The following is a 52,001-nucleotide window of genomic DNA, read 5'->3' as shown; positions in this document are numbered from 1 at the left end:
GCCAGCTAACCCAAGTTTTCGCGCTCAAACTAGCTGAGGCACGACACTGCAGCCACGCGACCTCTCGCGCTCACGATCTGTGAGGCACGACTTACCCTTCGCGCTCAGTTTGACATGAGGCACTACGGGGCCCACTGGCCTGATCCGGTCCGTTGTGAATCCACCCACAGGGGTGTTCGCCCTGGGCCAGTGTGGCGGATTTAGCGTCGGGGTAGCGTCCGGAAATCGGTAGAGTGAGCTCATGACGTGGGGTGTACCCGCCGAGCTGGGCACGGGGCGTGCGTCGTAATGCTCACCGGTGAGTCAGCCGACCGCATGCTCTCATAGTGAGCTGGCTACACCCCGTGGCAGATGGGTGAGACGACTCAAACTGAAGGATGGCTTGTGACTGCTAGTGATAACCGACCGTTGCGCGTAGCGATTATCGGCGGAGGGCCAGCTGGAATTTACACGGCGGACCTGCTGACGAAGGCAGAACGAGATTTCGAGGTCAGCATCGATATTTTCGACCGCTATCCGGCCCCATTTGGACTAATCCGTTATGGAGTGGCTCCTGATCACCCGCGTATTAAGGGCATTATTAAAGCCCTCTACCGGGTGATGGACCGTGGCGATATTCGTTTCTTTGGGCACGTTGACTATGGCACTGACCTCACATTGGCCGACCTGCACCGCTACTACGACGCGGTAGTCTTCTCGACCGGTGCGGTACACGATGCAACGTTGAACATTGCTGGTGCTGAGTTGGAGGGCTCTTTCGGAGCTGCGGAATTTGTCAACTGGTATGACGCCCACCCGCATACACCTCACGAGTGGGATCTGTCTGCAGAATCTATTGCAGTGATTGGCAACGGCAACGTGGCCCTGGATATCTCTCGTGTATTGGCGAAATCCGCCGATGAAATGCTGACGACAGAGATCCCAGACTACGTCTACCAGGGCCTGAAAAACTCCCGGGCGAAAGACATCCATATCTTCGGCCGTCGTGGTCCGGCCCAGATGAAGTTCACGCCTTTGGAATTGCGTGAATTAGCGCACTCGCCCAATGTGGACATCGTGCTCTACCCGGACGACTTTGAATTCGATGAAGCCTCAGAACAGGTTGCGCAGAGCAATAACCAGATCAAGAACATGGTGGGAACGCTCAGCAACTGGATGTTGGAGCAAGAAGAGCGTGAGGAATCCGGAGAAGACACCGGGGCAACTCGTCGATTGCACCTGCACTTCTTACAAGCACCGCAGAGAATTCTGTCGGATGAGTCCGGCACGCATGTGGCCGGAATTCGAATGCAACGCATGGAACTGATCGGAGACGGCACCGTACAGGGCACCGGGGAGTTCATCGACTATCCGGTGCAGGCCGTCTACCGGGCCATCGGCTACTTCGGTTCCCCGTTGGCTGGGGTGCGGTTCAACGACAAAACCGGCACGATTGTTCACCGCGAGGGTCGGGTGCTGGATGAGAAGGACCAGCCAGTGGTCGGGCTCTATACCTCTGGATGGATTAAACGCGGTCCCGTCGGGCTGATTGGTCATACTAAAGGCGATGCTCTGGAGACCATCGGGCACATCATCGAAGACGAACCGCACCTTTATACCGCCGAGCAACCGGATGAACACGCCATTATTGACCTGTTGGAGTCTCGTGGAATCCGCTACACCGACTGGGAAGGATGGCACCGGCTGGATGCGCACGAGGTGAAACTGGGAGAAGAGTTCTCGCAGACCGCAGGGATTAGTCGGGAACGGGTTAAAGTCTTCTCCAATGAGGAGATGGTCTCGATCTCCCGTCAACACAAATAACTGCTCTCACCAGCACGGAAGATCAGTTACCACTCAGGATGGGCGCCTAAGCTAGGCATAATATTAATGTTAACGTGGTCTACACAGGGGGTCACCGGTGCATAGTCACAACAACCGCTTGAAAACCTTTGTGCTGTTCATGGTCTTGGTCGTGATCCTGCTGGCAATCGGCTGGCTGATTGCACTGGCAACCGGGAGAATGATATGGATCGGAGTCTTTGGTGCCATGTCGTTGATTTCGATCGCGATCTCTTACTGGAATTCCGATAAGATCGCGCTGAAATCGATGCACGCCTACTCGGTGTCGCCACAAGACCAACCCGAGATGTATCGAATCGTGGAAGAATTGTCGCAACGGGCCCAGCAGCCCATGCCCCGGCTTTATGTCTCGCCGACCTCATCTCCCAATGCTTTTGCGACCGGACGGAACCCGCAGAACGCCGCGGTGTGCTGTACTGAAGGGATCTTGCACATGCTCAATGCCCGAGAACTCCGTGGAGTGTTAGGGCACGAGCTGATGCACGTCTACAACCGCGACATCCTCACCAGCTCGATCGCTGCGGCCATGGCCTCACTGATTACCTCGGTGTCTCACATGTTGCTGTTCGTCGGGGCCGGTCGTGGCGGTCGGGATAACGGCGGTAATCCCTTGGCAATCATCGGGCTCATCCTGACGATGATCTTGGCGCCTTTGGCGGCCAGTCTGGTCCAATTGGCCATCTCCCGGTCGCGCGAATACGATGCGGACCAGGATGGAGCCAGCCTGACCGAAGATCCCCTCGCTCTGGCCTCGGCGCTGTACAAGCTCCAGCACGGTGTCCAGGCCGCACCACTGCCCCAAGAAGACAATAAGCTGGTCAGCTCAGCTCACATGATGATCGCTAACCCCTTCGGAGGTCAAAGCGCCAAAGCCTGGTTCTCCACGCACCCGCCGATGGAAGATCGGGTGCAACGTCTCGAAGGAATGGCGCGGTCTTTGGGGCAGCTCGATTAGTTGACTAACTAGCCGAAACACAGCCTCTCTCGTCGTTAGTCATGGTTACTGGGCTCCGGATAGGTTTCCACCGGGCGCTGAGTAACCGCGATCCAGTGCTGTTGTAGCTCGTCTTTGATGGGTTCAGCCACAAATTCTTGTTTGGCTGCCACCGCAGCCTTCAGCGTGGCCTCACGGGTGGAATCAGCGCGCTCATCGATCTCGGCCTGGTGCCGGCGAGCCTGTTCGTAAGCAGGCTGGTTGCCCGTCCGGCGTACCGAGGCCAACTCGTCCTGTAGAGCACGTTGTTGTGCGCGGGCATCCTCGAGCACATCGGCGGAAATGAAGGTCTTGACGAAGCCCTCGTCGACAATCAGCCCGCGACCGGTCTTAATACCGCGACGGAGCGCGGCGGGCAGAACCTCCGAAGGTTGGTAATCGTCCGTGGTTTCCCACTCGAGGGTGTCCAAGCTACGGTTTTCGACATTCCGACGCACCAATGCCCGGCCGACGGTCATATCGACATAACGTACCGGGTGATGGGGTTCCACGAGCAACAGCATGATTCTCCTTGCGTGATCGTCTCTCAGGCTTAGTCACACTAGCGTTGAGCGGTTAACGGAAATTGATGAATTGCAGATCGGCATCTTCGAAGTCTTTGAGCAAGGCAATGGTGGCCTGAAGATCGTCGCGGGATTTCGAGGTCGCCCGCAACTCATCACCCTGGATCTGTGTTTTGACAGACTTGGGTCCCTGATCGCGAATGAGCTTGGAAATCTTCTTCGCCGTCGCCTGGTCGATGCCCTCTTTAATGGTGGCGGTGATCCGGTACTCCTTACCTGAGGCAAAGGGCTCGGAAGACTCAAGAGACTTCAGTGAAATACCGCGACGGACCAACTTGGACTGGAACACATCCAGCACAGCCTTGACGCGATCCTCTGAGGCAGCGTGCATGGTGATCACCTGATCATTGTGTTCAATCGAGGCAGCCGCATCCTTGAAATCGTAGCGTTGTGCGATCTCTTTGGTCGCTTGGTTCAGCGCATTCGCGACCTCCTGCGGATCGACTTTGGACACGATGTCGAAGGTGGCATCCTTAGCCATAACGGTCTCCTCTGAACCATGGTGGGGACATGCTGTCACGGTGATGGTGAACATCACGGTGACTCTAGCTTAGTAAGATTAGGGTTTTTTTCGCATCTGCGGTAGGGTGGGTTGTCGTTCGCGAGAAACGCGGACCCTGCGGCAGGTTACCCAAGCGGCCAACGGGGGCTGACTGTAAATCAGCTGGCATTGCCTTCGGGGGTTCGAATCCCTCACCTGCCACCATCCAGGCACATACGATGTTTTTTCCGCGTGGTATCCGGTGTCATTGCGGTCTGTGGGAGTAGGTTGTCCACAGGTTTCAGGCCTAGAGCTGAGCCTGGCCAATCAGATATCCCGATCCTTTAGGCTGGGACCATGGCAACTATTGATCTGACTGAATCCACGTTTGAGCAGACCGTTACCGACAATGACATTGTGTTGATCGATTTCTGGGCCGAGTGGTGCGGGCCGTGCAAGATGTTTGGCCCGATCTATGACAAGGTTTCGGAAAACCACCCCGATATCGTATTCGGTAAGGTCGACACCGACGCCGAACAGGGGCTGGCTGCCGCGGCCAATATTTCCTCGATCCCAACCCTGATGGCCTTGCGCGACCGGACCCTGGTCTTCGCTCAGCCTGGCGCTATGCCGGCAGAACAGCTTGAGGATCTGATTTCGAAGGTTCGGGATCTGGACATGGACCAGGTGCGGGCCACTCAGAACCAGGACTCCTAAAAACCTCGAAAATCCATGGGCGTAAGCTTCGGCCCGAAACGCGAAAAACGCAGCCCTGAGAGGTGAATTAAACGCACCACACGGTGCCGGTGGCCGGCGAAAGGTGCTAAGAGTTCCAGCATCTGGTGGTCATCCACTCTGCGCCCGATGAGTGCTTCGCCGACGTGGTGAGCCAGATGATAGTCCCCAACCGAGACCAGATCAGCGGCCCCATGAGTCCGTTGCAACGTCTCGGCGACAGTCCAGGGGCCGATACCAGGTAGGGCGGTCAGCCGGGACGCAAGTTCGTCGATACTCACTGTCTGGCCCAGCGTGGCGAGTGTGTCGGCTCGGGAAGCAACCACAGTCATCGTCCGTGCCAGCGGCGGTTGCACACCACCCCGGTGCCATGACCAACTCGGTATCTGCCATACACGCGATGCGCTGGGCGGAACCATTAGCCGTGGTGCGCCTGTCAGGGGCACCTGCGGAGCAGGCGTCCCATAAGAACGCACCAACCATCGCCAGCTCGCCCGGGCCTGATCGTGGGTGACTTTCTGTTCCAGCACCACCCGAAATAGCTCGCCCACCAGATCGGATGTCGCCGGCAGTCGCAGTCCAGGATGCTCATGGTGGGCTCGGATGACCGCAGACGGCAACAGTCCACGCCAAGCATCAGCCTGTAGCGCCTGCGCGAACTCCGCCCACCCCTGTAGCGCCGACTCGTCGACTCCTAACAACTGTGGCACACCAGCGAGGACCTGCTCGAGGACCTCCGGCGCGGAGCCGAACGCATGGGCGGTTACCGTGGTCGGCTGTGTGGTACTGGCCGGAGGCTGGATCCATAACACGGTGGGACTGTTGGGGCACAGAGCCGTCCAGAAACCGTCCTTGCGTAGCTGAGTGGTCGGATCGCCCGTGCCACGTTGCAGGATTTTCAGCGTATGCGCCAAGGAAATTGCTGCCTCGGTCGTGAAGCTACGCACACGATGGGTTACTGTCATGGGGTTCTTGTGGAGTTTCGAGTCAAAGATGTCGTTTCGTTCCGAAGTCGCTGACACCCCGGGGGCGAACGCGGTACCGTGGTGGCTATGACTGAACCGGACCATACCACCGAACAGCACACCAGTCAGCCTGATCATGAGTCATTACAAATGCGCTACGCCCAGAACGTGCTCGACCTCATTGGCTCAACCCCGCTGGTGAAGCTCAACTCGGTGGCGAAAGACGTTCAACCAACCATTCTGGCCAAACTCGAATACCTCAACCCCGGCGGCTCGGTCAAAGACCGCATCGCGCTGAAGATGATCGAGCGAGCCGAAAGCGAGGGAAAGCTGGCCCCAGGCGGAACCGTGGTGGAACCCACGTCAGGTAATACAGGTGTGGGATTGGCCCTGGTGGCTCAACAAAAAGGCTATCGGTCGGTTTTTGTCACTCCCGATAAGGTCGGAGCTGAAAAACGCGACGTCTTGAAGGCTTACGGTGCCGATGTGATGGTCTCCCAGAGCGCGGTCGCGCCCGACTCGGAAGAGTCTTACTACGGGATCGCGAACCGCCTGGAGGAAAGTATTCCCGGGGCTTATCAGCCCAACCAATTTTTCAACCCGGCTGCTCCCGAATCCCACTATGAAACCACTGGGCCGGAAATTTGGAAAGACACTGCCGGGGCAATTAGCCATCTGGTTGTCTCGGCAGGCACCGGTGGGACCATGACCGGTACGGGACGTTATCTGAAGGATGTCTCCGCGCAGCGTCAGGGTGGCCCGGTCAAGATCGTGGTCGCTGACCCGGACGGGTCGGTATACTCCGGTGGCGCCGGCCGGCCCTACTACGTAGAAGGTGTGGGCGAAGATATGTGGCCGGACAACTACGACCCGGACCTTCCCGATGCAGTGTATGCCATCACCGACGCCGAAGCCTTCGCGATGACGCGACGGCTGGCTGCCGAAGAAGGGCTCCTAGTGGGCGGATCATCCGGTATGGCCGTGGTGGCAGCGCTACGGGAAGCCGAGAAGCTCTCCGCCGATGACGTGTTGGTGGTGATCCTGCCCGATTCCGGCCGTGGTTATCTGGGCAAAATCTTCTCCGATACGTGGATGAGCACTCGTGGGTTCTCCACCGGCGAGCGAACTCCCGTTATTCCCGATCGTCTGGGAACAGCCTACCGGGACGGCCTCGCCGCGGGTGCCGACAGCCCCAAGGACCGCGCCTCCGATACTGCCGATAGTACCGCCGCTGAGCAACAGCTGGACGAGACCACGGTGGCCGAGCTCTTGGACGATAAACACTCCTGGTTGCCGGGATCACTGCCCGAGGTCGTCACCGCCCGCACCGAAACCACAGTCGGTGAGGCCATCTCCATCATGAACCGGTACGGCATTGACGCGCTGCCGGTGGTGAGTGCCTCAACCGCCGACATTCGGGTCAATGAAGTGCGCGGGATGATCACGACTGCAACCTTAATGGCGGGGTTGGCTCAGGGACGGTTCACTCCGGCCGACCCGGTCGGCACTGTCAAGCTGGATCAACCGGTATTACTCGGGGCTCGGTCCTCACTGAGCGATGCCCGCCTCGCGCTGGCAACCACCTCGGCAGTGATCGCCACACGAGACGGCCTCGCGGTTGGAATTTTGACCCACCACGACCTGTTAATGTTCTTGAGCCCCCGTTAAGACGGGCGAATACGAGCTATCACAAGCTACGACGAGTAAGGATTTCACGAAGGTCATCATGACTGAGCAACGTGCCCACGGTTTCAACACTCGAGCTATTCACGCTGGCCAAGACATTGACCCGAATAACGGGTCGGTCGTGCCCCCGGTGTACTTGTCAACCACCTATGCGCCCGAAGCGATTGGCCAGTTGCGGCAAGGCTATGACTACAGTCGTGGCACCAACCCGACCCGTGATGCCCTGCAGAACCAGATTGCTGCCCTGGAAACCGGTAATTCTGCGAGCGGACGCGCCATGACCTTCACCTCGGGATTGGCCGCCGAAAACGCGCTGCTGATGGCAGTGGCGGCTCCCGGTGATCACCTGGTGATGGGTAATGACGTCTACGGCGGTACCCACCGCCTGATTAACAAGGTCTTGGGACAGTGGCACCTGGCTCACACGGTGGTGGATACGTCCGACCTGGACCAGGTCGATCAGGTGATGACCGCCCGGGAGACCAAGCTGTTGTGGGTCGAAACGCCGACCAACCCGCTGATGAAGATCGCCGATATCGCCGGGCTAGCGGAGCTAGCACACCGGCACAGAGCGTTGTTGGTGGTCGATAACACTTTCGCCACCCCGTATTTGCAGTTGCCACTGCAACTGGGCGCCGATGTGGTGGTGCACTCCACCACCAAGTACATGGGCGGACACTCCGATACAGTCGGTGGCGCCGTGGTGACCGAAAATCAGGAGGTGGCCGACAAAGTTCAATTTCAACAAGCTGCCGCGGGGGCCACCAACAGTCCGATGGACGCATACCTAGTGACCCGCGGGCTGAAGACCCTGGGTGTCCGGATGGACCGGCACGTGGCCAATGCCACCGCTGTGGCAGAATGGTTGACCGAACAGCCACAGGTCTCCCAGGTGCACTATCCGGGACTGTCGACTCACCCGCAATACGAGCTGGCCTCCCGGCAGATGAAAGCCGGAGGTGGCATGGTCTCGGCCCAGTTCAGCGGTGGTGCCCCGGTCGCGAAGAAGATTGCCGAGTCCACGCGCCTGTTCCAGCTGGCTGAATCCCTGGGGGGAGTGGAGTCACTGATGAATTACCCGGCAGAGATGACCCATGCGTCGGTAGCCGGGACCGAATTGGCCGTTCCCGACGACCTGGTTCGACTGTCGGTGGGTATTGAAGACGCCGATGATCTCGTCGAAGACCTCCGTCAGGCCTTCGCTCAGCTACGAGATTCCTGATGATGCTGGCGTATTTGCAGGTGTCACCGCTGGTTGCTTGTGGCGTACACTAGAGGAATGACCGTCCGGTCTGCCCCCGAAATATCCTGTGATAGCCCGGGATGTCCTGTGGCAAAGAACTAGCTGTCTTCTCGCGCCTGAGGCGAGCGAGGTTCTCGGTGCCAGAATTGTGGCGCGGTGCGCTGTTGGAGCGTACCAGGGGTGTTCCGGAATACGTGTGAAAAACGATCCCAATTCGTTTCCTTGCCCCCTATAGAGGACCCCACGATGACTGAATCATCACAGCACATGTCTGTGCCCGAAAACTCCACGACCCGTGGCCACGTGACCTTCTCGGACCTGATCAGCGACCAACGACTGTTGGCTCCCTTAGAGAAACTGGGATATGAGAAGCCCTCGCCAATTCAGGCCGAAACCATCCCGCTATTGCTCCAGGGCCGCGACGTCGTTGGTTTAGCCCAAACCGGTACCGGCAAAACGGCCGCCTTCGCGCTTCCGGCCCTGGCTCGGTTGCTCGACACTCTAGCGGGGGACCCTGAGGTCCAGGCTCCCCGCATTCTTGTGCTTGCTCCCACTCGTGAGCTGGCGCTGCAGGTCGCTGAAGCTTTCACCAGCTACGCTGCCGAAATCCCGCAAGCCACCGTCGTCCCAGTTTACGGAGGCTCGGCCTACGGCCCTCAGCTGGCAGGACTGCGACGTGGCGCCGCCATTGTCGTGGGAACTCCTGGACGCGTCATTGACCATTTGGAAAAAGGGTCCTTGGACCTCTCTCAGGTGCGTTACATCGTCTTGGACGAGGCTGACGAGATGTTGCGGATGGGATTCGCGGAAGAAGTCGACCGGATCCTGAGCGGAACCCCCGAGAATAAACAAACCGCGCTGTTTTCAGCCACCATGCCACGCGCGATTCAGCGGATCTCTGGGGACTACCTCAACGACCCGGCCCAAGTGGAAATCGCAGCTGAATCAACCACCGCCCAGAACATTCGGCAGCGCTACATCCAGGTGTCTTTCCCGTGGAAGCTCGAGGCCATGACCCGGATCTTGGAAACCGAGGACACCGACGGGATCATCACTTTCGTACGCACCCGGAACATGACCGAGGAACTTACCCAAAAACTCCAAGCCAGAGGCTTTCGCGCGGCCGCGATATCGGGCGATATTCCACAAAACATTCGAGAAAAGACCGTCGAAGATCTCCGTGCCGGTCGTATCGACATTCTGGTCGCCACTGATGTGGCCGCCCGCGGGCTCGACGTGGAACGGATCTCCCACGTGATCAACTACGACATTCCGCACGACACCTCTTCCTATGTGCACCGCATCGGTCGCACCGGTCGTGCCGGACGGGCCGGGGACGCCATCATCCTGATGACCCCACGCGAACGTCACCAACTGCGAGCAATCGAAAAAGCTACCGACCAACGGGTAGAAGAGATGCAACTGCCATCCCTTGAAGAAGTCAACGCCTCCCGGGTACAGCGTTTTGCCGACCAGATTACTGCCACCCTGGGTGAGGAAGAAGATTCCAATATCGCCTCGTTCCGCGAGCTGGTCACCAGCTACGTCGACGAACACAATGTGGCTGCCGTTGACGTCGCTGCAGCGTTGGCGATGATGGCCCAAGACGGCCGACCGCTGTTCGCCGAAGAACCCGATCTACCCCCCATGAAACTCGATCGGGGGAAGAAAAACCGCACGGCACGTGGCCACCGCAAGAACCACGATCGTGGGGTGGCTACCCCAGCCGATGGCAAGGCCACCTACTGGATCGCAGTGGGACATAAAGACCGCGTGCGTCCTGGCAATATCGTCGGCGCTATCGCCAATGAGGCCAACCTTGATGCCCACGAGATCGGCGATATCAGTATTCGTCCCACGCACTCGCTGGTGGAGTTACCCGAAAAGCTCTCCAAAGAACAGCTTGCTACCCTGCGCGATGCCACGGTGGCCGGACGACGTCTTAACCTGCGATTGGACCGGGGGGCGTCCGGAAGACCGTGGTGGGCTGGCTCCAAGTCGTCGAGATCGTGAGACCACCTCGCGTCGTGAGGGCCGGACCGCAAAGAAGAAGGAACGCTGGTCCAAGGCGAAGAAGCGGGCTGCGAAGAAATGAGCGCTGCGATCGTGACCTTCCAGGACTATCTCGAGCTGATAGCGGACACGGAACATCAGGGAAAATTCGCTGCGCTCGTCAGGTCTACTGAGGCCATGCACGCTGGCTTGACAGTGGAAATCAAATGGAACACCCCCATGCTGACTCTGGACGGAACATTTATTATCGCCTTCAGCGTGGCGAAAACTCATATCGCGGTGGGACCCGAACTCGTCATCCTGGAGCAGTTCCGCGCTCGAGTAAGCCAGGCCGGCTATCAGTCGACCAAGAGCCAATTCACGATTCCGTGGGATGCTGAGGTGAACTGGTCTCTTTTGCGCGAGATGGTCGAGCAGACCATCATGCTCAAAAAAGGCTCGAAGACGTTCTGGTACGCCGGTTAGCCCTGGCTGAGACCCGACCTATCTGAAGGAAATCGTGACGTTCACCATGTTCGTCGCGATTCTGCCCTCTCGATTTCACTTCTGCGAAATTCATTGGTAAACTCATTCCTCGTTGCCCCGATAGCTCAGTGGTAGAGCGCCATCTTGGTAAGATGGAGGTCCCGGGATCGATTCCCGGTCGGGGCTCAGAGACTAAAGACCCGCACAGGCCAATGTGCGGGTCTTTGTGTAGGTCCCGGCACTTGTCAATGAGCCAAAAACAGGTGCCTTCAGTCGGTGAGGTCGTTCCACAACGTCTCGATATTTTCCGGCGAAGTTTGCCAGGGGCACATCAGGCGTACCACCGGCCACCCTTGAGCATCCGTGTCCCACTGCCGTAATCGATAGCGGTGGCGCCCACGCTTTAGCTTGTCGGGATGTAGTGCGATGAATACTCCACTGACGCGGGGCTCGCGAACCGGACGAGCCCAGTCGTAGTGTGTGGCGCACTCGGCTAGGTAGCGCGCCATATCGTTAGCGTGCTGAGCGTTGTTTAACCAGGTGTCGTTATCAAGCAGAGCCAACAACTGGGCCGATAAGAACCGCTGTTTGGAAGCTAACTGCGTGGTGTATTTGCGAACCCGCTCGACGACACCGAGAGTGTCGCCCTGGTCCCTCGTGTGAAGCACGACGACCGCCTCGGCTCCTAACGCGCCGAGCTTGGTCGCGCCCAGGGTAAGGACATCGATACCAACATCAACGGTCAGTTCTGCTAACGAACAGTTCAAACTCGCAGCCGCTTGGGCAAGACGTGCGCCGTCCATGTGGACCTTCAACCCGTGCCGATGTGCTAACTCGGCCAGCTGGCGCAGTTGCTGTGGCGAATAGAGACCGGCGCGTTCGGGGGGCTTGCGCCAGTGTGACCGCTTCCGCACGTGGTACATGAATATTGTCTCGAACTACTGACGGGGTGAGCACCGTCTCTAACTGCCCCATATCATAGGTGCCGTCCGGGTGGGCCGGACAGGGGCGGACACGGATCCCCGCCAGCCCTTCGATCGAGGTCGACTCGGTGCTGAGAATATGGGAACTCGCAGGTGCGTATACCATGCCGAAGTGGCCACAAATTGCCTGCAAAGCCACCATATCTCCACCGGTGCCATTGAATACGGCAAACATCACGGCATCAGGACCGAATAAGTTTGTCGCTAAACGACTGAGTTCCCCAGTGACATCGTCATCCCCGGAGGGGCCGGCATAGCCGGAATTCGCCCGCTCGAGCCCGGCCATCACCGTCGGATGTATACCGGCGGTATTGTCTGAATGGAATCGGTGGTCAACACGATCTGGCATGGTAGTCATTCGTGCTGATCCAGATCTGCGTCGCTACCACCGATGATCTACAGAATCCGTCGTCGCGATCACGCCACCCCAAATTGACTCTCTGATATTAACTATGTGAAAATATATAGGTTGCTTGATCAGAGCACACTATGGCTGCGTAGCTCAGTTGGTGAGAGCGCACGACTCATAATCGTGAGGTCGACAGTTCGAGTCTGTCCGCAGCTACCCTTGTCAACACGCGGAACCTCTCCGAGGCACTAACGACGGCCCACACGACATGAGGTCAAGCCTCGATGCAGTAGATGAGATCCTCCACGACTGCTCCTGCGCTCAGGATGTTTCCCATTGACGAAGGCGCCCGTCGACGATCTACTCTGGCACGGATTTCTTTCTCCTCACACTGATGGTCCCTGCGTTGGGTAGGTCCACTGTGTGCCGAAACACTAAGGAGAAACATCCCTGAGTGCGGGATCACTCACACACCAGAGGACCGGCACTTCGTGTTGGCATACCTAAGGTACTCTTTCACGTGTTCTCCAGCATAAAACGGGTCGTCGCTGGTGGCCACGCGAGCAGTGAGCACGGGCATAGCCGGTGGGCAGTGAAAGTTGGAACCGACGGGTGCCAGGCCGGCCTTCGGGGTGGCGTTCGCGAAAATCCGGTAAACCAGTCAGGACTGAACACGGTGAGCGTTGTTGCGTTTTTTATGGGCTTTATGCCCTCGCCGATGGGCGTGATGATTTTTACCTGTGCGCTCGCGACCGTCCTTCTCTGGGGCGTCGCCACGGGACGTTTTTTGGGTTGGTTAACCGATGCAATAGAACCGGGAGCTGAGAGCTGAAGCATCTCACAGGGCAGAGTCAGCGGTGGATGCCGACGTGACTCTCATAATTTGCGAAACCTGCTACGGCATCAGCGAGCAGGGAAGCAGTGCCCTCCACGATCCGAGAAATAGCCAAATGTTCGCGGATGAATACGCTCGTTGAGCTCGCACGAATGGTCGCTCGCACGCGGCTGCAGTCCCTAAGGAATTCAGCGGATTCTTGCGCAATCCGTCGAATGGTGGTCGGGCTGGCGATACCACCGTGATAGGCGACGTTGTTGTTCAAGGCATCGACGATCCTTAGTGCTTGCCAGGTCCAAGGGCGGTACCAAAAGTCGGTGTTCATCCCCACCGTTTTGTGGGGTGTTTTTTCTGTCGAACTTGCTCGCCTGCTCATTCGACGAATGGGACGTGCAGGCCGGCTCGACCAAGCTGGAACCGACCGGACACCTCCAAGAACCTATGTTCTTGCCGGATCGTGATCATCTCTCGGTGATGGTCCCAATGAGGCTCCTTGGCTCAGTCAGGCCAGATGGCAGAGCTGAATCGGTGACGAAGAATGGGCAGACACCATTAACTCATCGGCACAAAGTACATACCTTGAGTTCAGAGAACCGAGAAGCATCTTTTCTTTATGATCTTGTCTTCTCAACGCTTACTTGTGATTTGATGTATTGGTAACAGCCGAGGCGTATTCCGGCTGTGACGATTGAAGGGGCACGATATGTCGCATAATAACCCTGCCTACGGCGACGGTTCCGCGAGAAACGGTGATACGGACCCACCGAGGCCGATACCGCCATATCCAGTACAGGATCCTACGCAGTTTTCTGGTGACCCTAACTCCTATGGCCAGATTCCACCTGACGGTGGATGGGGCGGGACGGCGCCAGGTGGTTACTACGGTGGTGGCGTGCCTCCGTATCCGCAACAGCCGATGAATACTATGAGTATCGTCGGTTTCATTCTCGCTTTTCTGCTCGCGCCGGTGGGTGCGATCCTGAGTCATATTGCCCGGGGCCAAATTAAACGTTCCGGTGAGCGTGGTGAGGGCTTGGCGCTGGCTGGAATCATCATTGGATGGACCCAAACCGCCGTCGCTGTTTTAGGTCTGGTCGTGTTTTTTGTTGTCAGTGGCTTTTTGTTCTCAATGTTCACCCAGACAATATCGGAATTGGAAACCGAAGTTACTGCAAGTGCCGACCCTGACGAGAACACTAGTGAGGGTTCAACGGACACGTCCGCTGAGCCAACGCAGACCCACGAAGCGTCACGGCCGAACCCCCTCGGGGGAAAACCACATGTCGTCCCCCCGCATGAAACTGACGGCGCCGTGGCTAGCAAAGATCCGAATGCGCCACATTGTGATGCGGTCAACGAGGTCTTGGACAACATGGCGGGGTTAGATTCTTCTGAGCAAGGCGAGATGCAAGAGATCGCCGGTTCATATGATCGTTTGGCAGATGGTCATAATGATCCCAGCGCGACAGAACTCTACAGAGACTACGCCAGAGCTTTGCGCGATCTCGTAGGTAACACCGATGTCGATTTCGTGGAACTCGGCGAAGAGGCTGCTGAGCAGTTAGGGCAAGACATTGTCTCGTGTGACATAGTGCAGGTGTACTAACGAGGTCGCCCTGACGTGCATTCATTTGGGAACATATGTGAACCAAGTCCATGCGCGGGAAGCGCTGGAGAGATCTGTACACGCGATCTGCACACAGGCAGAGCCAAAGGCACAGCATCTACTACAGGGCTAACCGGGGGATGGGGAGGCTGGCATAGCGATCCGCCGGGCCTGGCGCTCTATCGGCGCCTTGGCTGGAGAGTCTCTTTTCGCCAAGATCGTCCTACCCTGAACACTGTGTTGGTGGGTTTTGTGCGCGTTCATCGGAAAAATTTTTGCTGATGTGGGAACAAAGGTGTCGAATGGTTCATTTCATAGCCGACGTGCGAAGTTGAACACTGCACACCCCGCAACAAGAGAACACCGTATCAGGGGCAGGCGCTTGACCCCTTGACGAAGAAGCGCTGGCTCATGGTTTGATATCGTCAGGACCTCTTGAGGTGGATTTCAGCGGGAGAGAGCGAAGGAAAAACGGAGATGTCGAATAATTACCCTCCCTACGGCCCCGATTCTGAAGGGCAAGAGCCCTCCGAGGTCACGCGGCCGATGCCACAGTATCCTGCGTCGAATCCCCCGCAGGTTCCACCCCGGTACTCTGCGCGCAGTAACCCTTACGAACAATTCGGGGATCAGCAACAACCACCGTCCGGCCAGTCGCCCTATGGCGACCCGAACGCCGGCTGGAACGCGGGTGAGCAGTTCGGAGGTCAGGTGCCCCCTACCGGCTGGGGTGCAGGCCCCGGCGGGGGTTATTACGGTGGCGGAGATGACGGCAACTTCGGTGGTGGTATGCCACCCCAGCAACAGCCACCCATGAATACGTTGAGCATCGTTGGTTTTATTCTGGCTTTTTTGTTTGCTCCTGTGGGTGCGATTTTGAGTCACGTTGCCCGGGGCCAGATTAAGAAGTCTGGGGAACGAGGAGGAGGCCTTGCCCTGGCCGGTATTATTATCGGCTGGGTTGTCACTGTTCTTGCTATTGTTGCTCTGGTGGTGGCTTTTGCATTCGGGAACCTGCCATGGCAGTCCGATGATGAGCCGAGCGAAGAGGCTACAGCTGAAGAAACAGAAAGTGCTGAGCCAGAGCAAGAAGCCAGCCCGGAGCCACAGGACACGGCCCCAGAGCCACCGGAAGTTGCAGATCCCTTTGGACAAAACTCCATGAGTGAGGACCCCTTGAGCCAGGATCCGCTGGGTGAAGATCCTTTCGGCGGGGACTCGTTTAACTCGACCGCCGATGCCACTGACGGTGCGAGAAGTGACACTAGCGGTCCGGTCGGAGGCGACGTTAACCAAGCCTTCTGCGACGCGCTTGCTGACTATCAGCAGCTCGCATGGGAATTGGATTACACGGATCCGTCGGCTACAGATGAGTATGCAGATGCGATGGAGCGTCTCGCAGATACTCGCGATGATTCAGAGGCCGAGAAAGTGTACCGGGACTTTGTCGGGCACTTGCGCGACCCTCTCGGTGATCACGACACCCAGCTCTTTGTCGCCTCGGAAGCGCTCACCGAACAAGTGTTGGCTGATACCGGCAAGTGCCATTCAGAAGGGTCTGCCCAGTAGTTTGGTCTCGCACTACGCTCATGATACGGACTATTCTCAGGCCAACGCACTAGGGTTCTTTTTCGGTCCGGTTTTACGTTATGAGCATCAGAAACTTAGAAACGATAGACACGGTGCCCGGGCCGGGCATTCGGCAAGAAACGGACGACACATGACCGACAATCACGAGTCGCAGAACGACCCCTACGGCGGATGGGCCACTGGTTCTTCTCAGCCCACAGATGCTCCAGGAGACAGCTACCGGGCGTACAGCACCCCGCCACCTGCGGGATATCCGCAACAAGAGCCCAGCACTGTTGCCAACGGCCAGAGCGTCTATCCACCCATCGGGCAACCGATGTACTATGCGCCGTTTAACACTATGGCTATTGTTGGGTTTGTGTTCTCGCTACTCATTCCCGTTGTCGGTGTGATCTGCTCGCATATTTCGCTCAGCCAGATTAAGAAAACTGGAGAACGGGGCCGTGGCCTTGCGCTAGCCGGCGCCATCATCGGTTGGGTTGTTATCGGTTTGGTCGTTGGCTTCCTGCTGTTTATGTTCATCTGGTTCATGGCCGCGGTGGCGACGCTTCAGTAGGTTGGGATCTGTGAGCGCCCCGGTGCCATGGAGTTCTGGGCATAGTTCATGGTGGCTTAGAGGACCATGGCTGCGATCCAGCCAGCTACCAGCAACGGAATATTGAAGTGCAGAAACGTTGGAATCACCGAGTCTTTGATGTGATCGTGTTGGCCATCAGCGCCCAAGCCCGCGGTGGGACCTAAGGTGGAGTCCGAGGCGGGGGAGCCGGCGTCCCCCAGGGCACCGGAAGTACCGACGATAGCCACGGTCGCAGCCGGTGAGAATCCCAAAGCCAAACACAGCGGAACGTAAATGCTGGAAATGATCGGTAGCGTGGAGAACGAGGAACCGATGCCCATGGTCACGACCAGGCCAACCACCAGCATGGCCAATGCGGCCAGGGCCTTCTGATCACCCACCAGTTCCTGAGTACCGGCCACCAGTGGCTCGATGGCTCCGGACTCCGCCATCACCGCGGCAAAACCCTGTGCGGTGATCATGGTGAAACCGATCATGGCCATCATGCGCATGCCTTGATTGAATACGTTATCGGCTTCGTTCCACTTTACCGCTCCGGAGGCCAGAATGATGGCCAGTCCCAACAGGGCACCAACGAGCAAGCCGTTGGCCTCGGAATCAAGAATATTCAGGATCACCTGGACCCCGAAGCAGGCGAGGATCGCCGCAAGAGAACAGATGATCTTATAGGTGCTGGGCTGAGGCTCGGTCGGGGTGTTATCGGTCGGTTCGGTGGCCGTGTCGGTGATGTTAAGTTGTCGATAAGTACGCGGCTTGCGGTAGGTAATAAACACCGCCACTAACATCCCTACGAGCATGCCCGTAGCCGGGATAGCCATGACCGACATGATGTTGATATTGGAGGTATCCAATCCTGCCAATTCGATATTGGAGAGCAAGATGTCGTGGAGGAAAATCTGCCCGAACCCTAGCGGGACATACATATAGGTTGTGACCAGGCCGAAGGTCAGCACACAAGCGATGGCGCGCCGGTCGAGGTGCAGTCGGTTCAGCACCCCCAACAGTGGGGGAATCAGCAGAGGAATAAACGCGATGTGGACCGGAATCAGGTTCTGGGAGAAGACCGACATCAGCAACACGCCAGCAATCAGGGTATAGCGCGTTGCTACTTCGATGCGTTGGGACTTGTCCTCGCTGGAGCGATCTAGGCGTTTGACGATCGCGTCGGAGAGCAATTTCGGTAACCCGGAGTTGGCCACGGCCATGGCGAAAGCACCTAACAGGGCGTAGCTGAGTGCGACGCGCGCGCCCCCTCCGAGCCCGTCTTGGAAGGCAACCATCGTTGATTCCAGTCCCATGCCGGCGACGAGGCCTCCGACGAGCGCACCAATGAAGAGTGCAATCACGACGTGCAGACGGCAAACGGCCAGCACGAGCATAACGACAACGGCGATAATCACTGCATTCACGAGCATGAGATTATGCCAGATCACACTCCGGTTGTGCATGATGTTGAGACTTTATGTAGTGCGCACGGTTAGCCGACACAGGATGTTTGGTCACCAGGGCGGGAATGTTGACTTGACCACCAAAGTTAAGCGTTGTGGTGAGCGGGCCACCGCTGGTGCGTGACGGCTGAGGTAGGTTCCAGGAGCTCGCATGGATAGATATGGCAACGATATAGGCAACTATGGTCTGCTACGGGCACAGCCACACCGGCCCGCGGACGCCGGTAGCAGACTCACCCCCAGGTCAGGCTATTGTGACTTTCTGATCGCACCGGTGCGAGGGGTTTATGCAAGACTGGAATGACACCATCCGGTGTCGTGGCGAAAGCTGTAACTCGCCATCACGCGGGGTGGTGAAACCTCGATGCGATGCAGGCTGTCCCTGATCGGCGAAATACAGGAGTAATCATGGCGCTGAGTGCACTCGACATGTTTTCCATCGGCCTGGGGCCTTCATCCTCCCATACGGTAGGACCGATGCGGGCCGCTGCGACGTTCATTAATGATCTTGACCCCGAGGTGTTGAGAAAAACGCACCGAGCAGTCGTGGAACTGTTTGGTTCTCTGGGTGCCACCGGTGTGGGTCACCACTCCGACCAGGCGGTGGTGCTCGGACTGGCCGGATATGATCCGGCCACCATCGATGTTGAAAAGGTCGATCATATTATCAACCAGGCCAAAGAAGAACAGACTCTTCTGTTGGCCGGTACACAACGGGTTGGTTTCGACTTTTACCGTGACGTGGTGTTGCACCAGAACAAATCCTTGCCAGCACACCCCAACGCGATGCGGTGCGCGATCTACGATGACCAGGGCGAGGAGTTAGCCGCTCAGGTGCTGTATTCGATTGGTGGGGGGTTCGTCGTCACCGAGGACGAACTGAACGCTCCGTTGACGACCGAACGCCACGCTCGCCATGAATACACCACCGGTGAAGAACTGTTGGCTCACTGCCGGTCCCAGGACAAGTCGATTGACGAGATCGCCTGGGAGAATGAGATCGAGTGGCGCAACCCCGATGAAGTGCGCGAACGGTTGTTGGAGATCTGGCACGTGATGCAAGAGTGCGTGCATACTGGGCTACACCGTACCGAACAGATGTTGCCGGGCACGTTGCTGGTGATGCGGCGGGCCCCGAAGCTCTACGCACACCTGCAACAACTTCTGGAGGAACAGAAAGCATCGCCGGAAAACGTTGATCCCCTCAGCGCGATGGAGTGGGTGAACCTCTATGCGCTGGCGGTCAATGAGGAAAACGCCTCTGGGGGACGTGTGGTGACGGCCCCGACCAACGGAGCGGCCGGGATTATTCCCGCCGTGATGCATTATTTTGTGCAGTTTTACCCGGAAAAAGCTGACGACGACGCCATCGTGAAGTTTCTGCTTACCGCCTCAGCGATTGGGATCATCATCAAATCGCAGGCTTCCATCTCTGGGGCTGAAGTCGGGTGCCAGGGAGAGGTCGGGTCGGCCTGTGCGATGGCTGCTGCCGGACTGTCCGCCGTCCTCGGTGGCACACCGCAACAGGTTGAGCACGCCGCGGAAGTAGCGCTAGAGCATAATCTGGGGCTGACCTGCGACCCGGTGGGTGGTTTAGTACAGATTCCGTGCATCGAACGCAATGCGATCGCATCCGTGAAGGCCATTAACGCCGCACGGATGTCGAATTTCGATGATGCCGGCGAGCACCGAGTCAGCCTCGACATGGCCGTTGAAACGATGCGTGCCACCGGTGCCGACATGATGGATAAGTACAAGGAAACCTCCCGGGGCGGTCTGGCTGTCACTGTGCGGATGCCTGACTGCTAAACCACCAACCGCACCACATGTGCTGGAAACTGCTCGTGAGGGTCGGGAACATTCCTACTGATTGCTGAATTTCACCAGTGACACGGAACCGGCGAAAGGTTTGCCGGGTACGCTCCCCATCCAACCAGCAGCCAGGGCCAGAACATGAATGACCGTCATCCGTGGAACAACAACAATAACTCCTCGTGGGGTAGCCCGCAGGATCATCTCTCCTCCGACGAGCACGGTCCAACGGACCCCACGGTACGTTTCGACCCTCCGGGATCGGATGAGGAGGTCTATGGCCGACACCGTTCGGATTCTTCCTATCAGTCCGGTGCTGAGGCGTATTCCGAGCCACTCCACGTGAGCCGATCCGGGGACGTCATGGAGCCTGATCAACCGCAGCGGGGCGGAAAGTCGTGGATCTGGTGGGGATTGATCGTGGTGGTTCTGGTGATCGTGGCCGGTGTGTTGCTGTGGATCTTTTTGCGCCCCGATGGTGGCGAAGGCGATGCCGAGCCCAGCCCGTCGCCTGCCGAAGAAATCGTGGAAGAAGACAACGGGCAAACCGGGGAAGGTGACCAAAACAACCAGAACCAGCCAGGCCGGCCGAACCAGCCGGGGCAACAGGACCAGCAATCTGGTCTTCCGGGAGAACAACAGCCCAGCCAAGCCCCAGACGAGCACGGACAGCAACTCTCGCCCGACAACCCTGGCAACCAGCAAGGCTCCGGTGGCGAGCCTGGCATTGGCGATGACGTCAATGAGGTGATCGAGCCCTAGATCTGATCCAGGTGGGGGGGACCGCTGTCGGTGCCGGTCGCGTGGGCAACATATGCGGCTAGGGTCATCCGAACCGGAATAATGGATGCTATGGCAGACAATCCACGTGGCGGGTATAACCCGTGGGAGACCGGATCCACGGTGTACCGACGCGCGCTTCTGAGTGGGATGGCGGTCCTGGGACTGGGGATTCTCCTGGCCATTATTGGCGCTATTGCTCAGGTGATGGTGATCTCCTGGATTGCGCTGGGCGTCATCGGGTTGGGACTTGTCATTCACCTCTTTGCGCAGTGGACTCGTTTTCGCCAAGCTCAGCGCGACCGTGATCAGCGCGGGGGAGTACCCCGTAACTGAGTACTTCTCGCGGTGCTGGGTAGACTGGGATCATTGCGTGCGGACTGTTTTGACAAGTTGAGAGGACGAACGATTCGTGAGTTCACCGATCACCGGCCGTGAATACCCGGCTGTAGGACCGTATCTCGTCGCCAGGGAAAAGATTCGCGACTTTGCTTTGGCCACCAAAAACACCCACCCCGTCCACCGTGAGGTGCAGGCGGCGCAGCAGGCTGGCTATGCGGACCTGGTGGCGCCACCGACTTTTTTGGTGACGTTGGCTCAACGTGCCGAAGCTGCAGTGTTGGCGGATCCCGAGGCAGAGATCGATTTCTCCCGGGTGGTTCACGCCGATGAACGCTTCAGCCTATCCCGTCCTATTGTGGCCGGTGACGAGTTGTTCGCCCGCGCCACGGTTGCCTCGGATAAAGCACTGGGTGGACACCGGATGGTGACCACCGAAACCGTGGTGACCGATGCCACCGACACGCAGGTAGCCACCGTGCGCTCCAGCCTGCTGGTGCGTGCGGTAGATGAGGAGGCCTAAGCGATGACCACGTCACCACAAGCACAACCAGCACTGCCGGTCGTCTCCGAGCTGTCCCCAGGAGACATCATCTCTGAAACCACCGTGGAACTGCGCCGGGCCGATTTGGTGCGCTACGCTGGAATTTCCGGTGATGCCAACCCGATCCACTGGTCCGAGGAGACCGCCCGGGCCTCTGGACTGCCCGGCGTGATCGCTCACGGGATGCTCTCGATGGGCACCGCGGTGGATCTGGTCAGCCACTGGTGCACCGATCCCGGTCGTATTCTGGACTACCAATCCCGCTTTACGTCCATGGTGCCCGTTGCTGAGACCACCCCGGAAGCAGACCCCACCCAGCCGTTTACCACCGGCCCGGCCGGAGCTCGCCTGGCCATTACCGCCAAGGTCGGTGCCGTCACCGCAGACACTGGGGTGGTCCGTATTGATCTGGTCGTCACCAACCCTGACGACGGTGACAGCAAGGTGCTCACCAAAGCACAGGTGCTCGTGCAACTGGATCCTGTGGCATGAGCCCGTCGCCGATCACGCTTGCTGAGCTGACCACCTCTCGGGTCGGCGGCCCGGCGCAGAGCCTCATCCGTGCAGAGACTGAAGACCAGCTTATTCAGGCCGTTACCGCCGCCGATGCGGCCCATCAGCCACTTCTGGTGCTCGGCGGTGGCTCCAATCTGCTGGTGGCCGATCGGGGATTCCCCGGAACCGTCGTGCAGATTTGCACCCGGGGCATCGACACGTTGCAGCAACACGATGACTATACGGTTGTGCGCGTGGCTGCCGGAGAAACCTGGGATGACTTTGTGGCCTATACCGTCGAACAAGGCCTCAGCGGAGTCGAAACGCTCTCCGGGATTCCCGGGTTGGTTGGGGCCACTCCGGTCCAGAACGTCGGTGCCTATGGGGCCGATATTTCCGAATCGTTGCAACGCATCCGGGCTTTGGACCGAGAAACCCACCGCGTGGTGGAACTGGCCGCCGATGAGCTGGACTTCGGATACCGGGACTCGGTCATCAAGCGGAGCCTGCACGACGCCCTGGCCGGGACACGAGTCGAGCACGACGCTTCACCACGGTGGATTGTGCTCAGCGTGGATTTTCACCTGAAACACACCGGAGAAAACGCTGCGGTCCGATACGGGCAACTGGCCAAAGCGCTTGATGTCGAGCTGGGCAGTCACGCCGGACTCCACCGGATCCGTGAGGAAGTGATCCGACTGCGCACGGGCAAAGGGATGGTCTTGGACCCGGCCGACCACGATACCTGGTCCACCGGCTCGTTCTTCACCAACCCGATTGTGCCTGTCGAACGGACTACTCATCTGCCCGAGGCCGCCCCGAGATTTGGTGCCGGTGATGGGATGGTAAAACTCTCGGCAGCCTGGTTGATCGACCACGCGGGATTCCACAAAGGCTTTCACCTCGACCACGGGCGGGCTTCACTGTCGACCAAGCACACTCTGGCGCTGACCAACCGGGGAGAGGCCAGCACCGAGGACCTGCTGGAGGTTGCCCGCACGGTGCGTGATGGAGTGCTGGACCACTGGGGTATTGAGCTACGTCCGGAACCTGTGTTGGTGGGTGTGACCTTCTAAGAGTGCTCCCAGACAGGGTCTTAGAGGACTGGCCCACGCTCTACTGACACCACAGCGGGGCCCAACCCGCAACAAAAGGTTTAGCCCCACTGTGGTTGGTGGTTTTTAGAGGTTACCGGTGGCAATCATCAGCATCCGGCGCACCGGTTCGGCGGCGCCCCAGAGCAACTGGTCGCCGACCGTGAAGGCCGACAGGTACTCCGGCCCCATCTGCATCTTCCGCAACCGGCCCACCGGGATAGTCATATCCCCGGAAGCTGCGACGGGAGTCAGCTCTTGCATGGTCGCTTCCTTGGTGTTGGGCACGACCTTGGACCACGGGTTGCTTTGCTCGATCAGATCGGTGATCTCATCCAGGGGAACATCACGGGTCAGCTTTAGGGTCAAGGCCTGCGAGTGGCTACGCAACGCACCGATCCGCACACAAATCGAATCAAAAGGGATGCGCTCGGACTCGGCGGTCCGTCCCAAGATCTTATTGGTCTCAGCGCCACCCTTCCACTCTTCGCGGGAGACACCGCCGTCCAGCTCGGAGTCAATCCATGGGATCAACGAACCGGCCAGGGGTACCTCGAACTCGGTGGTATCCATGGACCCGTCGCGCTGGGAGGCCAAGACCTTGCGGTCAATCTCCAAAATGGCCGAAGACGGATCAGCTAATTCATCGGCCACTGACTGGTGCAGGGTGCCGAAACCGGAGAGCAACTCGCGCATGTGCTTAGCGCCGCCGCCGGAGGCTGCTTGGTAGGTCATCGCGGTGCCCCACTCAATGAGCCCTGCGGTAAAGAGGCCACCGAGGCCCATCAGCATGCAGGACACCGTACAATTACCGCCAATAAAGTCTCTGATACCGTCGCGCAAACCGGCGTCGATGGCGGGCCGGTTGATGGGGTCCAGCACGATCAACGAGTCAGCGCTCATCCGCAAGGTGGATGCGGCATCAATCCAGATGCCGTCCCAGCCGGTTTCACGCAGCTGCGGGTGGACCTTCTTGGTGTAGTCACCACCCTGCGTGGTGATGATGACCGGAAGCTTTGCTAGCGTCTGGATATCGTAGGCGTCTTGCAGGACACCGTTGTCTTCAGCGGAAGAAAAGCTCGGGGCCGGCGCACCGGGAGAAGATGTGGAGAAGAAGACGGGATTCAGTTTGGAGAAGTCCCCTTCTTCTTGCATCCGTTGCATCAGGACTGACCCCACCATGCCACGCCATCCGACGATTCCTACCGTCTGGTTCTGCGCGGGGTCAGCATGTTGGAATTGTTGTGCATCATCTACGGTCATGCTCATCTATTCTACCGACTGGGATGGCGAGGAACTGTGGGAAAAATTACGTTTTCGGGCCGTATAGGCCCAAATACCCAGGGCAAGAAATGCCTGGGTGGGAATCAGAATGAAAATCACTCCGGCGATGGTTCGTTCGGTCAAGATCAGCACCAGTCCCATCCCGGCGCTGACGACGGCGAGAATGGGAGCAGCGATCAAGGCCAAAAAGGTCAGCACCTGGGCCCTATCTGTTGTCGTCCCCGGGTCCGTGGAGTGCGTGGATGAGGAGGTGTCGTGCTCAGCCATCAGCAGTGGTCCTTTCCCAGAGTTCAAACCGGTAGTCCACTCCGGACCGGGAACGGTGCCACTGCTCGGGGTTTTCGGGATCGGCCTGGGTCAGGTGCCAGGCTTCATCGAGTTCAGGCGCTTTAGTGTCTCCGTCAACGTTGACGCGAAGCAGGGAACGTTGGATGAGGTCTGCACGGTGTAGCAACGCCACATAGAGAGTTGCTCCGCCGATGATCCAGACTTCTCCGTTCTCGGCGCGCTCGATGGCGGCATCCAGCGCCGCGTCGAGGTCGGTGAACACATTGGCACCTGACGCCTCGTCGGGGTCCAGAGACGAGGAGACCACGATATTATCCCGGTTCGGCAACGGGCGGAACTTTTCGGGGAACGACTCCCAGGTGCGACGTCCCATCACCACCGGGTGGCCGGTGGTGACACGTTGGAAGTGTTTGAGATCTTCCGGAACGTCCCAGGGCATGCCCCCTTGATCGCCGATGATCCCGGTGGAGGTTTGGGCCCAGATCATCCCGATCCGTGGGCGCTGAGGTGTCGATGGGGTTTCGGTTGAGATGTGATCAGACTGCAACGGGAGCCTTAATGGTCGGGTGGTGCTGGTAATCGAGGAGTTCAAAGTCCTCGAACTCATAGCTGAACAAGTCCTGCGGTGTTCGCCGGATCCGCACCCGCGGGTACGGGTAGGGCGCCCGGGTGAGCTGTTCTTTCACCTGGTCCACGTGATTGGTGTAAATGTGGGTGTCACCGCCAGTCCAGATGAATTCACCGGGTTGGTATCCCAACTGGTCGGCGATCATCAGCGTCAGCAATGAGTATTCCGCAATGTTGAATGGGACTCCCAAGAACATATCGGCCGAGCGCTGGTACAGCTGGCAGGACAGCACTGGGGTCGAACCGTCAGCCGTCGGAGCGACATAAAACTGGAAGAGTGCGTGACAGGCCGGAAGCGCCATTTCGCTGAGCTGTCCCGGGTTCCATGCGGTCACCACGTGCCGACGGGAGTCCGGGGACGTTTTCAGATTCTGCATCAGCTGGCTGATCTGATCAATGGTCTCGCCACTGGGAGTGGGCCATGATCGCCACTGGACACCGTAGACCGGCCCCAAATCGCCGTTTTCATCGGCCCATTCATTCCAGATGGTCACGCCACGTTCTTGCAACCACCGCACATTGGATTCACCACGCAGGAACCACAGCAGCTCGAGCACCACGGACTTGAAGTGGACCCGTTTAGTGGTGATCAACGGGAACGAGGAGCTCAAATCGAACCGCATCTGACGTCCGAACACCGAATAGGTGCCGGTTCCGGTGCGATCGGTTTTGGCGGTTCCATGCTTCAGAACATCGGCCAAAAGGTCCTCGTAGGGCGTGACAATATCCTCAGCTGACGCAGACACGTCGGTAGCCTCTTCCTGAAGGTTATGGGGTGTATTGGGATGTGTGCTGAAATCGGTTTATCGTCGGTGTCAGTCAACGACCATGTCTTGATATTCCGGGTAGCGTTGCAAGTAACGGTCGATATAGGAGCAACTGGAGATGACCTGCACGTGATCTTTACGTAATTGATCTAACACCATGGTGACCAGGGCGCGTGCATACCCCTGGCGCCCATATTTTTCGGAGATGATGGTGTGTTGCAGGTGCAGGACTTCACGGCCATTCTCATCGGTAGAGGGGTTTACACTGAATCCGAGAAAGCCGATGAATTCGCCGTTGTCCCACAGCTCAAACCGATCATTGGACTCAGACAATCTGATAGTTGCTCCGGGATGGACGTTCTTGGCCGGTTGGTTCTCGGATCCGGGCTGTACCTCAGTCATCTCAGTTTCCTCACTCCGAATAGTTCTTGTCCTGAATCCTACCGGCATGTCCCCGGCAGACGTCACTATCTGCGTTAAAGGTCGTAGGAATCGTAGATCTCGACGGACACAATACGTAGCTGGCGATCCACGGCCTGATGCACCACAATCACCGCACCAGGGCTAACGTAGGGATTGTCCGTTGGCAGGGCGTTGAGTAACCGGTCTCGTAGGTCTTTAGACTCGGCGTACTTTTTGAGGTGTGCCTTGATAGCCTCAAAAATACGCGGGAAAACGGGCCGATGAGTGCAGATGACCCGCGGGCGGTTCTTACCAAGTTGCGCCAGGAACTCTTTGGTGGCTTTCGATGCCTTCTTACCGGCTTGCTTTTCGGTGAGAATATCGCGTTGTTTGACGTTTCGCTTAGCCTGCTTGGCGAAAGGCGCCACAGTCTGCATGCAACGGACCCAGGGCGAGGAGATCACTCGCTGTGGCGACCAGGCCTCCAGCAGGCGTTTTACGGTCCAGGCCTGACGACGCCCGGTGGCCGCCAGTGGGCGTTCCGATTCGGCCCGCGACCAGCTGGAGCGTGGTTTGGCTTTGGCGTGACGTAAAAACAGGCAGGGACGCGTTCTCAACGTCTTATTCTCGAATGCTTCAACCAGGGCGTCGAGAGGCTGGTGGTCATTGTCATTGGTCAACCGTTGACGAGCCTGCTCTACGGAAAGCCATTCCACCCGATCGACTTCACCCTGATCAGCACGGGGCTGCTGCATGGTGACTTCAGCCGCCCAGTACCAGACTTCTTTTGACTTTCCCTCCACCTGGTACCGGATGATCGGCAGAGGGATGCCCAACTCGACGTCGAGATTAATCTCCTCTCGTGTTTCGCGAATCGCGCACTCGGGTAGAGTCTCCTCCTCATCGAGTTTGCCTTTGGGCCACGACCAGTCGTCGTACCGGGGACGGTGAATTAATAAGACTTCGAGCGCGCCACGCTCGCAACGCCAAGGGAGGATTCCACAGGCGACGATGTCAGATGCTGGACCGGGATCTTCCACCGCAGATGAGGTACGTTGAGCGGTGAGATCCTGAATATATTCGGCTACCGAACTCACGAATCATTCTCCTGGACATGATGTCGGGACGTCGTCGACGAAAACATGACATCGACATTCTCCACAGAAAATCCTAACGAGTCATACAATTTTGTCGCGGGTGTATTGTCCGCATCGACATAGAGCACCAAATGAGTGAGACCATTTTCGACAAGATGGTTCATCCCGCGTGCGGTGAGTGCTCGTCCCAGTCCGCTACCTTGAGCCTCGGGGGAAACACCGACGGCATAAACCTCTCCGGACTCAGCACCGGGAACCACCTTCGTCCAGTGAAATCCCGCCATGTCTCCGGTATCTTCCTGCTCAGCCACAAAAAACCCATCAGCGCTGAACCAGTCCTGTTTCATCCGTGACTGCAGATCCTGAAGGGTCATTTTGCCCTGCTCGGGATGATCCACGAAGGCCGCGGCGTTCACCTCGAGCCAGGCACGGTCATCCTGGTCGGGTACGAAAGTGCGGAACCGATAACCTTGCGGTGGGTGATCTGGCCAGTGGGACCCTTCAGAGCCGATGAGCCCCATCCGCCACAGCTCACGGACCGGGGCAAGACCGTACCGCTGGGCCAAAATATTCGCAGCTTCGTGATTGCCGTGACTCCAGGCGGTCACCAGCGCGTCGGCGGGCGCGTTTTGCTGAAGATACGAGGCGATTTTATCCGCCACAGCACAGCCGAGACCGCGCTCGCGTTCTTGGGGATGAACCACCATCTCCACGAGATATGGGTCCTCAGCGTTTCCCTGGCCAACCAGTGCCGCCGCGACCGCCCATCCAGGATGAGAGGTAGAGTCCGCGGTGAACACCACAGCTCGACCGCTACGGATCTCGACCCAGGTTTGATCAGAAAATGGCTCATTATTATCTGCGCGAAGCCCCAGGGCTGCCAAGGCCTGAAGATAACTGAGCTCTTGGGAATTAAGATCGTGGTCACGCACCTGCAGGGAGTTCATAGCCTCCACAGTACCGGTGTCCGCCTGCAGGCCAAAGTTTGCTGAGACACGAAATCCCGGCGAGAGTCCGAGGCCATGACAGAATGAAAACGTGCGTTTAATATATGCGGCTTTAGGAACCTTACTGGCGGGTGCGGGTCTCTCCCTGGCTGTGCTGATGACCAACGACGTGGCGCGCTGGGCTGTGCCCGGGGTTGTCACCGTCCTGGTTATTGTCTTCAGTGTGGGTCTTGCTCGACTCGTCAAGGGACGTTTGACAGTGCTGCTCATCGCCGTGATTGCCGCCGTGGGGATGATCTCCACCTGGTTATTGGCCCTGTTGCCTGAGGACACCCGGTTCAGCGGGAATTATTCCTTCGAGATGGCACGCCCGGATCTTTGGATGGCCCCGGTGGCGATCACCTTATCGCTGGGCCTGATCGCGCTGTTCGTCACCGAATTAATCGCGGGACCGCAAAATGGAAACCGTCCGCCACGTCTGGGACTGGGAATCGTGTCGATCTCCATCATGGCCGCGACCGGACTGTGGTCGCTGATTGCCCGCATGGACGTTGACCGGATCCTGCGCTACGCCGGTTACGGAGCCGAGATCGAGGCCACCCAACAAGTCGGGGGCCTGAACTGGTTGGCTTTCACCGCGCTCATCGGCGTGATGGTGGCCGGTGTGGTCTCGCTGTTTCCCATCCACCGTTTTCTTGCTAGTGCCCTAGGGATCGTGGCAGGTATCGCCACCACCACCGCGTTGCAACTGCCTCACCCGCTGGTACTTTCTGTTCCTACCGTCATTGCCGCCGGGGTCGGAGCCTTGATGGTCGTACTGGTTCACCACATGGTGTATGTGCTGGGTCGGCGCACCACCGCCGAACTCCAGTCCCTGGGCGCACCCCCCATCGAAATCCGCGATGCACCGGTGTCGGCGATCGCAGTGGGCATGGTTCCCGTGCTGGGGCTGGGCATCCTGCAGTATTTCACCGTCTGGGTAGTGCCCGCATTGATCTAAAAGCCTTAGGGTAGTGACATGACTGAATTTTCTCGCGAGCTCTCGGTCGAGCAAGCCCGGCGCCCAGCACACGAATTTTTCACCGTCGCTCTGGAACCAGCCGGTCGCGACCGGGTGGAACGAGTGTTTCGTTTCATCGGCGGAGTCCTCACCGCGGCTTTTTCGGGTCCTGGCGCAGGTTCCGAAGTTATCGGCGACGCGGTGGTGATCCGTGATCGTGAGACCGAAAAGCCCTTACTGAGCCTGGACATCGTCGACACTGGCGGAGACCAAGAGCTGCTGGAAGTTGTCAACGAGGATCTGGAGGCGTTCACCGCCGGAGAATTTGCCGACCAGTGGCTCCACGCCGATCACGAAGGGCGCCACATCCAACGTCGTCACTAAAGCCGGTGGTCGAACACCCGGGCCTCGACCTGTAAGGATCGGTCGCAGCCGGGGCAGTGCAGTAGGATAGGGGCTATGAATCTTCTCGCACTTGAAATTTTCTTCCTTGTGTTGCTGGGCCTGATTGCACTAAGCATGGCCGCCGTCGCCGTGCTGGTGATCGCTGGGCTGTTCAAAGGACAAAAGTAGCCGTCGCAATCTGATCCTGGGTGCTCGCCCCGTGGCCAGGCGCCCAGGTTGATGTAGGAGTACCTCGTTTCTATGGTGATGGAACTGCCGGTAGACCTCGTTCCCGAGCTGGCGCCACTGAGCTGGCTGATCGGTTCCTGGGAGGGGCAGGGCCGACTCGGCCAAGGCACAGAGTCTGACGAGATCTTTTACCAAAGGGTTGATTTCACCGAGTACGGGTTGCCCTTCCTGGAATATCGTGCCGAGTCCTGGCTGTGTGAAGCCGACGCCACCTTGATTCGCCCGTTGACGATCGAAACCGGCTTCTGGTCTCTGGCGCGCGAACGCCACGACGCCGATGTGGGTCCCGGGATGAAACCCGCCGATGTGGTGCCGGCTTACCGGTCGGCCGATGATGTGGAATCCCTGCGGTTCTCGGAGGACGAATTCCCTATCACGGCTACCATCACGCACCCGGGATCACTCAGCGAGCTGTATTACGGCGTGGTGCGTGGTCCGCAGATTAGCCTGCGCGCCGAGACCGTGATGCGCGGGGAGCTGACGGGCCAGTACCACAGCGCCGAACGCATCCTGGGACTCGTTAACGGCCAGCTGTTCTGGCGCTGGGATGTGAAAGAGACCGCATCGTCCCCGGCGCAACCGCACGCCTCGGCCAGCCTGGACCGCATGAAGAGTCTCACCGATGGCCGGCTTGCTCCCGGCACCGTCCATACCCCGGGAAAACACGATCTATCTTGAGCTCATCTCACCGATGCTGACTGAACCCGATACGACACGCACTGTTCCCGATCCGTCACCGCTGTTGTTACCACCCACGGCAGTGCCCGGCGCCGTGGCCGCTGGCGGGGTGGATGAGCCCGTTGCTGCTCACTACGGCCATCCCATTGCCGAACAACGTGCGCTGGACCGGGGACGGGCCCTGGTGGATCTCTGTCACCGTGGCGTGGTGACCATCAGCGGAGCTGACCGGTTGCAATTATTGCACGTGCTCAGCTCCCAGGATCTGGCGACCCTGCCGCCGGGAACCTCCACTGAGACCTTATTCCTGGACCTGCACGGGCGCTTGGACTTCCAGGTACACCTGGTTGACGACGGCGAGACGACCTGGATGACCGTAGAACCTGGGCTGGGTGCCTCGCTGGCCGGATGGCTGGAGGCGATGAAGTTTGCCTCCCGGGTAGAGATTGCCGACCGTAGTGACGACCTGGCTGTCGTGGCAACGACCGCCCCTGTGCCCGGATGGGACGCGACCCCGTGCTGGCAGGATCCCTGGCCACACATCGGTCCGGGCGGATACGCCTATACCCCGGACGTCGACCCTGATGACCACCCGGGGGTGGACTGGTCCTGGTACGAATACCTAGTGGACCGGTCCGCGCTGGGCGGCTCGAACCGTGATGAGCAGTTGTTGCCTGACGGCTACCGTTGGGCGGGCATGATGAGTGCTGAAGCACTACGCGTCGCCGCGGGACGACCTCGTCAATTGGTTGATACCGACGAGCGTTCTATTCCCCATGAGCTAGACTTGCTCCGCACCGCGGTGCACCTGAATAAAGGTTGCTATAAGGGGCAGGAAACCGTGGCCCGCGTCCATAATCTCGGCCACCCGCCCCGCAGACTGGTGCAACTTCTTCTCGACGGCTCGGTTCACGGGCTACCCGAACCCGGCGCGGATGTCATTTTGCGCCCCGAGGGTGGCGAAACCGGTGCCGACCGCGCCAGGCTCGACAAAGCTCGCGCGCTGGGGCGGGTCACCTCCGTGGGCCATCACCACGAAATGGGACCCATCGCCTTGGCAGTCATCAAACGGGCGGTGGACCCTAAGGCAGAGTTGCTCATCCGGGAACAGCTCCCCGCAGATCACGCCGACGACCACGCCCCGAACGGTGCCGAGGATGCACCCGACTACACCTATATGGCAGCGACGCAACAAGTCCTGGTGGCCACAGATGCCGGCAATACCGTGGGGCGACCCACCGGTTTGATGAATCTACGACGTCAACGCCCCGGCACCTCACGCTCGTAGCGCCCATCCAGGGCTTTAGGGTGTTCTGTTGCTCCAGCCTCCCACTGGCTATCCGGCGTGGGATTCGGTTGCCTCAAATTTAAGGGTGGTCTGGGAACCACTGAGTTGGAAGCCCATGGCATCAGCCATCCGTTGGGCCGCGCGGTGGCCCATGGCAGCCCGCCACTGGGGGATCAGGCCCGCCATGAAGGCCTCTTCGGCGGCGACGGCGACGGCGTAGGTGCCTAAGCCGTGGCCCCGGAAATCCGGGTCAACCAACACCGTGAGATCCGCGATTAGCGACGCCCATTCCTCGTAACCGGAACCGGCGACCACCTGCAGATTTCCGGGGTCTTGGTCGGAGACCACCGCAAAGGTTTGCGCGGTTTGCGACAGCGCGGCTGCCCCCACATCGTCGGAAGGACACCTGGCTTCTAACTCAGTGATAAATTCGCGGTCCTCACTGATCGCTACCGCATCCGACCCGCTGATCTCGGGGAGGTCCTCGGCATAGTACAGCGTGGTTTCCCCCAGCGAGCGTGCCCCGTGCGAGGCGCCGAGACGAATGAGTGTGGATTCCAGGGCGAGAATTTCGTCATCAATCTCATTGGCGGCTTGTAGAAACCAGGACGGACCGTAGATGAACGTGATGTTGTAAATCCGAATCACGCTGGCGATCTTCGAATCGGCGTGGTCGGAGAGCACGGGAAAACGGTGGGGTCCGGAGCCGGGCTGGTCCGCGACGGTTAGCACCTCCTGGGGGTCCGCCCCCATGGAAGTGGCCCAGGCTAACAGGATCACACGTTTGTGCTGATCCGAGGGATCGGTCGGGTGCATGCGTGGATTATCGACCAAAAAGAACCTTCGCCTCGTCGTAGCGTTGCTGGGGGACTTCTTTCAAACCGGCCAGAGCTTGGTCCAAGTCAACGTCGACGATCTCAGTACCGGCCAAAGACACCATGCGACCGTAGTGTCCGCGATGGATCAGATCGATGGCGGCCATGCCGAATCGGGTTGAGAGCACCCGATCATATCCGGTGGGTGCCCCGCCACGTTGAATGTGTCCCAAAACGGTGTTGCGGGTCTCGATGCCGGTTAGATCCTCGATCTGGTGGGTGACCCACTCTCCAATTCCACCCAGTCGCGGGCGGCCGGATGCTTCCACCCCGGCCTCTGCCACTGGATCGGTGTGGCCTTCAGGGATGAACCCCTCAGCCACGACAACAAGTGGCGACCGACCGCGTTCGTGCACCTGTGTGACCCATTCGCTGACCTGCTCCATCGGGGTTGGGAATTCTGGGATTAAGATTGCGTGGGCGCCGGCGGAGAGGCCTGAGTGCAATGCGATCCAGCCAACGTGACGTCCCATCACCTCAGCGACCATGCACCGGTGGTGCGACTCACCGGTGGTGCGTAACCGGTCCATCGCATCGGTAGCAATCGACAGTGCCGTGTCGAACCCGAATGTGTAGTCGGTGCCACGCAGGTCGTTATCGATGGTTTTCGGCACTCCTACCAGGTTGATCCCGTCCTGGTAGAGTCGTTGCGCCCCGGCGAGGGTGCCTTCTCCGCCGATGACAATCAGCGCGCCGAGTCCCATGTCTTCCATATTGCGCTTGATATTCTCCGGCCCACCGCCTTCAGCATTATACGGGTGGGTGCGGGAGGTACCAAGAATCGTGCCTCCGGTGCGTGCCAAGCCCCGAACCACCTGGCGGGGGAGCTCGAAATAGTCTTTGTCAATAAGTCCGGCCCAGCCGTTGCGAATTCCCACTAGCTCGTCGTCGAAAGACTTGATGCCGTGCAACACCGCTGACCGGATCACGGCGTTGAGCCCGGGACAATCTCCGCCAGAGGTTAAGATTCCGATGCGCACCAGGGGTATCCTTTCGTCAAAACAGTCAAGAAAACCGCTCAGAAATCCCGGGTACAACCCTGATGGGTTATCCCAGACACTTTCCAGGCTAGTGGTTTTTCTCCGGTGCGACTATCGGTCGTGGGCGGTCTTAGGAGAACAAACGCAGAAGGCGAGAGGTGCCTTCTTCGAGGTCCTCGTCCGACAGTGCATAAGACAGTCGCAAAAACCCGGAGGGACCGAACGCTTCACCGGGAACCACCGCGACCTCGGCCTCCTCAAGGATGATGGTGGCCAAATCCTGTGACGTTTCGGCGACACGGCCGTTGATCTTCCGGCCCAGTGCGTCGCGGACATCGACGTAGACGTAGAACGCGCCACGCGGTGTCGGGCAGGAGAATCCGGGCACCTCGTTGAGCATCTGTACGATCTTTTGTCGACGACGATCGAAGGCCTGGCGCATCTCTTCGACGGCCTCCAATGAACCATTCAATGCGGCAATGGCAGCCCGCTGAGAAACATTAGCGACGTTCGAGGTGGCATGAGATTGCAGGTTGGTGGCTGCCTTGATGACGTCGACCGGGCCCAGCATCCAACCAACACGCCACCCGGTCATCGCGTAGGTTTTGGCCACACCATTGAGGATGATGGCCTGGTCCTTGAGCTCGGGGACGACCGAAACTATGGACTGTGCTTCGGCCCCATCGTAGAGCAGGTGCTCGTAGATCTCGTCGGTAACCACCCACAAACCGTGTTCCAGGGCCCACTCGCCAATGGCACGGGTCTGTTCGCGCGAGTACACGGCTCCGGTGGGGTTCGACGGTGAGACGAAGAGCACCACTTTGGTTTGTTCGGTGCGAGCAGCCTCGAGCTGGTCGACGGTGACCAAGTAATCGGCCTCCGGGCCGGCAAACACATCGACAGGGACTCCACCGGCCAACTTGATTGATTCGGGATAGGTCGTCCAATAAGGTGCAGGCACCAGCACCTCATCGGCTGGGTCCAGCAGAGCAGCGAAGGTGTTGTACACCGCTTGCTTAGCCCCATTGGTGACCAACACCTCCTGCGACTGGTAGCTCAGCTTCGAATCACGTTGTGTCTTGTTAATAATGGCTTCTTTGAGCTCGGGCAACCCACCGGCAGGGGAGTAGCGATGGTTGACCGGATCGGTGGTAGCTTCCTCCGCGGCGCGAACGATGTAGTCAGGAGTGGGAAAATCTGGTTCTCCAGCGCCAAATCCAATCACCTCGCGACCAGCGGCCTTGAGCTCTTTGGCTTTCGCGGTCACCGCCAGAGTGGCGGACTCGGTGATGGCATTTAACCGAGCGGAAACGCGGCGGGCGGGTTCAACCATGATGGTAGGTCCCTTCGACATATTGTTCTGCCTTCACACGCTGAGTGACACCGGCTACCGTCGGCGAGGCAGGCGAGGATACTCGTACCCGTTTTCTTCTGAGCCATCACCGACCGAGGGCGGGGACACCAGCCACTCTTTACAATACTTGAAACCGTCTGACAGATACCGGGGCGATAGGCGACTTCGTGCAACTTCCGTGTTCAATTTGGTGATGAGCGGACAACATCGTAGACTAGTCATTCGGTGTCCACTCACCATTTGTTGTGGTGCGTGAAATCCCCCCCCCGAACACCGAGGGCAGTGGCGCAATTGGTAGCGCAACGGTCTCCAAAACCGTAGGTTGCAGGTTCGAGTCCTGTCTGCCCTGCGCAGTAAGTTGCCGGAATATCCGCCAGCGTACAGCAGATCACCCTTATTGATGACCGAGCGAGGATCCGTGGCCGAACAATCAACGCACGAAACTCAGGACGGTGGCCAGAGCCGCTCCGAACGGCGTGGTTTCTTCAGCCGCATCATGTTGTTTCTGCGTCAGGTCGTTGATGAGATCCGTAAGGTCGTCACCCCGACCCGCGAAGAACTGCTGAAAATGACCGGCGTTGTTCTGGTCTTCGTGATCATCGTGATCGCCGTGGTATTTGTGTTGGACTGGCTCTTTGGGCAGGGAGCGTCGTTCCTCTTCGGCGGTCAAGAAACTGTCTAAGAGCCTCAGGCCGGCAACTGTCACGGCCATCAGACCAGCAAGTTACCGAGGAAAGCAGGAATCACGTGTCCGAGCAAGAACGCGAGCAACAGTCCATCGATGAGTCGGTTGTGGCCTCCGATGACACCGTTGCAGACCAGGATGCCGTGGCAAACCCTGAGGGCAACGACGTCGCTGAGGCCCAAGCGTCTGCAGAATCCACTCCTGAAGAATCTGGCGACACTGACGCCGTAACAAGCGCAGAGGAAGCTGACCAGGCTCACGAGGCCGAGACCGACAGCGATGATGATGGCGAAACCGATCTGGAGAAGATCGGCGAAGAACTACGCGCGAAGCTTCGTCGCCAGCCTGGTGAGTGGTACGTGGTGCACACCTACGCCGGCTACGAACGTCGTGTCAAGACCAACCTGGAAACGCGCATTCAGACCATGGACGCTGACGAGATCTATGAGATCGAAGTTCCCATGGAAGAAGCTGTGGAGATTAAGAACTCCAACCGCAAGGTCGTCAACCGTGTTCGGATTCCCGGCTACGCGCTGGTGCGTATGGACTTTACTGAAGAAAACTGGGGCGTGGTGCGCCACACCCCTGGCGTGACCGGATTTGTCGGCGCCGACGCCTACGAGCCCGAGCCGCTGAGCCTAGACGAGGTCTACGACATGTTGGCCCCTTCGATTCTGCAGGAAGCCGCGAAGAAGGCCCAGGACGAAGGCAAACCTGCACCCAAGGAAGCCGTGCAAGAAGTGGCTCCGGAAGTCACCGTCGACTTCGAAGTCGGCGAATCCGTTACCGTCAAGGAAGGGCCGTTCGAGTCGTTGCCGGCTACCATATCGGAAGTCAAAGTTGACTCCCAGCAGCTGGTGGTGCTGGTATCCATCTTCGAACGCGAGACGCCGGTGACCCTGTCCTTCAGTGAAGTGACCAAAGTGTAGAAAAGACTTCGTGGTCCCGGTTGCTTTGGCCGGGCGCCACGACCTCGATCACCGCGCCACGGTGATCACCCCTTCGATCACGCTCCTGTGATCGAAGAACGACGATAGAAAAGGACCCGAATATGGCCCCCAAGAAAAAGGTCGCTGGTCTGATCAAGTTGCAGATTGAAGCTGGTGCTGCTAATCCGGCACCTCCGGTTGGTCCGGCGCTTGGTCAGCATGGTGTGAACATCATGGAGTTCTGCAAGGCCTACAACGCCGCCACAGAGTCCCAGCGTGGAAACATCATCCCGGTGGAAATCACCGTTTACGAAGACCGTTCCTTCGATTTCATTACCAAGACCCCTCCGGCGGCGCAGCTGATCAAAAAGGCAGCCGGTGTGAACAAGGGATCTTCGACTCCGCACACCGATAAGGTCGGTAAGGTCACCAAGGATCAGCTGGCTGAGATTGCTCAGACCAAGATGGCTGACCTGAACGCTGACGACATTGAAGCCGCTACCAAGATCATCGCCGGCACTGCACGGTCGATGGGTATCACTGTCGAAGACTAACCAGGTCCATACGGATCATCGTTGTTGCCCGTCAACAACACCCAAAACATTTCAGTGGCATGGGTCGAGCGCGGCCCGTTACACCACGACTGCATAAGGAGATTTAGCAGATGGCAAAGCGCAGCAAAGCATACCAGGCAGCCGCGGCCAAAATTGAAGACCGTCAGTACAGCCCCTTTGAAGCAATCAAGCTTCTGAAGGACATTACCCCCGCTGAGAAAAACGCCACCGTGGATGTGGCGATGCGTCTGTCAGTGGATCCCCGCAAGGCTGACCAAATGGTTCGCGGTACCGTGAACCTTCCCAACGGTACCGGTAAGACCGCGACCGTTGTCGTCTTCGCCACCGGTGACAACGCCGCCGCTGCCGAAGCAGCCGGTGCCGACTACGTCGGTTCCGATGATCTGGTCGAAAAAATCCAGGGCGGTTGGACTGATTTTGACGCCGCCGTGGCCTCCCCGGACATGATGGGTAAGGTCGGTCGCCTCGGTAAGATCCTGGGTCCCCGTAACCTGATGCCGAACCCCAAGACCGGAACCGTGACCCCGAACGTTGCCAAAGCGGTTGAAGATATTAAGGGCGGTAAGATCGACTTCCGCGTCGACCGTCATTCCAACCTGCACTTCATCATCGGTAAGACCAGCTTCGATGCTGAGAAGCTGGCTCAGAACTACGCCGCGGCACTGGAGGAGGTTATCCGGCTCAAGCCCTCTTCCGCTAAGGGACGCTACATTTCCAGCGTTACCGTGGCATCGACGCAGAGCCCCGGCATCTCCGTGGATCCTAACGTCACTCGGGTTGTTACTGAACAGGCCTAAAGCCCTCCGGTAGCCCGTTAGCTGTGGCCTTCACCGGTTGTCTCGGTGAAGGCCACAGTAGTTTTCAGAGTCTCCCACTCCCACAACAGGCCCCCAGAGAGCCACATCGTTGTTAACACGCCTGACATTTTGCGTTCACAACACCACGGAGCGAGGGTACTCTGATCTGCAGAGCCGATGACCTAGACCTTTGCGAGGTCCGTCTACGCTTTGTCGCCCTGTATCCACCTCACGACAGAAAAGAAGCACCGCTGTGGCATACGATGTCGCTCAACACGACCAGCGTCTGAAACGAGACTTGAAGAATCGGCACATTCAGATGATTGCTCTGGGCGGCGCTATTGGTACGGGGCTGTTCTATGGTTCTGCCGATTCCATCAGTCTGGCCGGGCCCGCCATTCTCATCGCCTATCTCATCGGTGGCCTCATCATCTTCTGGGTGGTGCGTGCTTTGGGGGAGATGTCCGTCCACGAGCCCGTGGCCGGAGCATTTACCCACTATGCCCACAAATATTGGAGTCGGCGGGCTGGCTTCGTCTCCGGGTGGAACTACTGGTTCAACTACATTGCGGTAGCCATGGTCGAGCTGGCGGTGGTCGGATCCTTCGTCAACTACTGGCTCCCCGAGGTACCACCCTGGGTCTCAGCAGCCTTCTTTTTAGTGCTGATCACCTTCATCAACCTGGTCGGTGTCAAAACCTTCGGCGAATTCGAATTCTGGTTCGCCGTGGTGAAAGTTGTGGCAGTCATCGCCATGATTGTGCTTGGCACCGTGGTGGTTATCCTGGGCGTCAATTCCAATCCCGAACTGCCAGACCCCAGCTTTAGCCACTTGTGGGACCACGGCGGATTTATGCCCATGGGACTGACCGGCATCATCGCCGCCATGGCCGTCGTGATGTTTTCCTTCGGCGGCACCGAACTGGTGGCGGTGGCTGCCGGGGAAGCTGACCGTCCGCAGCAATCCATCCCCCGAGCCATCAACCAAGTCATTCTGCGCATCCTGCTGTTCTATATCTTGGCTCTGGCTGTCATCATGTCCGTGGTGCCCTGGCACCAGATCGACGGGCATTCCAGTCCTTTCGTGCAAATTTTTGATGCCGTCGGCATTACCGGAGCTGCCCACATCCTGAACTTGGTCATGCTCACCGCGGTCATTTCCGTTTATAACTCCGGACTTTTTTCCAACGCTCGGATGCTGTACTCGCTGGCACTGCAAGGAAACGCTCCCTCGTTTCTCACCAAGGTCTCCGGACGTGGCGTGCCGTACTGGGGTGTGCTCGTCTCCTCGGCGGTGACCGTCATCGCCGTGGTGGTGGTGATGCTCTGGCCCGATTTCGCCTTTCGATACCTGATGTCCGTGGCGTTGGCGGCTGCGCTGATCAACTGGACTATGGTCATGATCACCCACCGCAAATTCCGTGCCCAGCTCAGCCAAGAGGAACGCGAAAAGCTTCACTTCAAACTTCCCGCAGCCTCGGTGGTGTTTTGGATTGTGTTGGTGTTTTTCGCCCTCCTGGTCGTGATCATGGGATGGTCGCAACAGTACCGTACCGCGGTCTTTGTCGGACCACTGTGGCTCGTGCTGTTGCTCGTCGCCTATGAGATCAAAACTCGCCGGAGGTCTCAGCGACCGGGCCAACCCCAGCAACACTCTCAGCCCGCTAGCAAACACGTCCGCTGATGATCTCGCTCTCATTCCAAGCGTGGATTTGGTGTTGCGGGAATCGGTAGGGTAGCTTATTAACCACCAAAGACCGCCGGTCGTTAATTCTGGTGCCCATCTGACAACATGAGCGCCGCGACGGAATGACTATAAAGCTTTTGACACAAAAGCGACCAGCGCAGGTGTGAACGTCAAGCCAGTTGAAGACTGCTGATCACAATCTTCAGTATTGCTGCGCCCTGTGCACGCCTGCACGGGGCGTTTTTTTGTGTCGAAGCCGTTAGGTACCGGCTGAAGCAATCGGAAGGAGTGCCATGGCGACTGCTGAAAAAGAGGCCGCAGTGGCTGAGTTGGTGGAGCGTTTCCGCAACTCGGATGCTGCTGTGCTCACAGAGTACCGTGGTCTGACCGTGGAGCAGCTCAGGACCTTGCGCCGCTCTCTCGGTGAGAACACCCACTACGCCGTGGTGAAGAATACGCTTGCTGACATTGCTGCCAAAGAAGCCGGAGTAGATGCCTTCGAGGGACTACTCAACGGTCCGACTGCTATCGCTTTCATCGAAGGTGAGCCGGTTGAAGCAGCAAAGGCTATGCGTGACTTTGCCAAGGACAATGAGGCCCTGGTCATCAAGGGCGGCTACATGGAAGGTGCCGCACTCGATGTTGAGGGTGTTAAGAAGCTTGCGGATCTGGAATCTCGCGAGGTGTTGCTGTCGAAGCTGGCAGGAGCAATGAAGGGTGGTATGTCCAAGGCCGCCGCGCTGTTCCAGTCCCCGCTGTCGAAGGCCGTGCGTACGACCGAGGCACTGCGTGCCAAGCAGGAAGACGCCGCCTAACCCCATCGTCGAGGCGATGGACTACGTGGTCAACTGATCACACCAAAAACTTCACATCTGAGTTCTTGAACCTGAGAACCCACTACGTAAAGGAGCCACACTCATGGCTAAGCTATCCACTGAAGAACTGCTGGACACTTTCAAAGAGCTGACCCTGGTCGAACTGTCTGACTTCATCAAGGCATTCGAGGAAGAATTCGACGTGACCGCTGCTGCTCCGGTTGCCGCTGCTGCTGCTCCGGCTGCTGGTGACGACGGTGACGGTGACGCTGCTGACGAGCAGTCCGAGTTCGACGTTATCCTGGAAGCTGCTGGCGACAAGAAGATCGGCGTGATTAAGGAAGTTCGCGCACTGACCTCGCTGGGTCTGAAGGACGCCAAGGAACTGGTCGATGGTGCTCCGAAGCCCGTGCTGGAAGGCGTGGACAAGGAAGCTGCCGAGAAGGCTAAGGAGCAGCTGGAAGGTGCTGGCGCTACCGTCACCCTGAAGTAATGCCAGTGGCATCAGCTGCTTAGCATCGACTGAACTGCTTGTGGCCCCGCACCATGGATGGCGTGGGGCCACAAGTGTCTCAGCAGGGGCTTGGGGTCAGGATAGAAATGTGATAAGCTGTTCTTTTGCGTATCCCTATCTTCCATGTGTCGTGCCATGAGCCCCTTCTGGCACGCCACGATAAATATACGGTATACGGTCTTGACCTTCATATAGCGGTGGGTCGGCCAACCTCGCGTGTCGCACCGGATGCGACACGGTGTGTAGGGAAGTCAGAACTGTACACAGAAGGTCTGTGAAAGGATCACTCTTTTGGTCGCTTCGAGCACCTCAAATAATTCAGCCGCTACCAATCCTCGCCACGCCGCCTCTGCAGGCCGAGTTTCTTTCGCGAAGATTGCCGAACCTCTGGACGTGCCCGACCTGTTAGCACTCCAGACCGAATCTTTCGACCGCTTGGTCGGTAACGAACGGTGGAAACAGCGTGTTGCGCATGCCCAGGAAATCGGTGATGATTCGGTAGCTACCACATCCGGGCTCTCCGATATTTTCGAGGAAATCTCACCCATTGAGGATTTCCAGGGAACGATGTCGCTGTCGTTCACTGATCCGGAATTCTCTGACCCTAAGGTCACCGAAAATGAAGCGAAGGAGAAAGACTCCTCTTACGCTGCTCCGCTGTACGTCAAGGCGGAGTTTATGAACTACAACACCGGTGAAATTAAGCAACAGACGGTGTTCATGGGTGACTTCCCGTTGATGACTGAAGAAGGCACCTTCATCATCAACGGCACTGAACGTGTTGTGGTTTCCCAGCTGGTGCGTTCCCCGGGTGCCTATTTCGAACGCCACCCTGACAAGACCACCGATAAGGACGTCTACTCGGCCCGGATTATCCCGTCCCGTGGTGCCTGGTTTGAGCTGGAGATTGACCGTCGCGACCAGGTCTCGGTGCGCCTGGATCGTAAGCGCAAGCAACCGGTGACTGTGTTGCTCAAGGCCCTGGGCTGGTCGGAGTCCCGGATTCTCGAAGAATTCGGTCAATATGACTCCATGCGGTTGACCCTGGAAAAGGACCAAACCGAAGACCAGAAGGCAGCCCTGCTGGACATTTACCGCAAGTTGCGTCCAGGTGAACCGGCAGCTGTGGATCCAGCCCAAACTCTGCTGGCTAACCTGTACTTCACTGAGAAACGCTACGATCTGGCTAAAGTGGGTCGGTATAAGCTCAACCGCAAGCTCGGCGTCGACGCTCCGTTGTCCGACCCCGCATCGAGCGTGTTGACGGAGCAGGATGTGGCGCAGATGATTCACTTCATCTGTGCTCTGCACGCCGGCGAGAAGACCATCAAGGGTCAACACAACGGCGAAGAGGTCGATATTCGCGTCGAGATGGACGATATCGACCACTTCGGTAACCGTCGCATTCGCGCCGTCGGCGAGTTGATTGAAAACCAGATCCGCACCGGTCTGGCTCGTATGGAGCGCGTGGTGCGCGAGCGGATGACCACCCAGGACGCTGAGGCTATTACCCCTCAGACTTTGATTAACATCCGTCCGGTGGTTGCTTCCATCAAGGAGTTCTTCGGAACCTCCCAGCTTTCGCAGTTCATGGACCAGAACAACCCACTGGCCGGTCTGACCCACAAGCGGCGTCTCTCCGCCCTGGGACCGGGTGGTCTGTCTCGTGATCGCGCGGGGATGGAAGTCCGCGACGTCCACCCCTCGCACTACGGTCGTATGTGCCCGATTGAGACCCCAGAAGGTCCCAACATTGGGCTGATTGGTTCGTTGGCAACCTTCGGTCGGATCAACGCCTTCGGTTTCATTGAGACTCCGTACCGCAAGGTCATTGACGGTAAGGTCACTGACCGTGTTGAGTACCTCACCGCTGATGACGAGCTGGACGCCCAGATTGCCCAGGCTAACGCGGTGCTGAACGAGGATAGCTCTTTCGCTGAAGAACAGGTCTTGTGTCGTCAGCGCGGTGGTGACGGTGAACCGGTACTGGCTGAACCGTCCGATATTGACTACATGGACGTCTCCCCACGTCAGATGGTCTCGGCAGCCACCGCCCTGATCCCGTTCTTGGAGCACGACGATGCTAACCGCGCGCTGATGGGTGCGAACATGCAGCGTCAGGCGGTGCCACTGTTGAAGTCTGAAGCGCCGTTGGTGGGTACGGGTATGGAGAAGTACGTCGCGCTGGACGCTGGCGACTCCGTGACCGCCACCAAACCCGGTGTTGTCACCGAGGCTTCCGCCGACATGGTGACCGTGATGAACGACGATGGCACTACCACCCATTACAAGATCCAGAAGTTCGCTCGCTCCAACCAGGGCAACGCCTACAACCAGCAGGTGCGCGTGGCCGAAGGTGATCGGGTGGAGACTATGTCGGTCATCGCTGATGGGCCCGCCACCGATAACGGTGAGCTGGCCCTGGGGAAGAACCTGCTCGTGGCATTCATGCCGTGGGAAGGCCTCAACTACGAGGATGCGATCATCCTCTCCCAGCGCATGGTTTCCGATGACGTGCTGACCTCGATCCACATTGAGGAGTACGAAATCGATGCCCGTGACACCAAGCTGGGCGCTGAAGAGATCACCCGCGACATCCCCAACGTCTCCGAGGAAGTGCTGTCACAGCTTGACGAGCGTGGCATCATCCACATCGGTGCCGAGGTCGAGGCCGGGGACATCCTGGTCGGTCGCGTCACTCCGAAGGGTGAAACCGAGCTGACCCCCGAAGAGCGCCTGTTGCGCGCCATCTTCGGCGAGAAGTCCAAGGAAGTTCGTGACACCTCTAAGAAGGTTCCGCACGGTGAATCCGGAACCGTGATCGGTATCCGCATCCTGGACCGCGAAGACGACGATGATCTGCCGGTTGGTGTCAACCAGCTGGTCCGTGTCTACGTGGCTCAGAAGCGTAAGATCACCGACGGTGACAAGATGGCTGGTCGTCATGGTAACAAGGGTGTGATCTCCAAGATTCTTCCCGTGGAAGATATGCCGTTCTTGGCCGACGGTACTCCGGTCGATATCATTCTGAACCCGCTAGGTGTTCCGGGTCGTATGAACCTCGGCCAGGTGATGGAACTACACCTGGGCTGGATTGCGGCCAACGGCTGGAAGATCGAAGGCGAGCCCGAGTGGTTGCGCAACCTGCCCAACCTGCCACGTGAGACCGGACCACTGAACGTGGCTACCCCGGTCTTCGACGGTGCTGAAGCCGAAGAGATTCAGGGACTGCTACAGTCGGTGAATCCTTCACGCGACGGTGAACGCCTGATGGGTGAAAACGGCAAGGCGCAGCTGTTCGATGGTCGTTCCGGTGAACCCTTCCCGGACCCCATCTCGGTCGGCTATATGTACATGCTGAAGTTGCACCACCTGGTGGACGACAAGATTCACGCCCGGTCCACGGGCCCGTACTCGATGATTACCCAGCAACCGCTGGGCGGTAAGGCGCAGTTCGGTGGTCAGCGCTTCGGTGAAATGGAAGTGTGGGCGCTGGAGGCCTACGGTGCTGCCTACACGCTGCAGGAGTTGCTCACCCACAAGTCCGATGACGTGCACGGTCGTGTGAAGGTCTACGAGGCCATCGTCAAGGGTGAAAACATTCCAGAGCCCGGCGTTCCGGAATCGTTCCGTGTGCTGGTCAAGGAAATGCAGTCACTGTGCCTGAACGTTGAGGTCTTGTCCTCTGAAGGCCAGGCCATTGAAATGCGGGACTCGGATGAGGAGTCATTCCGGGCCGCTGAAGAACTCGGTATCGATCTCTCCCACGCAGAGCCCGACTCTGTGGATACCATCGGGGAAGTCTAAACCGTCTGATCCAGCACGCCCGCCAGAAAGCTTTCATCCCCTTTTAGACATCAGGAGTTCTACGGACCATGTCCACTGAAAACTCATTCGGCCTCATGCGCATTGGGCTAGCCACTGCGGATCAGATTCGCAATTGGTCCTATGGTGAGGTCAAGAAACCCGAAACCATCAACTACCGCACCCTCAAGCCCGAAAAAGATGGTCTGTTCTGTGAGCGCATCTTCGGACCGACCCGCGACTGGGAGTGCTACTGCGGTAAGTACAAGCGCGTGCGCTATAAGGGCATCATCTGCGAGCGCTGTGGTGTGGAAGTCACCCGCTCCAAGGTCCGCCGTGAGCGCATGGGCCACATCGAGCTGGCCGCACCGGTGACCCACATCTGGTATTTCAAGGGTGTGCCCTCCCGCCTGGGCTACCTGTTGGATTTGGCACCGAAGGACTTGGAGAAGGTCATCTACTTCGCTGCCTACATGATCACCGATGTTGACGAAGAACTTCGTCACCAGGATCTGCCTAATCTGCAGGTGGAACACGACCAAGAGGTCAAGCACCTGGCTGACCAGCGCGATGCCGACATCGCCGCAGTGGCCAAGGATCTCGAGGATGAGCTGGCCCAGCTGGAATCCGAGGGTGCCAAGTCCTCAGCTACCACCAAGGCACGCAACACTGCTGAGAAGACCATGGCTCAGATCCGTAAGCGCGCCGACGACGAGATCAAGAAGCTTGAAGAGCTCTGGGAGACCTTCAAGAACCTCAAGGTCTCGGACTTGATCGGTAACGAGTCGATGTTCCGCTCCATGCGTGACAAGTACGGCGAGTACTTCGAAGGTTCCATGGGTGCTGAATCGATTCAGCGTCGTTTGGAGAACTTCGACCTACAGGCAGAAGCCGAAAAATTGCGCGAAACCATTCAGAACGGTAAGGGCCAGCGCAAGACTCGTGCCCTGAAGCGTCTAAAGGTCATCAACGCCTTCTTGACCACCAATAACTCCCCGCAGGGTATGGTGCTGGACGCGGTGGCCGTGATTCCGCCTGAGTTGCGCCCGATGGTCCAGCTCGATGGTGGTCGTTTTGCCACCTCGGACCTCAACGACCTCTACCGTCGTGTGATCAACCGCAATAACCGTCTGAAGCGTCTGCTGGATCTGGGTGCTCCCGAGATCATCGTGAACAATGAAAAGCGGATGCTACAGGAGTCCGTGGACTCGCTGTTCGACAACGGGCGTCGTGGTCGTCCGGTGACCGGACCAGGTAACCGTGCGCTGAAGTCGCTATCGGACATGCTCAAGGGTAAGCAGGGTCGTTTCCGTCAGAACCTGTTGGGCAAGCGTGTTGATTACTCCGGCCGTTCGGTGATTGTGGTGGGCCCGCAGTTGCGCCTGCACCAGTGTGGTCTGCCCAAGCAGATGGCTTTGGAGCTGTTCAAGCCCTTCGTCATGAAGCGGCTGGTGGACCTCAACCACGCGCAGAACATCAAATCCGCCAAGCGCATGGTAGAGCGCACCCGCCCTCAAGTATGGGACGTGCTGGAAGAAGTCATTACCGAACACCCGGTACTGCTCAACCGTGCACCGACTCTGCACCGTCTGGGTATTCAGGCCTTCGAGCCGCAGCTGGTGGAAGGTAAGGCCATTCAGTTGCACCCGCTGGTCTGTGCTGCGTTCAACGCAGACTTCGATGGTGACCAGATGGCCGTGCACCTGCCGCTGAGCCCTGAGGCTCAGGCCGAGGCTCGGGTGCTGATGCTCTCCAGCCACAACATCCTCAAGCCCTCGGACGGCCGCGCGGTTGCTGTTCCGTCGCAGGATATGATTATCGGCCTGAACCACTTGACCACCGTGCGTGAGGACGAGGTCGGCGCCGGCCGTCACTTCACCCACGTGGGTGAAGCCACCATGGCCTTCGACAACAACGAACTGCACCTCAATGCACCGGTGACCATCACTGTGCAGAACTTCGTGCCATCCGAGGCGGTATCAGCTCCGGAAGGCTGGGAACCCGGTCAGCCGGCAACCATCGAAACTACGCTGGGTAAGGTCGTGTTCAACGACCTGCTGCCGGATGACTACCCCTGGGTTGATGAGCGTCAAACCAAGGGTACCCTGGGCGCACTGGTTAATGATTTGGCTGAGCGCTACTCGCTGATCGACACCGCTACCACCCTGGACAACCTGAAGAACGCTGGTTTCCACTGGGGTACCTGGTCCGGTGTGACTGTGGCAATTTCCGACATCACCTCGGACTTCGACAAGGTTGCGGTGATGGCCAAGTACGAAGACCAGGCCAGCAAGGTCCAGGGCCAGTACGACACCGGTCTGATTTCTGACGACGAGCGCCGCAGTGAACTCAACGACATCTGGTCGCGGGCAACCGACGAGGTCGCCGAGGCCATGCGCGCTGGTATGGGTCCACTGAACACCATTAACCGCATGGTGACCTCGGGAGCGCGTGGTAACTGGCTACAGGTTCGTCAGATCGCTGGTATCCGTGGTCTGGTGACCAACCCGAAGGGTGAGATTATCCCGCGTCCGATTAAGTCCTCCTACCGTGAGGGTCTGTCGGTGCTGGAATACTTCTCCGCAACCCACGGTGCTCGTAAGGGTCTGGCCGATACCGCGTTGAAGACCGCAAACTCCGGTTACCTCACTCGTCGTCTGGTCGACGTCTCCCAGGACGTCATCATTCGCGAGCACGACTGTGGTACCCGCCGTGGTCTGACCGAAACCATCGCTACCGCCAACGCGGACGGCGAGTTGGTCTTGGATGAGAACGTGGAGACCTCGTGCTTCGCACGCACCCTGGCCACCGACGTCACCACAGACGACGGCACCGTGCTGGCTGAGGCCGGCTCGGACGTCGGCGACGTGCTGATCGGGAAGCTGATCAGCAACGGCATCACCGAGATCAAGGTCCGCTCCGTGCTGACCTGTGAATCCCAGGTGGGCACCTGTGCGAAGTGCTACGGTCGCTCGATGGCAACCGGCCAGCTGGTCGATATTGGTGAAGCTGTCGGTATTATCGCTGCGCAGTCCATTGGTGAGCCCGGTACCCAGCTGACCATGCGGACCTTCCACACCGGTGGTGTGGCATCGGCTGACGATATTACCCAGGGTCTGCCCCGTATTCAGGAGCTCTTCGAGGCCCGTACCCCGAAGGGTGTGGCCCCGATTTCCGAGGTGGCCGGTCGCGTTCGGATCGAAGACGACGACCGTCAGATCCAGCTGATCCTCACCCCGGACGATGGCTCCGACGAAATCGCCTACCCGGTGTTGCGTCGCTCCCGCCTGCTGGTGGAAGACGGCGAGCACGTCGCTGTTGGTACCCAGCTGGTCTCCGGTGCGGTTGACCCCAAGCAGGTGCTGCGTGTGCTCGGACCGCGGGCCGCTCAGAAGTTCCTGGTCAAGGAAGTTCAGAACGTGTACCAGTCCCAGGGCGTGGGCATCCACGACAAGCACGTGGAAGTCATTGTTCGCCAGATGCTACGTCGCATTACCGTGATCGAGTCCGGCGACACCGACTTGTTGCCCGGCGAACTCACCGACCGCACCGAGTTCGTCAACGCCAACCGCGCTGCCGTGGCCCAGGGTCAACGTCCGGCCTCAGGCCGTGACGAGCTGATGGGTATCACCAAGGCGTCGCTGGCTACTGACTCGTGGCTGTCGGCTGCATCCTTCCAGGAGACCACCCGCGTTCTAACACAGGCCGCTATGGAGGGTAAGACCGATCCGTTGCTGGGTCTGAAGGAGAACGTGATCATCGGTAAGCTGATCCCGGCCGGTACCGGCTTGGACCGGTACTCCAACGTGGTCGTGGAACCCACCGAGGAAGCCAAGAACAAGTTATTCACCTCTCCGATTGCTTACCCGGACTTCGATTACCCGGGTATGGAGCAGATCGGTGGCGACTACCACGCGATTAGCTTGGATGACTACGGTCTGGGTGGCGATTTCCGCTAACCGATGCGAAGTCCTTCATACCGATGGCGCCGACTCCCCGGGGAGTCGGCGCCATCGGCGTTTAAAAGCGCGTTGACGAGATGAGTTGATGGAAGAAGCGAGGCCCTGAATGATCGTTGAACCTTCCTGTAGACTTCAGTTATGGCGTTAACTGGATCTCATCACGAACACTCACTCACCACATCACTGACCAGGTACTTTGTTGGCTTCGCTCTCCTGTCGCTGATCCTAACCGGCTGTGGTGGGTCGGAAGTGCCGGAGGCAACTGATGCTTCCTCGACTGCGCCAACGGACGCGCCAGAAGCCTCGGAGTCCTCGACTGAAACCGCGGGCACTTCACCGTCGCAGTCGCTGTCGAGTGAAGAGGCTAGTGAGGAATCCTCGAAGGCTCCCGAGCCAGACATTGAGAGTTTGGAGGAGACCGATTTCAGCTCGATCGACTTCCACTTTTCCGGGTATTCCCCTAGTGATCAAACCACGGAGTTATCCCTTCATGAGGGCAGGCTAGAGCTGGACGGTGAGGGAACGCAGCATGTAACACCTGTCTTTGAGCTCGGTGACGTGATTCATCAAGATTTGACCGGGAACGGCATCGTGGACGCAGCCGTTGAGATCAAGCGTTATGAAGGCAACGCCTACGACATCAGGTGGTCCATGTGGATCGCTACAGAGGATGGACCGGAGCAGTCCCCTGTACCTTTCGCACGAAGCGCACATTGTGGAGACGTGGTTGCGGACGTGACCCCGGTAGACGGGGGCTTGGAGGTCCATGAGTTTCTGCGGTATCCAAGCGATGAAGCTCCCTGCTCGGATCCGGGATCGGGGGAGCAAACCCGTGTTGTTCGTGCCGAATATGTGGAAGGACTCCACGAGTGGTGGCCTGTCCGGACTGACCCTTATCCCGCATTTGGTGGAGTCTGTCACGCTCCTCGTGGAGGAGAAGGCTACCCGGTATCAACTCATCAGACCTACGTTGCCCCGGACGACATGAGCGCGCCCCTGTCCGAGCGCGCCCCCACACTGAACGAGTTCCCAGAAGAAACCGGGGAGGTGATGGTGCTGGGTTCCTACGAGCCAAACATACCGCATGACAAGTTATGGCCGGGATGGGTGAGCGTCATCATCAAAGGAGATCAAGGTAACCTCGGTTGCGCCTGGACGCCGGTCGAGGAATAGCGCCACGATCTAACCACGACGGTTCATATAGAAGTTGAACCCGTTGGCTAGCAACTTGTTGAGTGGCAAATCCCATTCACCCATAGTCTGGTGCACATCAGCGCCCATGGTGGTTTTGAACCGGCTCAGACCAGCCAAGGGGTGTTCTTTATCCAAAGTTGGTGAGATCCCGCCGAGATCGTACCAGCGACAGCCCGCCTCCAACGACAGTTTAATCTGTTCCAACTGCAAAGCGCGAGGTGCGTAGCGTTTGGATTCTTCCCGTGACGAGGCGCCATAGACGTACCAACCGGTATCTCGTTGCTGGACGTAAATAGCCGAAGCCAGTAGCTGATCCTCGTATTCTGCCAGTAGCACCTTGAAATCTGCGACCTCAGAGTCTCCCAGCGCCGTGGCCATGCGCTCGAAGTACTCCTGCGGCCTGCCCGAGAATCCATCCCGTTCGGCGGTTTCTTCAAAAAGTTGCTGCCAGCGATCGAGAGCTTCCGCTCCCGTAGCGGTGATTTTCAGCTCCGAGCGCGTGGATTTACGGGTCTGTCGACGCGAAGTGCTGTCCATTCGTGACAGGACCTGCTCGACCGCTTCCTGAAAACCTTCAGATTCTCGGTCGTTACGCTCTGCTTCTGACAGCTCAGGCAACGGTATCCGAGCCTGGAACTGGGCCTGGCCGGCCTGGAAATCCGCGGTAATCTTCGGGCGGGACCAGCCCTGGTCGTCGAGCAATCGGGTCATCTCCACGACCTGATCGTTCTCGGACTCGGCATCCAGCTCTGTGACAAGAGTTTCGTCGCCTTTGGATAGTGTCGAACGAACGGTATGTGCACTCCACGACCGTTCCGAGAACGGCAATCCCATCCGAATGAGGAACGCGCCTTGAGAACGCAGGTAGGGGACCAGCAGTTCCAGAATGTCCCCGAGGGCAACGGTGTCAACAGAGAATACCGGACCATCGGCGAGATAAGCCAACGACTTTGTGCGGAGTAACGGCGCTGGAATACCCCGATACAGCACGAGGGAGGCGGCCACAAGTTCGTCACCGCGGTACCAGCCTAGTGACTGTCCTCTCCACCCTGTCTTCACCTGGGGCCAGCGCGGGTTTTGCAGAAAAGACGCGCTTGGTTGGGAGGCTAGGAACTGTTCGTGCGTGGAGGTTGAGATGTCAGTAATCCGGAGGTCCTGTCGTGAAGTCACATCGCTAACCTACCGTATCGATCTGAACAAGTGGCTCCTCGGATCGCTCCACTCAAGGAATCAAGTCCGATCGGCTGGGGGAGCGGGGTGCCTCATGTCAAGATCCCCGCGAAAGGTAGGCCGTGCCTCAGACAAATAATCCCCGGATGTTCGATTAGCTGGCGCGGCGGTGGATCTTGATGCCAGCAGGGTGTGGTGGCCGATCAGCGG

At 58.5% G+C, this 52,001-nt stretch carries 48 protein-coding genes, 4 tRNA genes and 1 pseudogene; 35 read left to right on the top strand and 18 right to left on the bottom strand.

From position 1 onward, the window contains the following. Window positions 1-351: 351 nt before the first annotated feature. Entirely contained in the window at window positions 352-1,803 is a 1,452-nt protein-coding gene (locus tag DYI20_RS09845; RefSeq protein ID WP_122549404.1) for an FAD-dependent oxidoreductase, read from the top strand. Window positions 1,804-1,900: 97 nt separating this feature from the next. Further along, a complete protein-coding gene (gene htpX / locus DYI20_RS09840) occupies window positions 1,901-2,797 on the top strand; it encodes a zinc metalloprotease HtpX (RefSeq protein ID WP_122549403.1) in 897 nt (298 codons plus the stop codon). A 35-nt stretch (window positions 2,798-2,832) separates the two neighbouring features. Here the strand turns inward: htpX and DYI20_RS09835 are convergent, their stop codons facing one another. Both DYI20_RS09835 and DYI20_RS09830 read right to left on the bottom strand, forming a co-directional pair. Further along, on the bottom strand, window positions 2,833-3,339 hold the full coding sequence (locus tag DYI20_RS09835; protein WP_110097971.1) for a hypothetical protein: 507 nt from the start codon (window positions 3,337-3,339) through the stop codon (window positions 2,833-2,835). A 52-nt stretch (window positions 3,340-3,391) separates the two neighbouring features. Further along, window positions 3,392-3,880, bottom strand: a complete 489-nt coding sequence (locus DYI20_RS09830) for a YajQ family cyclic di-GMP-binding protein (RefSeq protein WP_122549402.1) — start codon at window positions 3,878-3,880, stop codon at window positions 3,392-3,394. Between the two features lie 140 nt (window positions 3,881-4,020). Here DYI20_RS09830 and DYI20_RS09825 point away from each other — a divergent pair. Both DYI20_RS09825 and trxA read left to right on the top strand, forming a co-directional pair. Then, a tRNA-Tyr gene (locus DYI20_RS09825) sits at window positions 4,021-4,105 on the top strand. 132 nt (window positions 4,106-4,237) lie between these two features. After that, complete coding sequence (gene trxA / locus DYI20_RS09820) at window positions 4,238-4,597, top strand: thioredoxin (RefSeq protein ID WP_110097969.1); 360 nt, start codon at window positions 4,238-4,240, stop codon at window positions 4,595-4,597. Here trxA and DYI20_RS09815 read toward each other — a convergent pair. Continuing rightward, entirely contained in the window at window positions 4,594-5,580 is a 987-nt protein-coding gene (locus DYI20_RS09815) for a DNA-3-methyladenine glycosylase family protein (protein WP_122549412.1), read from the bottom strand. The genes trxA and DYI20_RS09815 overlap by 4 nt on opposite strands. A gap of 150 nt (window positions 5,581-5,730) precedes the next feature. On the opposite strand from DYI20_RS09815, the gene DYI20_RS09810 reads away from it, so the two are divergent. The 5 genes from DYI20_RS09810 to DYI20_RS09790 all read left to right on the top strand — a co-directional run bounded on the left by DYI20_RS09810 (window position 5,731) and on the right by DYI20_RS09790 (window position 11,173). Continuing rightward, entirely contained in the window at window positions 5,731-7,248 is a 1,518-nt protein-coding gene (locus DYI20_RS09810) for a pyridoxal-phosphate dependent enzyme (protein ID WP_122549411.1), read from the top strand. A 58-nt stretch (window positions 7,249-7,306) separates the two neighbouring features. After that, window positions 7,307-8,488, top strand: coding sequence for a cystathionine gamma-synthase (locus DYI20_RS09805; protein WP_122549401.1), 1,182 nt, complete (start codon window positions 7,307-7,309; stop codon window positions 8,486-8,488). A gap of 267 nt (window positions 8,489-8,755) precedes the next feature. After that, on the top strand, window positions 8,756-10,522 hold the full coding sequence (locus DYI20_RS09800) for a DEAD/DEAH box helicase (RefSeq protein WP_122549400.1): 1,767 nt from the start codon (window positions 8,756-8,758) through the stop codon (window positions 10,520-10,522). A 93-nt stretch (window positions 10,523-10,615) separates the two neighbouring features. Next, entirely contained in the window at window positions 10,616-10,987 is a 372-nt protein-coding gene (locus tag DYI20_RS09795; RefSeq protein WP_166769854.1) for an iron chaperone, read from the top strand. Between the two features lie 114 nt (window positions 10,988-11,101). Continuing rightward, window positions 11,102-11,173, top strand: a tRNA-Thr gene (locus DYI20_RS09790). An 83-nt stretch (window positions 11,174-11,256) separates the two neighbouring features. Here the strand turns inward: DYI20_RS09790 and DYI20_RS09785 are convergent. Both DYI20_RS09785 and DYI20_RS12960 read right to left on the bottom strand, forming a co-directional pair. Beyond that, window positions 11,257-11,910 carry a threonine aldolase family protein gene (locus tag DYI20_RS09785; protein WP_122549398.1) on the bottom strand — a complete coding sequence of 218 codons (654 nt, stop codon included), beginning with the start codon at window positions 11,908-11,910 and terminating at the stop codon, window positions 11,257-11,259. A 22-nt stretch (window positions 11,911-11,932) separates the two neighbouring features. Continuing rightward, a pseudogene (locus tag DYI20_RS12960) lies at window positions 11,933-12,256 on the bottom strand (beta-eliminating lyase-related protein); the annotation flags it as partial. 205 nt (window positions 12,257-12,461) lie between these two features. On the opposite strand from DYI20_RS12960, the gene DYI20_RS09775 reads away from it, so the two are divergent. Beyond that, window positions 12,462-12,535, top strand: a tRNA-Met gene (locus DYI20_RS09775). A 460-nt stretch (window positions 12,536-12,995) separates the two neighbouring features. Then, window positions 12,996-13,151: a hypothetical protein gene (locus tag DYI20_RS12370; protein WP_166769856.1), complete on the top strand. Its 156-nt coding sequence runs from the start codon at window positions 12,996-12,998 to the stop codon at window positions 13,149-13,151. Window positions 13,152-13,170: 19 nt separating this feature from the next. Here the strand turns inward: DYI20_RS12370 and DYI20_RS09765 are convergent, their stop codons facing one another. After that, entirely contained in the window at window positions 13,171-13,479 is a 309-nt protein-coding gene (locus tag DYI20_RS09765) for a hypothetical protein (RefSeq protein ID WP_110097962.1), read from the bottom strand. Between the two features lie 600 nt (window positions 13,480-14,079). On the opposite strand from DYI20_RS09765, the gene DYI20_RS09760 reads away from it, so the two are divergent. The 3 genes from DYI20_RS09760 (at window position 14,080) to DYI20_RS12365 (ending at window position 16,906) form a co-directional block, all read left to right on the top strand. After that, window positions 14,080-14,760, top strand: coding sequence for a DUF4190 domain-containing protein (locus DYI20_RS09760; RefSeq protein ID WP_208392144.1), 681 nt, complete (start codon window positions 14,080-14,082; stop codon window positions 14,758-14,760). Window positions 14,761-15,237: 477 nt separating this feature from the next. After that, complete coding sequence (locus DYI20_RS09755) at window positions 15,238-16,329, top strand: DUF4190 domain-containing protein (RefSeq protein WP_208392145.1); 1,092 nt, start codon at window positions 15,238-15,240, stop codon at window positions 16,327-16,329. A gap of 151 nt (window positions 16,330-16,480) precedes the next feature. Further along, entirely contained in the window at window positions 16,481-16,906 is a 426-nt protein-coding gene (locus tag DYI20_RS12365; protein WP_166769857.1) for a DUF4190 domain-containing protein, read from the top strand. A gap of 56 nt (window positions 16,907-16,962) precedes the next feature. Here DYI20_RS12365 and DYI20_RS09745 read toward each other — a convergent pair whose 3' ends face one another. After that, window positions 16,963-18,375, bottom strand: a complete 1,413-nt coding sequence (locus tag DYI20_RS09745; protein ID WP_208392146.1) for a Na+/H+ antiporter family protein — start codon at window positions 18,373-18,375, stop codon at window positions 16,963-16,965. A gap of 408 nt (window positions 18,376-18,783) precedes the next feature. Between DYI20_RS09745 and DYI20_RS09740 the strand changes: the two genes are divergently transcribed. The 6 genes from DYI20_RS09740 (at window position 18,784) to DYI20_RS09715 (ending at window position 23,421) form a co-directional block, all read left to right on the top strand. Beyond that, window positions 18,784-20,184, top strand: coding sequence for an L-serine ammonia-lyase (locus tag DYI20_RS09740; RefSeq protein ID WP_110123125.1), 1,401 nt, complete (start codon window positions 18,784-18,786; stop codon window positions 20,182-20,184). Window positions 20,185-20,328: 144 nt separating this feature from the next. Next, a complete protein-coding gene (locus DYI20_RS09735) occupies window positions 20,329-20,949 on the top strand; it encodes a hypothetical protein (protein WP_110100652.1) in 621 nt (206 codons plus the stop codon). Between the two features lie 90 nt (window positions 20,950-21,039). After that, the gene (locus DYI20_RS09730; RefSeq protein WP_110110256.1) at window positions 21,040-21,303 is read left to right on the top strand and encodes a hypothetical protein; all 264 of its coding nucleotides are present in this window, start codon (window positions 21,040-21,042) and stop codon (window positions 21,301-21,303) included. Window positions 21,304-21,379: 76 nt separating this feature from the next. After that, window positions 21,380-21,829, top strand: coding sequence for an FAS1-like dehydratase domain-containing protein (locus tag DYI20_RS09725; protein WP_110097957.1), 450 nt, complete (start codon window positions 21,380-21,382; stop codon window positions 21,827-21,829). Window positions 21,830-21,832: 3 nt separating this feature from the next. Then, window positions 21,833-22,342 (top strand): MaoC/PaaZ C-terminal domain-containing protein, encoded by a 510-nt coding sequence (locus DYI20_RS09720; RefSeq protein ID WP_110100651.1) that lies wholly within the window; start codon window positions 21,833-21,835, stop codon window positions 22,340-22,342. Next, window positions 22,339-23,421: a UDP-N-acetylmuramate dehydrogenase gene (locus tag DYI20_RS09715; RefSeq protein ID WP_110100650.1), complete on the top strand. Its 1,083-nt coding sequence runs from the start codon at window positions 22,339-22,341 to the stop codon at window positions 23,419-23,421. Before DYI20_RS09720 ends, DYI20_RS09715 begins: the two co-directional genes overlap by 4 nt. Window positions 23,422-23,526: 105 nt before the next feature. On the opposite strand, the gene asd is transcribed toward DYI20_RS09715, so the two are convergent. The 7 genes from asd to mshD all read right to left on the bottom strand — a co-directional run bounded on the left by asd (window position 23,527) and on the right by mshD (window position 28,851). Further along, on the bottom strand, window positions 23,527-24,702 hold the full coding sequence (gene asd, locus DYI20_RS09710) for an aspartate-semialdehyde dehydrogenase (RefSeq protein ID WP_110100770.1): 1,176 nt from the start codon (window positions 24,700-24,702) through the stop codon (window positions 23,527-23,529). A gap of 6 nt (window positions 24,703-24,708) precedes the next feature. Continuing rightward, window positions 24,709-24,990 (bottom strand): NF038396 family protein, encoded by a 282-nt coding sequence (locus DYI20_RS09705; RefSeq protein ID WP_221040954.1) that lies wholly within the window; start codon window positions 24,988-24,990, stop codon window positions 24,709-24,711. After that, the gene (locus DYI20_RS09700; RefSeq protein ID WP_244924680.1) at window positions 24,983-25,498 is read right to left on the bottom strand and encodes a dihydrofolate reductase; all 516 of its coding nucleotides are present in this window, start codon (window positions 25,496-25,498) and stop codon (window positions 24,983-24,985) included. Before DYI20_RS09700 ends, DYI20_RS09705 begins: the two co-directional genes overlap by 8 nt. Before the next feature lie 49 nt (window positions 25,499-25,547). Next, window positions 25,548-26,384, bottom strand: a complete 837-nt coding sequence (locus tag DYI20_RS09695) for a thymidylate synthase (protein WP_166769858.1) — start codon at window positions 26,382-26,384, stop codon at window positions 25,548-25,550. 69 nt (window positions 26,385-26,453) lie between these two features. Then, the gene (locus DYI20_RS09690) at window positions 26,454-26,807 is read right to left on the bottom strand and encodes a GNAT family N-acetyltransferase (RefSeq protein ID WP_110100648.1); all 354 of its coding nucleotides are present in this window, start codon (window positions 26,805-26,807) and stop codon (window positions 26,454-26,456) included. Between the two features lie 74 nt (window positions 26,808-26,881). After that, window positions 26,882-27,904 carry an NUDIX hydrolase gene (locus DYI20_RS09685; RefSeq protein WP_233487895.1) on the bottom strand — a complete coding sequence of 341 codons (1,023 nt, stop codon included), beginning with the start codon at window positions 27,902-27,904 and terminating at the stop codon, window positions 26,882-26,884. Beyond that, a complete protein-coding gene (gene mshD / locus DYI20_RS09680; RefSeq protein ID WP_158524710.1) occupies window positions 27,901-28,851 on the bottom strand; it encodes a mycothiol synthase in 951 nt (316 codons plus the stop codon). Before mshD ends, DYI20_RS09685 begins: the two co-directional genes overlap by 4 nt. A gap of 91 nt (window positions 28,852-28,942) precedes the next feature. Between mshD and DYI20_RS09675 the strand changes: the two genes are divergently transcribed. From DYI20_RS09675 to ygfZ, 4 genes are all read left to right on the top strand, one after another. Further along, on the top strand, window positions 28,943-29,851 hold the full coding sequence (locus DYI20_RS09675) for a hypothetical protein (RefSeq protein WP_158524709.1): 909 nt from the start codon (window positions 28,943-28,945) through the stop codon (window positions 29,849-29,851). 18 nt (window positions 29,852-29,869) lie between these two features. Then, window positions 29,870-30,235, top strand: coding sequence for a hypothetical protein (locus DYI20_RS09670; RefSeq protein ID WP_110097949.1), 366 nt, complete (start codon window positions 29,870-29,872; stop codon window positions 30,233-30,235). Window positions 30,236-30,496: 261 nt separating this feature from the next. Then, window positions 30,497-31,162 (top strand): nitrobindin family protein, encoded by a 666-nt coding sequence (locus tag DYI20_RS09665; protein WP_110097948.1) that lies wholly within the window; start codon window positions 30,497-30,499, stop codon window positions 31,160-31,162. A 13-nt stretch (window positions 31,163-31,175) separates the two neighbouring features. Continuing rightward, the gene (gene ygfZ, locus DYI20_RS09660; protein WP_122549407.1) at window positions 31,176-32,450 is read left to right on the top strand and encodes a CAF17-like 4Fe-4S cluster assembly/insertion protein YgfZ; all 1,275 of its coding nucleotides are present in this window, start codon (window positions 31,176-31,178) and stop codon (window positions 32,448-32,450) included. Window positions 32,451-32,498: 48 nt separating this feature from the next. Here the strand turns inward: ygfZ and DYI20_RS09655 are convergent, their stop codons facing one another. From DYI20_RS09655 to DYI20_RS09645, 3 genes are all read right to left on the bottom strand, one after another. Continuing rightward, window positions 32,499-33,266 carry a GNAT family N-acetyltransferase gene (locus DYI20_RS09655; protein ID WP_122549393.1) on the bottom strand — a complete coding sequence of 256 codons (768 nt, stop codon included), beginning with the start codon at window positions 33,264-33,266 and terminating at the stop codon, window positions 32,499-32,501. Window positions 33,267-33,273: 7 nt separating this feature from the next. Continuing rightward, on the bottom strand, window positions 33,274-34,305 hold the full coding sequence (locus DYI20_RS09650) for a 6-phosphofructokinase (RefSeq protein WP_110100644.1): 1,032 nt from the start codon (window positions 34,303-34,305) through the stop codon (window positions 33,274-33,276). 130 nt (window positions 34,306-34,435) lie between these two features. Beyond that, on the bottom strand, window positions 34,436-35,638 hold the full coding sequence (locus DYI20_RS09645) for a pyridoxal phosphate-dependent aminotransferase (protein ID WP_110100766.1): 1,203 nt from the start codon (window positions 35,636-35,638) through the stop codon (window positions 34,436-34,438). Between the two features lie 297 nt (window positions 35,639-35,935). Here DYI20_RS09645 and DYI20_RS09640 point away from each other — a divergent pair. The 11 genes from DYI20_RS09640 (at window position 35,936) to DYI20_RS09585 (ending at window position 50,600) form a co-directional block, all read left to right on the top strand. Beyond that, a tRNA-Trp gene (locus DYI20_RS09640) sits at window positions 35,936-36,008 on the top strand. Window positions 36,009-36,059: 51 nt separating this feature from the next. Next, on the top strand, window positions 36,060-36,341 hold the full coding sequence (secE, locus tag DYI20_RS09635) for a preprotein translocase subunit SecE (RefSeq protein WP_110097944.1): 282 nt from the start codon (window positions 36,060-36,062) through the stop codon (window positions 36,339-36,341). 65 nt (window positions 36,342-36,406) lie between these two features. Continuing rightward, window positions 36,407-37,273, top strand: coding sequence for a transcription termination/antitermination protein NusG (gene nusG / locus DYI20_RS09630; protein ID WP_110100643.1), 867 nt, complete (start codon window positions 36,407-36,409; stop codon window positions 37,271-37,273). A 122-nt stretch (window positions 37,274-37,395) separates the two neighbouring features. Beyond that, on the top strand, window positions 37,396-37,827 hold the full coding sequence (gene rplK / locus DYI20_RS09625) for a 50S ribosomal protein L11 (protein WP_110100642.1): 432 nt from the start codon (window positions 37,396-37,398) through the stop codon (window positions 37,825-37,827). Window positions 37,828-37,937: 110 nt separating this feature from the next. Continuing rightward, window positions 37,938-38,645 carry a 50S ribosomal protein L1 gene (gene rplA, locus DYI20_RS09620; protein WP_110100641.1) on the top strand — a complete coding sequence of 236 codons (708 nt, stop codon included), beginning with the start codon at window positions 37,938-37,940 and terminating at the stop codon, window positions 38,643-38,645. A 253-nt stretch (window positions 38,646-38,898) separates the two neighbouring features. Next, window positions 38,899-40,329, top strand: a complete 1,431-nt coding sequence (locus DYI20_RS09615) for an amino acid permease (protein ID WP_244924679.1) — start codon at window positions 38,899-38,901, stop codon at window positions 40,327-40,329. Window positions 40,330-40,625: 296 nt separating this feature from the next. Next, complete coding sequence (rplJ, locus tag DYI20_RS09610; RefSeq protein WP_110097940.1) at window positions 40,626-41,147, top strand: 50S ribosomal protein L10; 522 nt, start codon at window positions 40,626-40,628, stop codon at window positions 41,145-41,147. 103 nt (window positions 41,148-41,250) lie between these two features. Further along, entirely contained in the window at window positions 41,251-41,640 is a 390-nt protein-coding gene (gene rplL, locus DYI20_RS09605) for a 50S ribosomal protein L7/L12 (protein WP_110097939.1), read from the top strand. 312 nt (window positions 41,641-41,952) lie between these two features. Next, window positions 41,953-45,468: a DNA-directed RNA polymerase subunit beta gene (gene rpoB / locus DYI20_RS09595; RefSeq protein WP_122549391.1), complete on the top strand. Its 3,516-nt coding sequence runs from the start codon at window positions 41,953-41,955 to the stop codon at window positions 45,466-45,468. Window positions 45,469-45,536: 68 nt separating this feature from the next. Beyond that, window positions 45,537-49,424: a DNA-directed RNA polymerase subunit beta' gene (locus tag DYI20_RS09590; protein WP_110097937.1), complete on the top strand. Its 3,888-nt coding sequence runs from the start codon at window positions 45,537-45,539 to the stop codon at window positions 49,422-49,424. A gap of 141 nt (window positions 49,425-49,565) precedes the next feature. Further along, on the top strand, window positions 49,566-50,600 hold the full coding sequence (locus tag DYI20_RS09585) for a hypothetical protein (protein WP_122549390.1): 1,035 nt from the start codon (window positions 49,566-49,568) through the stop codon (window positions 50,598-50,600). 9 nt (window positions 50,601-50,609) lie between these two features. Here DYI20_RS09585 and DYI20_RS09580 read toward each other — a convergent pair whose 3' ends face one another. Next, window positions 50,610-51,791 carry a lipid II:glycine glycyltransferase FemX gene (locus DYI20_RS09580; protein ID WP_244924678.1) on the bottom strand — a complete coding sequence of 394 codons (1,182 nt, stop codon included), beginning with the start codon at window positions 51,789-51,791 and terminating at the stop codon, window positions 50,610-50,612. Window positions 51,792-52,001 lie beyond the last annotated feature (210 nt).

This window comes from Auritidibacter ignavus, from assembly GCF_003703835.1.
In the GTDB taxonomy this organism is placed as follows: Bacteria; Actinomycetota; Actinomycetes; order Actinomycetales; family Micrococcaceae; genus Auritidibacter; species Auritidibacter ignavus.
Note: the sequence above shows the minus strand (reverse complement) of the source record. Positions and strands in the feature narration are given on the sequence as shown.

Excerpts from the sequence above, each read along its gene's own strand:
- DYI20_RS09845 (WP_122549404.1), top strand. The coding sequence starts at position 352 with ATGGGTGAGACGACTCAAACTGAAGGATGGCTTGTGACTGCTAGTGAT.
- DYI20_RS09835 (WP_110097971.1), bottom strand. The coding sequence starts at position 3,339 with ATGCTGTTGCTCGTGGAACCCCATCACCCGGTACGTTATGTCGATATG.
- DYI20_RS09830 (WP_122549402.1), bottom strand. The coding sequence starts at position 3,880 with ATGGCTAAGGATGCCACCTTCGACATCGTGTCCAAAGTCGATCCGCAG.
- trxA (WP_110097969.1), top strand. The coding sequence starts at position 4,238 with ATGGCAACTATTGATCTGACTGAATCCACGTTTGAGCAGACCGTTACC.
- DYI20_RS09815 (WP_122549412.1), bottom strand. The coding sequence starts at position 5,580 with ATGACAGTAACCCATCGTGTGCGTAGCTTCACGACCGAGGCAGCAATT.
- DYI20_RS09810 (WP_122549411.1), top strand. The coding sequence starts at position 5,731 with ATGCGCTACGCCCAGAACGTGCTCGACCTCATTGGCTCAACCCCGCTG.
- DYI20_RS09805 (WP_122549401.1), top strand. The coding sequence starts at position 7,307 with ATGACTGAGCAACGTGCCCACGGTTTCAACACTCGAGCTATTCACGCT.
- DYI20_RS09800 (WP_122549400.1), top strand. The coding sequence starts at position 8,756 with ATGACTGAATCATCACAGCACATGTCTGTGCCCGAAAACTCCACGACC.
- DYI20_RS09785 (WP_122549398.1), bottom strand. The coding sequence starts at position 11,910 with ATGTACCACGTGCGGAAGCGGTCACACTGGCGCAAGCCCCCCGAACGC.
- DYI20_RS09765 (WP_110097962.1), bottom strand. The coding sequence starts at position 13,479 with ATGAACACCGACTTTTGGTACCGCCCTTGGACCTGGCAAGCACTAAGG.
- DYI20_RS09760 (WP_208392144.1), top strand. The coding sequence starts at position 14,080 with ATGAGTATCGTCGGTTTCATTCTCGCTTTTCTGCTCGCGCCGGTGGGT.
- DYI20_RS09755 (WP_208392145.1), top strand. The coding sequence starts at position 15,238 with ATGTCGAATAATTACCCTCCCTACGGCCCCGATTCTGAAGGGCAAGAG.
- DYI20_RS12365 (WP_166769857.1), top strand. The coding sequence starts at position 16,481 with ATGACCGACAATCACGAGTCGCAGAACGACCCCTACGGCGGATGGGCC.
- DYI20_RS09745 (WP_208392146.1), bottom strand. The coding sequence starts at position 18,375 with ATGCACAACCGGAGTGTGATCTGGCATAATCTCATGCTCGTGAATGCA.
- DYI20_RS09740 (WP_110123125.1), top strand. The coding sequence starts at position 18,784 with ATGGCGCTGAGTGCACTCGACATGTTTTCCATCGGCCTGGGGCCTTCA.
- DYI20_RS09735 (WP_110100652.1), top strand. The coding sequence starts at position 20,329 with ATGAATGACCGTCATCCGTGGAACAACAACAATAACTCCTCGTGGGGT.
- DYI20_RS09730 (WP_110110256.1), top strand. The coding sequence starts at position 21,040 with ATGGCAGACAATCCACGTGGCGGGTATAACCCGTGGGAGACCGGATCC.
- DYI20_RS09720 (WP_110100651.1), top strand. The coding sequence starts at position 21,833 with ATGACCACGTCACCACAAGCACAACCAGCACTGCCGGTCGTCTCCGAG.
- DYI20_RS09715 (WP_110100650.1), top strand. The coding sequence starts at position 22,339 with ATGAGCCCGTCGCCGATCACGCTTGCTGAGCTGACCACCTCTCGGGTC.
- asd (WP_110100770.1), bottom strand. The coding sequence starts at position 24,702 with ATGACCGTAGATGATGCACAACAATTCCAACATGCTGACCCCGCGCAG.
- DYI20_RS09705 (WP_221040954.1), bottom strand. The coding sequence starts at position 24,990 with ATGGCTGAGCACGACACCTCCTCATCCACGCACTCCACGGACCCGGGG.
- DYI20_RS09700 (WP_244924680.1), bottom strand. The coding sequence starts at position 25,498 with ATGATCTGGGCCCAAACCTCCACCGGGATCATCGGCGATCAAGGGGGC.
- DYI20_RS09690 (WP_110100648.1), bottom strand. The coding sequence starts at position 26,807 with ATGACTGAGGTACAGCCCGGATCCGAGAACCAACCGGCCAAGAACGTC.
- mshD (WP_158524710.1), bottom strand. The coding sequence starts at position 28,851 with ATGAACTCCCTGCAGGTGCGTGACCACGATCTTAATTCCCAAGAGCTC.
- DYI20_RS09670 (WP_110097949.1), top strand. The coding sequence starts at position 29,870 with ATGACTGAATTTTCTCGCGAGCTCTCGGTCGAGCAAGCCCGGCGCCCA.
- DYI20_RS09665 (WP_110097948.1), top strand. The coding sequence starts at position 30,497 with ATGGTGATGGAACTGCCGGTAGACCTCGTTCCCGAGCTGGCGCCACTG.
- ygfZ (WP_122549407.1), top strand. The coding sequence starts at position 31,176 with ATGCTGACTGAACCCGATACGACACGCACTGTTCCCGATCCGTCACCG.
- DYI20_RS09655 (WP_122549393.1), bottom strand. The coding sequence starts at position 33,266 with ATGCACCCGACCGATCCCTCGGATCAGCACAAACGTGTGATCCTGTTA.
- DYI20_RS09645 (WP_110100766.1), bottom strand. The coding sequence starts at position 35,638 with ATGGTTGAACCCGCCCGCCGCGTTTCCGCTCGGTTAAATGCCATCACC.
- secE (WP_110097944.1), top strand. The coding sequence starts at position 36,060 with ATGACCGAGCGAGGATCCGTGGCCGAACAATCAACGCACGAAACTCAG.
- rplK (WP_110100642.1), top strand. The coding sequence starts at position 37,396 with ATGGCCCCCAAGAAAAAGGTCGCTGGTCTGATCAAGTTGCAGATTGAA.
- rplA (WP_110100641.1), top strand. The coding sequence starts at position 37,938 with ATGGCAAAGCGCAGCAAAGCATACCAGGCAGCCGCGGCCAAAATTGAA.
- rplJ (WP_110097940.1), top strand. The coding sequence starts at position 40,626 with ATGGCGACTGCTGAAAAAGAGGCCGCAGTGGCTGAGTTGGTGGAGCGT.
- rplL (WP_110097939.1), top strand. The coding sequence starts at position 41,251 with ATGGCTAAGCTATCCACTGAAGAACTGCTGGACACTTTCAAAGAGCTG.
- DYI20_RS09590 (WP_110097937.1), top strand. The coding sequence starts at position 45,537 with ATGTCCACTGAAAACTCATTCGGCCTCATGCGCATTGGGCTAGCCACT.
- DYI20_RS09585 (WP_122549390.1), top strand. The coding sequence starts at position 49,566 with ATGGCGTTAACTGGATCTCATCACGAACACTCACTCACCACATCACTG.